At 52.9% G+C, this 57,671-nt stretch carries 56 protein-coding genes (2 of these 56 cut by a window edge); 18 read left to right on the forward strand and 38 right to left on the reverse strand.

From position 1 onward, the window contains the following. Nucleotides 1–646, reverse strand: the 5' portion of a protein-coding gene (gene ytfQ / locus OGY09_RS02175; RefSeq protein ID WP_008786033.1) for a galactofuranose ABC transporter substrate-binding protein YtfQ. Its footprint begins 311 nt before the window's first position; 646 of the gene's 957 nt are visible here — the first part of the coding sequence; its start codon is at nt 644–646; its stop codon lies beyond the left edge, outside the window. Between the two features lie 309 nt (nt 647–955). Here ytfQ and ppa point away from each other — a divergent pair, with 309 nt between their 5' ends. The 3 genes from ppa (at nt 956) to OGY09_RS02190 (ending at nt 4,847) form a co-directional block, all read left to right on the forward strand. Beyond that, nucleotides 956–1,483 carry an inorganic diphosphatase gene (ppa, locus tag OGY09_RS02180; protein ID WP_003025726.1) on the forward strand — a complete coding sequence of 176 codons (528 nt, stop codon included), beginning with the start codon at nt 956–958 and terminating at the stop codon, nt 1,481–1,483. Between the two features lie 199 nt (nt 1,484–1,682). Next, nucleotides 1,683–2,753 (forward strand): 7-bladed beta-propeller protein YncE, encoded by a 1,071-nt coding sequence (yncE, locus tag OGY09_RS02185; protein WP_032942184.1) that lies wholly within the window; start codon nt 1,683–1,685, stop codon nt 2,751–2,753. Nucleotides 2,754–2,837: 84 nt separating this feature from the next. Next, complete coding sequence (locus tag OGY09_RS02190; protein WP_020996258.1) at nt 2,838–4,847, forward strand: TonB-dependent receptor domain-containing protein; 2,010 nt, start codon at nt 2,838–2,840, stop codon at nt 4,845–4,847. 41 nt (nt 4,848–4,888) lie between these two features. Here the strand turns inward: OGY09_RS02190 and OGY09_RS02195 are convergent, their stop codons facing one another. The 3 genes from OGY09_RS02195 to tamA are packed head-to-tail and all read right to left on the reverse strand — an operon-like array spanning nt 4,889 to nt 10,742. Next, a complete protein-coding gene (locus tag OGY09_RS02195) occupies nt 4,889–5,233 on the reverse strand; it encodes a gamma-glutamylcyclotransferase family protein (protein ID WP_003025723.1) in 345 nt (114 codons plus the stop codon). A 2-nt stretch (nt 5,234–5,235) separates the two neighbouring features. Then, nucleotides 5,236–9,012, reverse strand: a complete 3,777-nt coding sequence (gene tamB, locus OGY09_RS02200) for an autotransporter assembly complex protein TamB (protein WP_032942183.1) — start codon at nt 9,010–9,012, stop codon at nt 5,236–5,238. Further along, on the reverse strand, nt 9,009–10,742 hold the full coding sequence (gene tamA / locus OGY09_RS02205) for an autotransporter assembly complex protein TamA (protein WP_003025718.1): 1,734 nt from the start codon (nt 10,740–10,742) through the stop codon (nt 9,009–9,011). Before tamA ends, tamB begins: the two co-directional genes overlap by 4 nt. A gap of 212 nt (nt 10,743–10,954) precedes the next feature. Between tamA and msrA the strand changes: the two genes are divergently transcribed. Then, nucleotides 10,955–11,593, forward strand: coding sequence for a peptide-methionine (S)-S-oxide reductase MsrA (gene msrA / locus OGY09_RS02210; RefSeq protein ID WP_032942182.1), 639 nt, complete (start codon nt 10,955–10,957; stop codon nt 11,591–11,593). A gap of 272 nt (nt 11,594–11,865) precedes the next feature. Then, nucleotides 11,866–13,206: a polyamine export protein PaeA gene (paeA, locus tag OGY09_RS02215; protein ID WP_003830418.1), complete on the forward strand. Its 1,341-nt coding sequence runs from the start codon at nt 11,866–11,868 to the stop codon at nt 13,204–13,206. Nucleotides 13,207–13,272: 66 nt separating this feature from the next. On the opposite strand, the gene OGY09_RS02220 is transcribed toward paeA, so the two are convergent. After that, the gene (locus OGY09_RS02220; RefSeq protein WP_003025710.1) at nt 13,273–13,479 is read right to left on the reverse strand and encodes a DUF1107 domain-containing protein; all 207 of its coding nucleotides are present in this window, start codon (nt 13,477–13,479) and stop codon (nt 13,273–13,275) included. A gap of 328 nt (nt 13,480–13,807) precedes the next feature. Between OGY09_RS02220 and OGY09_RS02225 the strand changes: the two genes are divergently transcribed. Continuing rightward, nucleotides 13,808–14,365 carry a YtfJ family protein gene (locus OGY09_RS02225; RefSeq protein ID WP_008786027.1) on the forward strand — a complete coding sequence of 186 codons (558 nt, stop codon included), beginning with the start codon at nt 13,808–13,810 and terminating at the stop codon, nt 14,363–14,365. Here the strand turns inward: OGY09_RS02225 and cysQ are convergent. After that, entirely contained in the window at nt 14,355–15,095 is a 741-nt protein-coding gene (gene cysQ / locus OGY09_RS02230) for a 3'(2'),5'-bisphosphate nucleotidase CysQ (protein WP_008786026.1), read from the reverse strand. The genes OGY09_RS02225 and cysQ overlap by 11 nt on opposite strands. A 188-nt stretch (nt 15,096–15,283) precedes the next feature. Here cysQ and cpdB point away from each other — a divergent pair, with 188 nt between their 5' ends. Continuing rightward, nucleotides 15,284–17,227 carry a 2',3'-cyclic-nucleotide 2'-phosphodiesterase gene (cpdB, locus tag OGY09_RS02235; protein ID WP_122973767.1) on the forward strand — a complete coding sequence of 648 codons (1,944 nt, stop codon included), beginning with the start codon at nt 15,284–15,286 and terminating at the stop codon, nt 17,225–17,227. Nucleotides 17,228–17,274: 47 nt separating this feature from the next. Here cpdB and OGY09_RS02240 read toward each other — a convergent pair whose 3' ends face one another. Continuing rightward, nucleotides 17,275–17,655 carry a winged helix-turn-helix transcriptional regulator gene (locus OGY09_RS02240; RefSeq protein ID WP_032934267.1) on the reverse strand — a complete coding sequence of 127 codons (381 nt, stop codon included), beginning with the start codon at nt 17,653–17,655 and terminating at the stop codon, nt 17,275–17,277. 90 nt (nt 17,656–17,745) lie between these two features. Here OGY09_RS02240 and OGY09_RS02245 point away from each other — a divergent pair, with 90 nt between their 5' ends. From OGY09_RS02245 to OGY09_RS02255, 3 genes are all read left to right on the forward strand, one after another. Further along, nucleotides 17,746–18,594 (forward strand): SDR family oxidoreductase, encoded by an 849-nt coding sequence (locus tag OGY09_RS02245; RefSeq protein ID WP_032942180.1) that lies wholly within the window; start codon nt 17,746–17,748, stop codon nt 18,592–18,594. 81 nt (nt 18,595–18,675) lie between these two features. Beyond that, nucleotides 18,676–19,500, forward strand: a complete 825-nt coding sequence (locus OGY09_RS02250) for an AraC family transcriptional regulator (RefSeq protein WP_032944272.1) — start codon at nt 18,676–18,678, stop codon at nt 19,498–19,500. A gap of 76 nt (nt 19,501–19,576) precedes the next feature. Beyond that, nucleotides 19,577–20,542 carry a DMT family transporter gene (locus OGY09_RS02255; RefSeq protein ID WP_020996260.1) on the forward strand — a complete coding sequence of 322 codons (966 nt, stop codon included), beginning with the start codon at nt 19,577–19,579 and terminating at the stop codon, nt 20,540–20,542. 68 nt (nt 20,543–20,610) lie between these two features. Here the strand turns inward: OGY09_RS02255 and OGY09_RS02260 are convergent, their stop codons facing one another. Continuing rightward, nucleotides 20,611–22,182 carry a methyl-accepting chemotaxis protein gene (locus OGY09_RS02260; protein ID WP_032942179.1) on the reverse strand — a complete coding sequence of 524 codons (1,572 nt, stop codon included), beginning with the start codon at nt 22,180–22,182 and terminating at the stop codon, nt 20,611–20,613. Nucleotides 22,183–22,426: 244 nt separating this feature from the next. Between OGY09_RS02260 and ytfE the strand changes: the two genes are divergently transcribed. After that, a complete protein-coding gene (gene ytfE, locus OGY09_RS02265; RefSeq protein ID WP_003025690.1) occupies nt 22,427–23,089 on the forward strand; it encodes an iron-sulfur cluster repair protein YtfE in 663 nt (220 codons plus the stop codon). A 147-nt stretch (nt 23,090–23,236) separates the two neighbouring features. On the opposite strand, the gene cycA is transcribed toward ytfE, so the two are convergent. Both cycA and bamJ read right to left on the reverse strand, forming a co-directional pair. Next, the gene (cycA, locus tag OGY09_RS02270; RefSeq protein WP_008786019.1) at nt 23,237–24,646 is read right to left on the reverse strand and encodes a D-serine/D-alanine/glycine transporter; all 1,410 of its coding nucleotides are present in this window, start codon (nt 24,644–24,646) and stop codon (nt 23,237–23,239) included. A gap of 308 nt (nt 24,647–24,954) precedes the next feature. Further along, nucleotides 24,955–25,575: a BamJ family beta-barrel-assembly machinery protein gene (gene bamJ / locus OGY09_RS02275; RefSeq protein ID WP_032934269.1), complete on the reverse strand. Its 621-nt coding sequence runs from the start codon at nt 25,573–25,575 to the stop codon at nt 24,955–24,957. Between the two features lie 219 nt (nt 25,576–25,794). Here bamJ and OGY09_RS02280 point away from each other — a divergent pair, with 219 nt between their 5' ends. After that, nucleotides 25,795–26,445, forward strand: a complete 651-nt coding sequence (locus OGY09_RS02280; protein WP_032942177.1) for a LysM-like peptidoglycan-binding domain-containing protein — start codon at nt 25,795–25,797, stop codon at nt 26,443–26,445. A gap of 64 nt (nt 26,446–26,509) precedes the next feature. Here the strand turns inward: OGY09_RS02280 and OGY09_RS02285 are convergent, their stop codons facing one another. From OGY09_RS02285 to OGY09_RS02315, 6 genes are all read right to left on the reverse strand, one after another. Next, nucleotides 26,510–27,433, reverse strand: a complete 924-nt coding sequence (locus OGY09_RS02285; RefSeq protein ID WP_032942176.1) for a DMT family transporter — start codon at nt 27,431–27,433, stop codon at nt 26,510–26,512. Nucleotides 27,434–27,575: 142 nt separating this feature from the next. Beyond that, nucleotides 27,576–28,025 carry a 50S ribosomal protein L9 gene (rplI, locus tag OGY09_RS02290; RefSeq protein ID WP_003025676.1) on the reverse strand — a complete coding sequence of 150 codons (450 nt, stop codon included), beginning with the start codon at nt 28,023–28,025 and terminating at the stop codon, nt 27,576–27,578. Nucleotides 28,026–28,066: 41 nt separating this feature from the next. Then, nucleotides 28,067–28,294: a 30S ribosomal protein S18 gene (gene rpsR, locus OGY09_RS02295; protein ID WP_000135199.1), complete on the reverse strand. Its 228-nt coding sequence runs from the start codon at nt 28,292–28,294 to the stop codon at nt 28,067–28,069. A 4-nt stretch (nt 28,295–28,298) separates the two neighbouring features. Then, complete coding sequence (gene priB / locus OGY09_RS02300; RefSeq protein WP_003025674.1) at nt 28,299–28,613, reverse strand: primosomal replication protein N; 315 nt, start codon at nt 28,611–28,613, stop codon at nt 28,299–28,301. A 6-nt stretch (nt 28,614–28,619) separates the two neighbouring features. Next, a complete protein-coding gene (gene rpsF / locus OGY09_RS02305) occupies nt 28,620–29,015 on the reverse strand; it encodes a 30S ribosomal protein S6 (RefSeq protein WP_003025672.1) in 396 nt (131 codons plus the stop codon). A 158-nt stretch (nt 29,016–29,173) separates the two neighbouring features. Next, nucleotides 29,174–29,938 (reverse strand): TSUP family transporter, encoded by a 765-nt coding sequence (locus OGY09_RS02315; protein ID WP_003830447.1) that lies wholly within the window; start codon nt 29,936–29,938, stop codon nt 29,174–29,176. 299 nt (nt 29,939–30,237) lie between these two features. Here OGY09_RS02315 and yjfY point away from each other — a divergent pair, with 299 nt between their 5' ends. Next, nucleotides 30,238–30,513 carry a DUF1471 family protein YjfY gene (gene yjfY, locus OGY09_RS02320; protein WP_003025668.1) on the forward strand — a complete coding sequence of 92 codons (276 nt, stop codon included), beginning with the start codon at nt 30,238–30,240 and terminating at the stop codon, nt 30,511–30,513. A 131-nt stretch (nt 30,514–30,644) separates the two neighbouring features. Here yjfY and OGY09_RS02325 read toward each other — a convergent pair whose 3' ends face one another. Genes OGY09_RS02325 through ulaA form a run of 6 tightly spaced genes read right to left on the reverse strand, consistent with a single transcriptional unit; the run spans nt 30,645 to nt 35,054 of the window. Further along, nucleotides 30,645–31,331: an L-ribulose-5-phosphate 4-epimerase gene (locus OGY09_RS02325; protein ID WP_032942175.1), complete on the reverse strand. Its 687-nt coding sequence runs from the start codon at nt 31,329–31,331 to the stop codon at nt 30,645–30,647. After that, nucleotides 31,331–32,185, reverse strand: coding sequence for an L-ribulose-5-phosphate 3-epimerase (locus OGY09_RS02330; protein ID WP_032942174.1), 855 nt, complete (start codon nt 32,183–32,185; stop codon nt 31,331–31,333). The genes OGY09_RS02325 and OGY09_RS02330 overlap by 1 nt, the downstream gene beginning before the upstream one ends. Before the next feature lie 9 nt (nt 32,186–32,194). Further along, complete coding sequence (gene ulaD / locus OGY09_RS02335) at nt 32,195–32,845, reverse strand: 3-keto-L-gulonate-6-phosphate decarboxylase UlaD (protein ID WP_003025660.1); 651 nt, start codon at nt 32,843–32,845, stop codon at nt 32,195–32,197. Between the two features lie 12 nt (nt 32,846–32,857). Further along, a complete protein-coding gene (ulaC, locus tag OGY09_RS02340; RefSeq protein WP_006686330.1) occupies nt 32,858–33,325 on the reverse strand; it encodes a PTS ascorbate transporter subunit IIA in 468 nt (155 codons plus the stop codon). A gap of 10 nt (nt 33,326–33,335) precedes the next feature. Further along, a complete protein-coding gene (ulaB, locus tag OGY09_RS02345; RefSeq protein ID WP_001577590.1) occupies nt 33,336–33,641 on the reverse strand; it encodes a PTS ascorbate transporter subunit IIB in 306 nt (101 codons plus the stop codon). A 15-nt stretch (nt 33,642–33,656) separates the two neighbouring features. Next, nucleotides 33,657–35,054 carry a PTS ascorbate transporter subunit IIC gene (gene ulaA / locus OGY09_RS02350; protein ID WP_032942173.1) on the reverse strand — a complete coding sequence of 466 codons (1,398 nt, stop codon included), beginning with the start codon at nt 35,052–35,054 and terminating at the stop codon, nt 33,657–33,659. Nucleotides 35,055–35,421: 367 nt separating this feature from the next. Between ulaA and ulaG the strand changes: the two genes are divergently transcribed. Together ulaG and ulaR are read left to right on the forward strand one after the other, a co-directional pair. Further along, nucleotides 35,422–36,486, forward strand: coding sequence for an L-ascorbate 6-phosphate lactonase (gene ulaG, locus OGY09_RS02355; protein ID WP_032942172.1), 1,065 nt, complete (start codon nt 35,422–35,424; stop codon nt 36,484–36,486). A 106-nt stretch (nt 36,487–36,592) separates the two neighbouring features. After that, nucleotides 36,593–37,348 (forward strand): HTH-type transcriptional regulator UlaR, encoded by a 756-nt coding sequence (gene ulaR / locus OGY09_RS02360; RefSeq protein ID WP_003025646.1) that lies wholly within the window; start codon nt 36,593–36,595, stop codon nt 37,346–37,348. Here the strand turns inward: ulaR and yjfP are convergent. Continuing rightward, nucleotides 37,345–38,094: an esterase gene (gene yjfP, locus OGY09_RS02365; RefSeq protein ID WP_032942171.1), complete on the reverse strand. Its 750-nt coding sequence runs from the start codon at nt 38,092–38,094 to the stop codon at nt 37,345–37,347. The two genes, ulaR and yjfP, sit on opposite strands and share 4 nt — an antisense overlap. A gap of 181 nt (nt 38,095–38,275) precedes the next feature. On the opposite strand from yjfP, the gene bsmA reads away from it, so the two are divergent. Both bsmA and yjfN read left to right on the forward strand, forming a co-directional pair. After that, a complete protein-coding gene (gene bsmA, locus OGY09_RS02370) occupies nt 38,276–38,605 on the forward strand; it encodes a biofilm peroxide resistance protein BsmA (RefSeq protein ID WP_008786010.1) in 330 nt (109 codons plus the stop codon). 147 nt (nt 38,606–38,752) lie between these two features. After that, on the forward strand, nt 38,753–39,028 hold the full coding sequence (gene yjfN / locus OGY09_RS02375) for a DUF1471 family protease activator YjfN (protein ID WP_020996263.1): 276 nt from the start codon (nt 38,753–38,755) through the stop codon (nt 39,026–39,028). Between the two features lie 86 nt (nt 39,029–39,114). On the opposite strand, the gene OGY09_RS02380 is transcribed toward yjfN, so the two are convergent. The 15 genes from OGY09_RS02380 to nnr form a co-directional block, all read right to left on the reverse strand. Further along, nucleotides 39,115–40,737 (reverse strand): isovaleryl-CoA dehydrogenase, encoded by a 1,623-nt coding sequence (locus OGY09_RS02380; RefSeq protein ID WP_032942170.1) that lies wholly within the window; start codon nt 40,735–40,737, stop codon nt 39,115–39,117. Between the two features lie 120 nt (nt 40,738–40,857). Then, nucleotides 40,858–41,589: a 23S rRNA (guanosine(2251)-2'-O)-methyltransferase RlmB gene (gene rlmB / locus OGY09_RS02385; protein ID WP_003830482.1), complete on the reverse strand. Its 732-nt coding sequence runs from the start codon at nt 41,587–41,589 to the stop codon at nt 40,858–40,860. A 72-nt stretch (nt 41,590–41,661) separates the two neighbouring features. Further along, the gene (gene rnr, locus OGY09_RS02390; protein ID WP_008786007.1) at nt 41,662–44,124 is read right to left on the reverse strand and encodes a ribonuclease R; all 2,463 of its coding nucleotides are present in this window, start codon (nt 44,122–44,124) and stop codon (nt 41,662–41,664) included. Nucleotides 44,125–44,162: 38 nt separating this feature from the next. Continuing rightward, entirely contained in the window at nt 44,163–44,588 is a 426-nt protein-coding gene (nsrR, locus tag OGY09_RS02395) for a nitric oxide-sensing transcriptional repressor NsrR (protein ID WP_003830485.1), read from the reverse strand. Between the two features lie 216 nt (nt 44,589–44,804). Continuing rightward, on the reverse strand, nt 44,805–46,103 hold the full coding sequence (gene purA / locus OGY09_RS02400) for an adenylosuccinate synthase (protein ID WP_003025606.1): 1,299 nt from the start codon (nt 46,101–46,103) through the stop codon (nt 44,805–44,807). Nucleotides 46,104–46,205: 102 nt separating this feature from the next. Then, nucleotides 46,206–46,403, reverse strand: coding sequence for a DUF2065 domain-containing protein (locus tag OGY09_RS02405; protein WP_003025602.1), 198 nt, complete (start codon nt 46,401–46,403; stop codon nt 46,206–46,208). Nucleotides 46,404–46,485: 82 nt separating this feature from the next. Then, nucleotides 46,486–47,490: a protease modulator HflC gene (hflC, locus tag OGY09_RS02410; protein WP_003830491.1), complete on the reverse strand. Its 1,005-nt coding sequence runs from the start codon at nt 47,488–47,490 to the stop codon at nt 46,486–46,488. Between the two features lie 2 nt (nt 47,491–47,492). Further along, entirely contained in the window at nt 47,493–48,746 is a 1,254-nt protein-coding gene (hflK, locus tag OGY09_RS02415; RefSeq protein WP_008786005.1) for an FtsH protease activity modulator HflK, read from the reverse strand. Between the two features lie 189 nt (nt 48,747–48,935). Beyond that, entirely contained in the window at nt 48,936–50,216 is a 1,281-nt protein-coding gene (gene hflX / locus OGY09_RS02420; protein ID WP_003025589.1) for a ribosome rescue GTPase HflX, read from the reverse strand. Nucleotides 50,217–50,290: 74 nt separating this feature from the next. Continuing rightward, nucleotides 50,291–50,599 carry an RNA chaperone Hfq gene (hfq, locus tag OGY09_RS02425; protein ID WP_003025584.1) on the reverse strand — a complete coding sequence of 103 codons (309 nt, stop codon included), beginning with the start codon at nt 50,597–50,599 and terminating at the stop codon, nt 50,291–50,293. 84 nt (nt 50,600–50,683) lie between these two features. Next, nucleotides 50,684–51,634, reverse strand: coding sequence for a tRNA (adenosine(37)-N6)-dimethylallyltransferase MiaA (gene miaA, locus OGY09_RS02430; protein WP_003839486.1), 951 nt, complete (start codon nt 51,632–51,634; stop codon nt 50,684–50,686). Then, complete coding sequence (mutL, locus tag OGY09_RS02435; protein ID WP_032942168.1) at nt 51,627–53,501, reverse strand: DNA mismatch repair endonuclease MutL; 1,875 nt, start codon at nt 53,499–53,501, stop codon at nt 51,627–51,629. The genes miaA and mutL overlap by 8 nt, the downstream gene beginning before the upstream one ends. Nucleotides 53,502–53,510: 9 nt before the next feature. Further along, nucleotides 53,511–54,836 (reverse strand): N-acetylmuramoyl-L-alanine amidase AmiB, encoded by a 1,326-nt coding sequence (amiB, locus tag OGY09_RS02440; protein ID WP_032942167.1) that lies wholly within the window; start codon nt 54,834–54,836, stop codon nt 53,511–53,513. Between the two features lie 16 nt (nt 54,837–54,852). Further along, entirely contained in the window at nt 54,853–55,314 is a 462-nt protein-coding gene (gene tsaE / locus OGY09_RS02445) for a tRNA (adenosine(37)-N6)-threonylcarbamoyltransferase complex ATPase subunit type 1 TsaE (RefSeq protein WP_008786002.1), read from the reverse strand. Then, complete coding sequence (gene nnr / locus OGY09_RS02450) at nt 55,286–56,833, reverse strand: bifunctional ADP-dependent NAD(P)H-hydrate dehydratase/NAD(P)H-hydrate epimerase (RefSeq protein WP_032942166.1); 1,548 nt, start codon at nt 56,831–56,833, stop codon at nt 55,286–55,288. The genes tsaE and nnr overlap by 29 nt, the downstream gene beginning before the upstream one ends. Here nnr and queG point away from each other — a divergent pair. After that, on the forward strand, nt 56,832–57,671 hold the 5' portion of the coding sequence (gene queG / locus OGY09_RS02455; RefSeq protein ID WP_032942165.1) for a tRNA epoxyqueuosine(34) reductase QueG. Its footprint extends 300 nt past the window's final position; 840 of the gene's 1,140 nt are visible here — the first part of the coding sequence; it begins with the start codon at nt 56,832–56,834; its stop codon lies beyond the right edge, outside the window. The genes nnr and queG overlap by 2 nt on opposite strands.

Genomic DNA, 57,671 nt, shown 5'->3' on the forward strand with positions numbered 1-57,671 from the left:
CCATACAGATGTTCTTGCCGTTGTTTTCCGCTTTGATAAAGCTCTCCATCACTTCTTTCCCTTTACTGCGGGTGAAGTCACCGGACTGAGAGCGAATAATTTTGATGTTTGGCGCATTAGCGATAGCTTCAGCAAAGCCTTTCTTACGATCGATCGCCACGCTGGCCCCAACGGTCCCTTGCAGCTCAACGACGTTACACGGCTTGCCATCCACTTGTTTAATCAGCCAGTCGCCGATCAATTTACCTTCCAGCACGTTGTCGGCGGTGACGGTGGTCATATAGAGAGATTTGTCTTTTACATCGATGGAACGATCGAGCAAAAAGACCGGAATGTCGGCATCTTTAGCTTCTTTTAAAACCGGCTCCCAACCCGTTGCCACGACCGGCGCAATAAAGATGGCGTCGACGCCCTGCGCAACAAATGAGCGGACTGCTTTAATCTGGTTTTCCTGCTTTTGCTGGCCATCAGCGATTTTCAGCGTAATTCCCCGCTTTTCGGCCTCGCTTTTCGCGACGTTGGTTTCTGCGGCGCGCCAGCCGGATTCAGAGCCAACCTGCGAAAATCCTACGGTTAAAGGGGCTGCCATTGCCATAGACGACATGGCTGCCGAAACTGCTGTGACTAAAAGTAAGCGCTTCCACATAAGTGCGTCCTCGTAGGGTGATTATTGTTGGTTAATTAACCGTTGCGAAAAAACTATAGACAATTGAGCATGTAACGGATTGCGTTACATCACACTTCAAAAAAGTAAATAAAACGTTAATCACAACTTTGTAATCGCTTTCATCTCACTATGAAAAATGCGGCTGAAGATATGGATTTTTCTGTCATGAGAGAGAGGTAAAAAGAAGAAAATGCACGCAGAGAAAGCGAAAACAAGCGGAGACATTCCGCGCGAGTTGGCTATAATACCCGCCACTTGTTTGCCATAGCTTATTTAAAGGAAACAGACATGAGCTTACTCAACGTCCCTGCCGGTAAAGACCTGCCGGAAGATATCTACGTTGTTATCGAGATCCCTGCGAACGCAGATCCGATCAAATACGAAGTTGACAAAGAGAGCGGCGCCCTGTTCGTTGACCGCTTCATGTCCACCGCGATGTTCTATCCGTGCAACTACGGTTACATCAACCACACCCTGTCTCTGGATGGTGACCCGGTAGACGTTCTGGTCCCGACTCCGTACCCGCTGGAGCCAGGTTCAGTGATCCGCTGCCGTCCGGTTGGCGTACTGAAAATGACCGACGAATCCGGTGAAGATGCGAAACTGGTTGCGGTACCGCACACCAAGCTGAGCAAAGAATACGATCACATCAAAGATGTGACCGACCTGCCGGAACTGCTGAAAGCGCAGATCACCCACTTCTTCGAACACTACAAAGATCTCGAAGCGGGCAAATGGGTGAAAGTTGACGGTTGGGACAACGCTGAAGCTGCTAAAGCTGAAATCGTTGCTTCCTTCGAGCGCGCGAAGAAGTAAGTTCGCGTTAGCGTAAAGCCCTGAACGCCAGCCCCTGGTTAGTAAGGGTTTTTTAATTTCTACTTTCTTTTCCCCCTCCCCTTCGCTGTTTTCTTTTTGACCTACCAGATTGGGTAGTCACATTTCATTTATCTTAATTGCGAATGAGATTAGATCTCATTATCATTCTCAGCATGTAAATAAATGTGAATAAAAGTCAATGAACCTCCACAATGTGAAGTCCCTGAAACGCTATTCCTGCGTGGCTCTCGCCACAGCACTGTTATTTACCAGCCTGTCCAGCGTGGCGCAGACGCTACCTGAGCAAGATTTTCTGACCCGCGACGTTGGCAACGGCGTGTATGAACTGGCGGTTGATAGCCAGCAGAATGCGCTTTTTGCTGCCTCGTCGCCGTCGTTTGATAAAGATAAAACCAGCGGGCTTATCTATAAACTCGATCTGGAGAAACTCACCACGACTGAAGTTATCGAAACCAGCCGTCGTGCCTTTGCCACTGCCCTGGATGCAGAAAACCAGGTACTGTATGTCGGCAACACGCTGGAGGGTTCGGTCACGCTCATTGATACCCGCAGCGGTAAAGAGCTGGCGATACTGCAACTGAGCGAAGCCAAAAACCCGAAAGAAATTGTCCATACCCGCGAAATGGTGCTCGATAAACAGCATCACCGCCTGTACGTTTCCGGCGTGGCTGAAAAGGGTATTGTCTGGGTGGTGGATACGCAAAAGCGCGAGAAAATCGCCACCCTTGAAAACATGGGCCAGTATCCGACCGGCATGGCCGTAGATGCCAATAAGAACCGCCTGTATATCGTAAATGGCCGCAACGAACTTATTACGCTGGATACCACTAACCATCAAATTATTAACCGCTTTAGTATTGAGCCAGGCAAAAAACATTTTTTCCTGAATATTGCTTTGGATGCAAAAAATAATCGCGCATTCCTGACCGATCCTGATTTAGCGGATGTACTGGTTGTTGATATTAATACCGGTAAGGTTATTGCGCCCATTAAGGTTATCAACTCGCTGGCAGTGATATATAACGAAAAGCGCCAGGAAGTGTATATCACCCACCGTAATGCAAAGCGCATCAGCATTGTGGACAGCAAGACTTATCAGGTAAAACAAAGCATTGAAACCAATGCGTTACCTAACAGCCTGGCGCTCTCGTCTGATGCCAACACCCTGTATGTCAGCGTCAAACAGCCGGAAAAAACGGCAGGTGTGAAGCCCGACTATGTGCTGAAAATCGACCTCTCCAAATATTAATAATTAAAAACGCTTCTGACACCTTGCAGCTTTTCTGGGCTGCAAGGTGATGCTTTTATTTTTTACTTTTCAGGTGTCTATATTATGAAAACGCGTCAACTTATTACGCTGACAGGGATCGTTGCATTCTCAGGCGGTGTTATTTTCCCCACTCAGGCAGAAGAACTCACCGAAACCTCACGCAATAGCGAAGATGAAATGGTGATCACCGCATCCGGGTTCTCGCAGCAAAAGCGCGAAGCGCCGGCCACCATTTCCGTTATCGATCGTAAAACGCTGGATATTCAGCCGGACCGTAGCATTGGTGAAGCGATTAAAAACCTTCCTGGCGTCTCGGTCACCAACAGCAGCGGTATGAACGCTGGCAGCATTATGATTCGCGGCATGGACCCGTCCTATACCGCGTTTATGGTCAACAGCGTCAAACAAAATACCGGTGAATCTCGCCCTTACGGACATGACATCGGTACTGAAGCCAACTTCTTACCGCCGATGGAGGCCATTGAGCGTATCGAAGTTATCCGCGGGCCCATGTCCTCGCTGTACGGCTCAGATGCCATCGGCGGTGTGGTCAACGTGATTACCAAAAAACCGTATGGCGCAAAAGAGTGGACGACGGCAATTGCCGCCAATACCTGGCTTCAGGAACACCAGTATTTGGGTAATACCAGCCAGATGAATCTGTTTACCATGGGGCCGATTGTGCCCGATGTTCTCGGCCTTAGCGTAGCGGCCGACTGGCTCGACCGTCGCGATGACGATCGCAATAACTATTTCGGCAAACACAACCGTAAATCCGTTGATATGACGCTGGGCCTGGCCGCTAGCGAAAATAACCTGTTCGACCTCAATGTGGTCACCGGTGAGCAGGAGAAAAACCGTACCCAGAAGCGCGGCGCGCCGTGGTCATGGCTGTTCGATCGTAACGCCGCCACCCTAACGCATACCGGCTGGTATGCCGACGACACCATTGCAACGACCAACTACATAAACTATGAAAAAGGCCGTTCGAAGTACGTTTATGACGGCCAGTCGCCGCAGTATGTGCAGATGGAGAACTACGTCGCTAATTCGCAAACCACCTTCACGCTCGACAACCATAAACTGACCGTTGGGGCGAATTTCACCCGCGAAGAGCTGAATGACCGCTTTGATGTGGCCAACAAAACGCTGCCCGGATCTGAGCCAGTGACAAAAATCAGCCGTAACGGTTGGGCATTGTTTGCTGAAGACGGCTGGAGCATTGACGACTTCATCCTGACCACATCAGCGCGTATGGACCAGGATGATAACTTTGGCACACATATTACGCCGAAAATGTACGGTAACTGGGCCTTCAGCAATGACTGGGCGCTGAAGGGCGGCGTTTCCGCAGGTTATAAAAAACCTGAGCTGCGTGCGACATCCAGCGACTTTGTCACCCCATACGGCTCGACCGTACCTTATCCCTTCCTGACCGTCGGTAACGACGATCTGAAACCAGAACAAAGCGTTAACTCTGAGCTGGGCCTCTACTGGACGGGGAATGCGCTGTCACTGGATAGCACCGTCTTCTATACGCAGTTCAAAGACAAAATTGCTGAACAAACCATTTGCGAAACTACATCGACGAATCAGTGCTCCGTGAATGGCTACAAGGCGGACTCCGTCAGTAAATACTTCAACGTCAGCAAAGCGGACGTGTACGGCATAGAACTGAATGCCGACTGGCAGATTAGCGCCGATGTAAAAGCCAACGCTAACTACACCTGGAACCATAGCGAACAGAAAAGCGGCGTAAACAAAGGCTACGCGCTCAACGATTATCCGCGCCATATGGCGAACCTGTCGCTGAACTGGGCGGCAACGCAGAGTCTGGACGTATGGAGTACGGTGAATTACCGCAGCAGTAACCGCAACAGCGGCAATAACTATAAGTACGATGACTACACGATGGTCGACGTAGGCGTACGTTATAAGCTCAATAAGCACACGCAGCTGATGGCAGGGATCTACAACGTGCTGGATGAAGATCCGAAACTGACGACTGCATGGAATGAATCCGCGCAGGTGGAAGGACGCCGCTATAACCTCGGCGCGCGCGTGGAGTTTTAAGCCTTTAATAAACAACGCCACCCGAAGGTGGCGTGTTCATATCAGTACTGGTCTCTGTCTAACCAGTTACCGCTTTCAATCAGCGTTAAGCCATCAACCGGACGTTGGTACACGTACATCCATGCACTTCCGTACGGCGTTTGAATTAACTGGCGTGCGTATTCACCGCCACGGGTACGCAGAGCGTCAAGCTCTGCCAGCGTGGCGTTATCAATACGATAAACTTCCCCGTGTACTGTTCCATTTCCCGGAACCGCGCCTGGATAGTGGCCCAGGCTGTACAACTGGTAGTTATCGATACTGAAATTTCCCAGCAACAGGGCATTGGTCATCCAGTGGCTGTTGCCTTGTTTGGTTCGTAAACTGCCGTAGACAAATATTCGCATTGCTAAAACTCAAACTGATAGAGCAAATCAAGTGCCTGATCTACGCCAGACACTGCTTCCAGATATAGCTTAGGCATCAGACGATAACGTAGCGTGAGTGTCGCTAAGGAGTCAAATATACCCACACCATATTTCACCTGCAGACCTGGCAGTACGTATCCGCTGACAACCACCTGAGATGAGTCGCCCACCCCTTGCGTGTCCAGTGCCAGATTGCTTACGCCAAATGTCTCCCCGATTTTACCCACAACCTGACCACTTTGTGCAACCCCCAGACCAATAAGCATTGAAGTCATCGCTGCGCTATCGCTCTGTTCGCTATCCAGCCCTTGTCCACGTAGCAGGTAGGAAAGCGCCATTTGCTGCGACATTGCCGGGTCGGAGAAGATCTCCGCCTTCGGTTCATCGGCGGTACCGGTGACGCGAACGCCAGCGATCACGTCGTCTTCGGTGGCATCTGGGTTACGAATCGCTTCGATGTTGAGCAACGGCTGATCCGGCGGACCGGAGAACAACAGCTCGCCCTTACGCACAATCAGATCCTGACCATAGGCGTGGAAGCGACCGCTCGGAATATTAATTTGCCCGTTAAGCCCCAGACCTTGCTTATCCTGCACCACTTTCAGATCGCCCGTCAGACGCGCTTTCAGACCAAAGGCGTCAAGACGCACGTTGTTACCGACGTGGATATTCAGGTTGCTGTTGATCGGAATGCCGGCGGTCTGCGGTTTCTCGGGCTGCAGGTTGTTGTTAAGCATGACCATATCGCTGGAAACCCCAACCGCACTTTCCGGCAGGTCATGTACCACGATACGCGCCCACGGCACATCCACGTTACCATCGAGAGTAAACAGGCTCGGCGTGGCTTCAAAGACCACGTCAGGCGATACGTCGAGGCGGACCATCGGCGGTACGGTAATACGTACCCTGCTGCCTTTAGCCGCGACACGCGCCCGCCAGTTGTCTATCTGACTCCAGTCGGCATCGCCGCTCAGGTTAATTTCTCCCTGCTGCGTACGCACCACGCCCGCCAGCGTTGAGCGTGTTCCATTGAAGTTAACGGCTAACTGGCTTGGCTGCATGTCAAACGGCATGAAGTTACCGTCGATATCCAGACCACTCAGTTGCAGCTGTCCGAGCAACTGCGGGCTTTGCACATCGCCGCCCAGCCGCAGGTTGGCGTTGATCATCCCTGCCGCTTTTTCACCGCGCGAGAAGATGGGGTTCACCATCGCCAGATTGAAGTTGCGAATATTGACGTTACCGCCCAGATTACGACGCCCTTGCGGGTCCGTTACCTGCACCTGACCGTCAAACTGCCCGTTGTTGGTCAGACGAATCAGCCAGCCCAACTCGGCACGGTTGTTGTGCAGGTCGGCGGTCAGATTCAGCGTTTCAAACGCCACGGGGAGCGGGGCATCATTCACGCTTTGCGTGACCTTGACGTTACGTCCGCTCAGGGTGACCTGCCCCTGTGGCAGCCCCTCTTTGGTGGTGTCCCAGCTCACATCAGCTTTGCCAGTGAACACACCGCTGGCCTGGGTTGTCTCCGGCATAAACGGTTTTAGCATCGCCAGGTCGAAGCGGTTAAGATTCACCACCGCGCGACCTTCTGCACCGGCATCAATGGTTTGTGGTACGCACAGCTCCGCATTCGGGTTGTTCCAGCAGTGCGGTCCGATACTAATTTTCTGTTCCTGATTACGATAATCCAGCGCGATAGCCCGGTTGAGCGACCACGGACCGACCGGCGTCTGGAAGCGGGTATTGCTTAACTCCCCTTTCCAGCGCTGTTCTTTGCGATCAAAGCTCCCGGCAAGATCCAGTTGCCCTGAAACCGGCTCACCCTGAATGCGTAACTGCAGTTCATGCTGCTTTTCACTGCCTTTGGCGTTGAGCGTCACCAGACCAATATTCACGTCAGGTTGTACAATTCGCTCTACACGAACGTTGAGATTACCGGCGATTTGCTCGGCCGATTTCACATCGCCTTCGACGCGCACCTGAGCAACGGAAAGTTCCTGCCAGCGCAGACCACGGGCGGTAATATCCGCCAGCAGCTGCGGCGCTTCAACCGTACCGCGAACTTTTACCAGCCCTTTCGCCGTCCCGCCTAATCCCGGCAGCGCGTTATCCAGGCTTGGGGCATCAATCGTCGCGTCGAGGTTGAGGTCTTTAACCCCCAGTTCGCCTTTTACGTCCGCACTGTTGCGTCCCAGTTCCAGATGCAGGCCCGGAATCGTCCACTGCAGGTAGCTGTTCCCCTTCAGCGAACCGTTCACATTGACCTTGTTCTGCTTCACGTTGCCGGTCAGCTTCAGCTCCGGAACCTCCATCTGCCAGCTTCCGCCGTACAGACTGCCGCGCGTTTTCACCAGGCCATTCAGTTTTGACGGCCAGTCCGGGATCGCTTTCGCGGTATTGATACCATCCAGCGTTAGCTCCCCGCGCCAGCTGATCGCCTGCTGCCAGTCCACCAGCGCTTTCAGCTCGGTTTTCCCTTCCAGCGCCGCAACGCTGAGTTTGTCGAGATTAATCTGCTGCTCGTTGCCTTTGGCGTCCAGCGTGATAGTAGCCGGAGGAATATCCTGACCTTTCACGGCGGTACGCATCGACAGCGTATAGTCGGTCATCTTGCCGGTCAGTTTGAGCTTGATGTCATCGGCCTGGAACTGTTTCTCACCGGTAAACGGCCAGTAAACCTGCTTACTTACCACCTCAATGTTGAGCGGCAATCCGGCTTCTGCCAGGCGCATCTGTGCACGCAGGTCCATATCTACCGGACCAGACAGATTGACGCCGACTTCCAGCTGTTCGCGCAGCGCGCCGCCAACCTTCAGCTTCACCTTTTCGCCTTTTAATGGATCGACGTTCAGCGTGCTGTTGAGGGTAATATCCACCGGCCATGTGTTGGTGAGCTGCGCCGTACCGCTGGCTTTTACCGTTCCCTGATTCGAGTCGATATCCAGCGCGTCGAGCTTCATGTTGCCGTCAATGCTGCTCACTTTCAGCAGCATACTATGTACTGTTAAATCCGTATCCCCGGTCACGCGCAGCTGCTCGCCGCGAAACTCTTCAATATTGAGATTGAGCGGCAGATGGACATCTGTCATTTCCGGCAGTACCGGCTTTGAGAACAGATCTTTTAGCGTTTCACCGAGCGGCTTTTCATCCGGCTGCGGGTTTTGAATCTTCGGTTCGACAACCTCTTCCTGTGCCACTTCCGCCACTTTAGGCAGAGCAATCAGCAGCCCCTGTAATGACGTTGGCTTCAGCGTCAGCGTTTTTTCCTGCCAGTTCAGGCCGGAGGTAAAATCCAGCACTGAAACCGTGGTGTCATCGATTTTGATATTGATGTTGTTCAGCGCCACGCGCGAAAGCGTGATGGGGTAAGGCGTGGAAAGATTAAGCGGACCGCTCTCTTCTTCCTCAACCGGCGCGGATGGCGGCATCTTTTTGCTGTCGATCGCCACGTTGATGTTTTTCAGCGCCAGATCGTTGACGCACAGGCTGCTGTCCCACAGACAGTTAAGCCCCACGGCCAAATGCACTTCACCAGCATTCACCGCCACGCCAGGCTGGTCGTAGCGAATATTTTTCAGTGATAGATCCCGCCAGCCGCCGGTGACCTGACCAATTTCCAGACCTGGAACCCACCGATTAGCTGCTTTGAAGATCAGATGCAGGCCCGAGGTGGTACCGACGAGGAACGTCACCGTGCCTAACAACAGCAGGATAAAAACCAGCACGCCGAGGCTTATCTTCTTCCATAAACTCATAATTCAGGCCCCAGACCGATGTAAAACTGTAAACCATGTTCATCTTTGTCGCCGACCGGGACGGCAAAGTCGAGCTTGATAGGTCCAACCGGCGATTGCCAGCGTACGCCGACCCCGGCACCGGTTTTGAAATCGCTTCGGCGAATGTCGCTGACCGCTTCGCCGCTATCGACAAACATCGCTCCCCACCATTTACCGGTCACGTTGTACTGGTATTCCAGCGAGCCAGTTGCCAGCTTGGAGGCCCCTTTCAGCTTGCCGTCGCTGCCTTCCGGCGAAATAGATTTGTATTTGTAGCCGCGAATACTGCGATCGCCCCCGGCAAAGAAACGCAGGTCCGGCGGCACTTTGTCGAAGTCTCCGGTTTCAATCCAGCCGAGATTACCGCGCATCACAAAGCGATGCCTGTCGTACAGCGTGCGGATCCAGACGTTTTGCGCCTGGAAAACGGAGAAATCAACATCTGAACCCCAGGCCGTGTTCGAGTAATCAATAGAGTAGCGCTGGGAATCGCCCCAGACAGGCATCAGGCCGCCGCGTGAACGCGTCCGGCTGATCATCACGCCCGGATAGAGCAGCATAGTGGTGTTGGTGACATTACCCTGGGTAAAGTGGTCGAGGCTCCAGCGCAGGTTAATCGCGCGCTGCCAGCCGCTGGAGAGGTCCCAGTAACGGGAAACCGCAAGCGTTGTGGAATCCTGCTCGGTGTCGTTTAAATCGGTACGCTTAAAGCCGCCCTGTACCAGGTAATACTGCTCCAGCGGGTTCTTTAACAGCGGCATTTTATAGCTGAAATCAAGCACCTGCTCTGGCGCCGAGATACTGGCGCTGGTCGTCAGGCTGTGCCCGTAGGAGTTCATCCACGGCTTTTTCCACGAGGTCTTCACCCGTGGCCCGACGTCAGTTGAATAACCGACCCCGGTTTCGATGGTGTTTTCGGTTCGCGGTGAGACCACGCCTTTCAGGGGTAGCACCTTGGTTTTGCGGGCTTTATCAAACTCCGGTGCGACGACCACGGAATTAAACCATCCGGTCGCCGACAGACGACGGTTCAGTTCGCCCAGATCTTTCGACTCGTACTCTTCACCTTCTTTAAAGGGCACCAGATTTTGCAGATACTCATCGCGAATTTGCGAGCCTTCAAAGGTGACATGCCCAAAGCGATAGCGTTCGCCGCTGTTGTAATCGATATCCCAGAACGCCTGGCGCCGCTCAAGCGCTATCCCGAGCTGGCTTTTATTAAATTCACTATCGAAGTAGCCTTTGCGCAGCGCCACGCTGGTGAGTGACTTTTTGAAGTTGTCATAGTCCCCCTGATTCAGCACGGTACCGATTGCCGGGCGTGTTTTCAGCAGATCCAGATAATCTTTATCCGTACGCGCGCCACCGCGCAAAATCACCTCAGTGCCACCAATCAGCACCGGCTCGCCGGGGGTCACTTTGGCAATCAGCACCTGGCGGCCTTTTGCCGGCGGTGGACGCAGTTCAAAATCAATGGTCGGCTCAAAGTAGCCCAGCGCTTTTAGCCCTTCGCGGATGGCATCATCAACGCGCGCACGAAAGCGTCGGTCTGGAGTGACTTCATCACTTTGAATCGTGGACAGTTGCGCACGGACGTTTTTCTCCAGCGGTCCTGATAATCCTTCGACCTGTAAGCGAACATTCGCGGCGGCGGCGGAGCCACTTAAGCACAGTAATCCCACCCAACATAACTGACGGATATGTGGCACATTTTCTCCTGAATATCCTTTTTTCCCACCCCTGGAAAAAAATACTATGCCGTTCCTCGGCTTAACAAAAAATCAACAATAAGAGTTGAAAAACAGACGACAACCCAAATATTTCTTATGTTTAACTCTAGACGTATTCACGCCGTTTATTGTGGGCAAAGACGCGTCTCGTTACAACCTTAACCCAAATGACTGATTTCGGGAGAACGGCCATGAGTTTATTTGATAGAAAGCATCTTGTTACTCAAGCAGATGCGCTACCTGGACGCAACACCCCGATGCCAGTGGCAACGCTGCATGCGGTTAACCAACATTCGATGACCAACGTGCCCGACGGTATGGAGATAGCTTATTTCGCCATGGGATGCTTCTGGGGCGTTGAACGTTTATTCTGGTCATTACCCGGGGTATACAGCACGGCAGCCGGGTACACCGGCGGCTACACCCCAAACCCAACCTATCGTGAAGTGTGTTCTGGCGATACCGGGCATGCCGAAGCGGTACGCATCGTCTATGACCCGCATGTTATCAGCTACGAACAACTGCTGCAGGTGTTCTGGGAAAATCACGACCCGGCTCAAGGCATGCGTCAGGGGAACGACCAGGGCACGCAGTATCGCTCCGCCATTTACCCGTTAACGCCGGAACAAAGCGCCGCCGCACAGGCCAGCCTTGAGCGTTTTCAGGCAGCAATGACCGCCGCAGGCGACGAGCGCACCATTACCACGGAAATCACTACGGCAACCCCGTTCTATTATGCCGAGGACGATCACCAGCAGTATCTGCACAAAAATCCTTATGGATATTGTGGCATTGGTGGTATTGGTGTTTGCCTGCCGCCACAAGGATAATTTCCCCCTCTGGCGACTTTACAGTGCCTTACGCTATACTAGCTTCTGAATTTACCGGCTCACTTCCACGAGCCGGTTTTCAATGAATATTCCATTGGATTTATACTCTAAGGATTTCGAGTTGCAGGCAGGCGGCAAACTCGTGAATCCCCAGGAGCATAGAAAACTATGTGACTGTGGTGAATGAGTGCAGCTAACGCACCTACAGCTTGAAAGACGACGAGTATCAACTTCTCCCTTCCGAGGATCTGACCCGAACGGTCGGATAAGATATGTTAAACAGTATTTTAGTCATTCTCTGCCTGATCGCCGTGAGTGCGTTTTTCTCGATATCTGAGATCTCGCTTGCTGCATCACGCAAAATAAAACTTAAACTGCTTGCCGATGAAGGCAACGTAAACGCACAACGTGTTTTGAAGATGCAGGAAAACCCCGGCATGTTTTTTACCGTCGTGCAAATTGGCCTTAACGCGGTCGCCATTCTCGGCGGTATCGTCGGTGATGCAGCATTCTCCCCAGCGTTTTACAGCCTTTTCTCGAAGTACTTCACTCCAGAGCTGTCCGAACAGTTAAGCTTTATTCTGTCGTTCTCGCTGGTTACTGGCCTGTTCATCCTGTTCGCGGATTTAACCCCGAAACGCATCGGTATGATTGCGCCAGAAGCTGTGGCTTTGCGTATCATCAACCCGATGCGCTTCTGCCTGCTGGTCTTCCGCCCGCTGGTGTGGTTCTTTAACGGTCTGGCAAACAACATTTTCCGTCTGTTTAAGATCCCAATGGTGCGTAAAGACGACATCACCTCGGACGACATTTACGCCGTGGTCGAAGCGGGTGCGCTGGCGGGTGTTCTGCGCAAGCAGGAGCATGAGCTGATTGAAAATGTGTTCGAACTGGAATCCCGTACCGTCCCGTCTTCAATGACCTCGCGCGAGAATATTATCTGGTTCGATCTCCATGAAGATGAGCAAAGCCTGAAGAACAAGGTGGCGGAACATCCGCACTCCAAATTCCTGGTGTGTAACGAAGATATCGACCACATCATTGGTTATGTTGATTCAAAGGATCTCCTCAACCGCGTACTGGCAAACCAAAGCATGGCGCTGAACAGCGGCGTACAGATCCGCAATACGCTGATCGTCCCGGACACGCTGACGCTCTCTGAAGCGCTGGAAAGCTTCAAAACCGCAGGCGAAGACTTTGCCGTCATCATGAACGAGTACGCGCTGGTGGTGGGGATTATCACCCTCAACGACGTTATGACGACGCTGATGGGCGATCTGGTAGGTCAGGGTCTGGAAGAGCAGATTGTGGCACGTGATGAAAACTCATGGTTAGTCGACGGCGGTACGCCGATTGATGACGTGATGCGCGTGCTGGATATCGACGAGTTCCCGCAGTCCGGCAACTATGAAACCATCGGCGGCTTTATGATGTTCATGCTGCGTAAAATCCCGAAACGCACCGACTCGGTGAAGTATTCAGGTTACAAATTTGAAGTGGTGGATATCGATAACTACAAGATCGATCAGCTGCTGGTGACGCGTCTGGACAGTAAACCTACCGTTCTGGTACCAAAACTGCCAGATGCAAAAGAAGAGGCAAAGGCGTCTTAACGCCTTATAGAAACATCAACGGCTCCCATCAGGAGCCGTTTTTTTAACTACTGCATAGCACTTTGATCAAGCCATCTCAGTTTGCAGACGCAAGACCTGACGGTTAACTTCGGACATCACGGAAAAATGCAGTTTGTCCTTCACTTTTGGGATAAGAATCTTACCCTTATCAAATTCAAAAGCGCCTACATCCTTGATATATAACCGTCCACGAAACAGGATCTTCACGTACTTCGCCACCTGCAGCGGGTTGTATCGTTGGAAAATTTTCATTGTTGTCTCCTGCTGAGCATTACGCCTTTGCGGTACCACAATCGGTCCGACAATCCTCAGGCGCAAATTTTAATGCCCTATGACTATAGACTATCTCGTTGATGTTTCCAGCGTGTATAAGTTTATTTACCTTCAAGTTACAATTATTCAGAATTATCTTTTCAACGCTTCGCTGTCTTCAGTATAAGCCTTCATTTTTCGCAGGATTTGTGCGCCCGTCCGCAAACTGGCATCGCGCTTGCGGGAAAAAGCATCATTCGCACATATGATTAAATTCCAGACCCAAGTGGTCGGATCACCTGCAAAATAAAAGAAAGAAGGAAAACCTATGACCTTACGAAATCTGCTGGCGCTGTCGTGCCTGCTACTGCCGATGATTGCCTCCGCACATAAGTTTGAGACTGACCAGCGCGTACCGCCGGTGGGGATCGCCGATCGCGGCGAACTGATTCTCGATAACGATAAGTTTAGCTACAAAAGCTGGAATAGCGCGCAGTTGCCAGGCAAAGTGCGAATTGTGCAACACATTGCCGGACGCACCTCCGCCAAAGAGAAAAATGCGACGCTGATCGAGGCAATCAAAGCCGCCAACCTGCCGCACGACAAATACCAGACCACCACTATCGTCAACACGGATGACGCCATTCCCGGCTCCGGTATGTTTGTGCGCAGCAGTCTGGAGAGCAATAAGAAGCTCTACCCGTGGTCGCAATTCATTGTCGACAGCAATGGCATTGCGCGTAAAGCCTGGCAACTGGATGAAGAGAGCTCCGCTATCGTCGTACTCGACAAGGACGGACGCGTGCAGTGGGCAAAAGATGGCGCATTAACACAGGAAGAGGTGCAGCAGGTAATTGCCCTGCTGCACAAATTACTCAGTAAATAGAGACGCGGAAGCCGGGGTTGAGGAACGATTCACGTGGGGTGTAATCCAGAGGTTTCCCCTGCCAGTCGTGAACGTGCGCTCCGGCTGCGGCGGCAACGGCATGGCCAGCGGCGGTGTCCCACACGTTGGTTGGCCCAAAACGCGGATACAGCTGTGCGTGCCCTTCCGCCACCAGGCAGAACTTCAGCGATGAGCCAATCGACGTGGTCTGGTGCTCGCCCAACTGTTGCAGATATTCTTTTAACTCATTGTCGGCATGCGAGCGGCTAATGACCACCAGCGGCGGACGCGCGTCACGAACCTGAATTTGTTTGCGTACGCCGCACTCTTCTTTCCACGCTTTACCTTCTGCTGCGCTGTACATCACTTTCATTACCGGCGCGTAAACCACGCCCAGAACCGGCTTTCCTTTCTCGATCAGCGCAATATTGACGGTAAATTCACCGTTACGCTTAATGAACTCTTTGGTCCCGTCCAGCGGGTCCACCAGCCAGTAGCGCTGCCAATGCTGGCGAACATCCCAGCCAGGAGGCGCCTCTTCAGACAGAACCGGAATATCCGGCGTCAGCGCCAGTAATCCTTCGAGGATCACCGTATGTGCGGCGATATCTGCCGCCGTGACCGGAGAATCATCCTGCTTGCTGGTAATCTCCATCGGTTTGATTCCATCGTAGACCTGCATAATGGCATCGCCCGCGTTCCGTGCAAGCTGGCATACATGTTCTAGCATTCTCCACCTCGTTTCTGTCAGTGGTGTTAACTCGTTGTTTTACTTATACCCGATCGTCAGGGGATCCGCCAACTGTGATAGCGTCTGCGGTTTTAAACGCTATATTCATGTCATGATTCACAGTTCTGTAAGCAAGAAGATTTATATACATTTTCTTTTGTGGCTTAGATCTTAAAAGGATGCCCCTGATGATTAAGTTTAGTGCAACGCTTCTGGCAACGCTGATTGCAGCCAGCGTCAATGCCGCGACCGTCGATCTGCGTATAATGGAAACCACTGATTTGCATAGCAATATGATGGATTTCGATTATTACAAAGATACACCGACTGAAAAATTCGGTCTGGTACGTACGGCAAGTTTGATCAACGCTGCGCGTGGTGAAGTCAAAAACAGCGTGCTGGTTGATAATGGCGATCTGATTCAGGGTAGCCCGCTCGGGGATTACATGGCGGCCAAGGGGCTGAAAGCGGGCGAAACTCACCCGGTATATAAGGCGCTGAATACCCTGGATTACGCGGTGGGTAACCTCGGCAACCATGAATTCAACTACGGTCTGGAGTATCTGCACAACGCGCTAGCCGGAGCGAAGTTCCCTTACGTTAACGCCAATATCATCGACGTGAAGACCAAAAAGCCGCTGTTTACGCCTTACTTGATCAAAGACACTGAAGTGGTCGACAAGGAAGGGAACAAGCAGACGCTGAAGATTGGCTATATCGGCTTTGTGCCACCGCAGATTATGACCTGGGATAAAGCCAACCTCAGCGGCAAAGTCACGGTGAACGACATTACGGAAACTGCACGCAAATACGTTCCGGAAATGAGAGAAAAAGGCGCCGATGTCGTGGTGGTGGTTGCTCACTCCGGCCTTTCTGCCGACCCATATCAAACGATGGCGGAAAACTCCGTTTATTACCTCAGCGAAGTACCGGGCGTGGATGCCATTATGTTTGGTCACGCTCACGCCGTCTTCCCGGGTAAAGACTTTGCCAATATTAAAGGCGCAGATATCACAAAAGGTACGCTGAATGGGGTTCCTGCTGTGATGCCGGGTATGTGGGGCGATCACCTGGGCGTGGTGGATTTAGTGCTGAATAACGACAGCGGTAAATGGCAGGTCACTCAGGCGAAAGCCGAGGCGCGCCCGATCTATGACGCCGCAGCCAAAAAATCACTGGCAGCAGAAGACAAAAAAATCGTTGAGATCCTGAAAGCCGATCACGACGCCACGCGTGAGTTTGTCAGTAAACCGATCGGTAAATCCGCCGACAACATGTACAGCTATCTGGCGCTGGTACAGGATGACCCGACCGTACAGGTGGTGAACAACGCGCAGAAAGCCTATGTGGAACACTTTATTCAGGGCGATCCGGATCTGGCAAAACTGCCGGTACTTTCCGCCGCCGCGCCGTTTAAGGTCGGTGGACGCAAGAACGATCCGGCAAGCTTCGTAGAAGTCGAAAAAGGCCAGTTAACCTTCCGTAACGCCGCTGATTTGTATCTCTATCCCAACACTCTGGTGGTGGTGAAAGCCAGCGGTAAAGAGGTGAAAGAGTGGCTGGAATGTTCCGCCGGGCAGTTCAATCAGATTGATATCCACAGCAGCAAACCACAGTCGTTGATTAACTGGGATGGCTTCCGTACCTATAATTTCGACGTGATTGACGGCGTGAATTATCAGATTGATGTTTCACAACCTGCTCGCTACGACGGTGAATGTCAGACCATTAACCCGAAAGCGGAACGTATTAAAAATCTGACCTTTAACGGCAAACCAATCGATCCGAATGCCACCTTCCTCGTCGCGACCAACAACTACCGCGCCTACGGCGGTAAGTTTGCCGGAACCGGCGACAGCCACATCGCGTTTGCTTCTCCGGATGAAAACCGCTCGGTGCTGGCCGCATGGATTGGTGCTGAGACGAAGCGTGGCGGTGAAATTCACCCGGCGGCAGATAACAACTGGCGTCTGGCGCCAATTCATAGCGACACACCACTGGATATTCGCTTTGAAACATCACCGTCTGATAAAGCCGCGGCATTTATTAAAGAGAAAGGCCAGTATCCGCTGAAGAAAGTCGCGACCGATGACATCGGTTTCGCTATTTATCAGCTGGATTTAAGTAAGTAATTTTCGTACCGGATGCGGCGCAATAGCGTCTTATCCGGCCTACAAAACTACGCAGCCCGTTCGTCCCGCTGCGCTAAAACCTGCGGCAAATTCAGTTCTATCCAGTCCGCCAGCGCGGCGACTTTATCGCTCACCTGCTCACCCAACGGCGTCAGGCTATACTCCACGTGCGGCGGCACCACCGGATACGACACCCGATTGATAAACCCGTCATGCTCTAACGCTTGCAGGGATTGCGCCAGCATCTTTTCACTGACCCCGCCCATCTTACGGCGCAAATCACTGAAACGGTGCGTACCGTCGCGCAGCGCCACCAGAATCAACACGCCCCAGCGGCTGGTGACGTGTTTTAACACCTCACGGGAGGGACACTGTTCGGCAAACAAGTTGCCATCGCGTAACTGCTGAGAGAGCGTCGAAGCTGTCATTTTCATACTAACCTTTTTGTGCGTACTTACTAAAAGTAAGTTTAGGTGTTAGCGTGATTAAACACAAGACCAATACCAAGGAGTCACCCCATGATCGCAATTACCGGCGCCACCGGCCAACTGGGCCAACACGTTATTGAATCTCTGCTGAAAACCGTTCCTGCCAGCCAGATTGTGGCAATTGTGCGTAATCCCGCTAAAGCGACGGCGCTTAGCCAGCAGGGCATTACCGTTCGTCAGGCGGATTACAGCGATGAAGCCGCCTTTACAACTGCCTTACAGGGTATCGACAAGCTACTGCTGATCTCCTCCAGCGAAGTGGGACAACGTGCCCCGCAGCATCGTAACGTGATTAACGCAGCGAAAGCCGCGCACGTGAAATTCATCGCCTACACCAGCCTGCTGCACGCCGACACCTCCCCGCTGGGGCTGGCTGATGAGCATGTGGCAACCGAGAAGATGCTGGCTGAATCCGGTATCGCCTACGCGCTGCTGCGTAACGGCTGGTACACCGAAAACTATCTCGCCAGCGCACCGGCTGCACTGGAACACGGCGTGTTTATCGGGGCTGCAGGTGAAGGCAAAATTGCCTCAGCGACCCGCGCCGACTATGCCGCTGCCGCCGCGCGCGTCATCAGTGAAGACGGTCACGCCGGTAAAACTTATGAACTGGCGGGCGACGCAGGCTGGACCCTGAGCCAATTGGCTGCCGAGCTGGCAAAACAGAGTGGTAAAAAAGTGGAGTATCAGAACCTGAGCGAAGCAGATTTTGCCGCCGCGCTAAAAGGTGTAGGCCTGCCTGCCGGGCTGGCGGACATGCTGGCTGACTCAGACACTGGCGCCTCCAAAGGTGGTCTGTTCGACGACAGCCATACGCTGAGCAAACTGATTGGTCGCCCGACAACCTCGTTGGCTGACAGCGTCAAAGGCATCGTGTAAGTGTTAAAAATTAGTTAATTGTGGTGGCATCCCCGCGCATCCTCTCTGATAATGACAGGATGATGCGTGGGGAGAGAAAACGTGCAAGGTGTACCTGAGCAGTTTATTGATGAGAAAGACAGCGCCCGCTTTCGCCATCTGGCGCAGGTGCCGGGCGTTGAGCTGTATCATGCACACATCTCGCGTTACGCTTTCGAGCCGCACACCCATGAAGCGTTTGGCATTGGCGCGATAGAAGCCGGAGCCGAACGTTTTCGTTATCGCGGCACGCAGTATGTTGCCCCCGCCCATTCCGTCGTCACCATGAATCCCGATGAGCTGCATACCGGCGAAGCCGAAACCGCCGACGGCTGGCGCTATCGGATGATTTACCTTGAACCCGACCTTCTGGAAGAGGTCACCGGGATCCGCCACTGGTGGTTTCATGACGTAACGCGTCACGATCCGCTGCGCTCGCGCCAGATCTGCTCGCTGATCCACGGCCTGTGGAACACGGAGGATCCGCTGGCGCAAAAAGGACTCCTACTCGATCTGATCGACACGTTCCAGCCGCTGGCCCGCCATGCGCCGGTATTGCCGGAGGGGGCGCATCGCTTTGAACGGGTACGCGAGTATCTGCATGATAATTATATGCATCCGGTCACGCTCGACGAGCTGGCGCGGGTTGCATCGCTGAGTCCCTGGCATTTTCAGCGCCAGTTTAAGTCTCATTTCCACGTCACGCCGCACCAGATGCTGATGGCGATCCGGCTGTGGCGAGCCAAAGGTTTTCTCACTTACGGTATGCCCGCCGCAGAGGTCGCCGCCGCAACCGGCCTCACCGACCAGTCGCATCTCACCCGCGCGTTTACCCATCGCTACGGCATTACGCCGGTACGTTATCAGAAACAAGTCGTCCGGCGTTGATCAGCAATCTCATACAATACGGCAGCATTTTTCCTGCCTACACTCGACTTATTGTTAAACGATGTGGATGTCCAAAATGATTAGCGGTGTGTTGTATGCCCTGTTGGCCGGGCTGATGTGGGGATTAATTTTTGTTGGACCGCTGATCGTACCGGAATACCCGGCGGTATTGCAGTCGATGGGGCGTTATCTGGCGCTGGGGCTGATCGCATTGCCGATTGCCTGGCTGGGACGTGCGCGCCTGCGTCAACTCGTGCGGAAAGACTGGGTAACTGCGCTGACGCTAACAATGATGGGGAATCTGATTTATTACGTTTGCCTGGCAAGCGCCATCCAGCGCACCGGCGCACCGGTCTCCACGATGATTATTGGTACATTGCCGGTGGTGATCCCGGTCTTCGCTAACCTACTCTACAGCCAGCGTGACGGCAAATTATCATGGTGGCGTCTGTCGCCTGCGCTGGTATTGATTGGTATAGGACTGCTGTGCGTGAATATCTCGGAGCTGAATCAGGGGTTACCAGACTTTAGTGGCTGGCGTTATGGTTCCGGCATCGCGCTGGCGCTTGTCTCGGTGGTGTGTTGGGCATGGTATGCGCTGCGTAATGCCCGCTGGCTGCGCGAGAATCCGGATAAGCACCCGATGATGTGGGCGACGGCCCAGGCTCTGGTAACGTTGCCCGTTTCTCTGCTCGGTTACATTGCCGCCTGCCTGTGGCTGAACGGGCAAACGCCGGACTTCGCTCTGCCCTTCGGTCCGCGTCCGGGCGTGTTTATCGGTCTGATGATAGCCATTGCGGTATTGTGTTCGTGGGTTGGCGCACTGTGCTGGAACGTCGCCAGCCAAAAATTACCGACGGTGATCCTCGGCCCGCTGATTGTCTTCGAAACGCTGGCCGGTTTGTTGTACACCTTTATTCTGCGTCAGGAATTTCCACCTCTGCTGACGGTTAGCGGTATTGCGCTGCTGATGGTTGGGGTGGTGATAGCAGTCAGAGCCAAGCCGCAGAAACCGAGCATCGTGGTGGTTTCACAATCATAATGTGCCGGATGGCACTGCTTATCCGGCCTACAAGGACTGTACGATCTCATGTAGGCCGGATAAGGCGTTTACGCCGCCATCCGGCGCGACACCTTAAACACCGCTACCGTCTGGTTCAACCGCGCGGCCTGCTCTTCAAGCGCAGCAGCGGCGGAAGCGGATTCTTCTACCAGCGAGGCGTTTTGCTGCGTGACGCGATCCATTTCGGCAACCGCCTGGCCTACCTGATCGATACCCCGACTTTGTTCATCAGAAGCTGAGGCAATCTCCCCCATGATGTCGGTCACGCGGGTCACAGCGCTAACTATTTCCGCCATCGTTTCGCCCGCTTCATGCACCAGCGCCGTACCGGCATTGACCCGATTCCCTGAGTCATCTATCAGCGCTTTGATCTCCTTCGCCGCCTGAGCGCTACGCTGCGCCAGCGTCCGAACCTCGCCTGCGACCACGGCAAATCCGCGCCCCTGCTCGCCCGCACGCGCCGCTTCCACCGCCGCGTTTAGCGCAAGGATATTGGTCTGGAAGGCAATACCGTCGATAACATTGGTAATTTGCGCGATTTTGCTGGAACTGGTGGCGATTTCATCCATCGTACGCACCACACCATCAACCACGGTTCCGCCTTTTTGCGCCGTCTGTGAAGCATTTTTTGCCAGACTGGTCGCCTGACGCGCGTTATCTGCGTTCTGTCTCACGGTTGCGGTAAGTTGTTCCATGCTGGCTGCGGTCTCTTCCAGAGAGGCGGCCTGCTGCTCGGTACGTGAAGAGAGATCGTTACTGCCTGCGGCGATTTCACCCGCACCGGTATAGATGGTATCGGCCCCGTCACGCACCACGCTGACCGTATTCGCCAGCGCCTGCTGCATGTCACGGACGTTACTTGCCAGCAGCGCCATTTCATTGCTGCCATCGGCGCTGATGGGGTGCGTCAGGTCACCGGCGGCAATGTAGCGAATATGTCCCATCACCTCGTGGAGCGGCTTGAGCAGCACTCGCTGCATCGCCAGCCAACTGGCGATAATCACGGTGACGACAATCAGCATCACCGCGGACAGCAGCCAGATTATCTTCTGGTAATCACTCTCATTGTCCTGCACTCCGGCAGCGGCCAGCGCCGTTTGCGCGCTACGCCATTCCCGATAAACGTCCTGCATGGCCGTTTGCTTTTGCTCGGCATTCTGCTTGAACATCTCTTCCAGCTTTCCTTCAGCCAGCAGCGCGTTCATTTTTGCCAGCGTCGCAGAATAGATGCCGTACTGCTCCTCCAGTCGATCGGCCAGATGCTCATCCAGCCCCGGCGTTTCCGGCAGAGCGTAGTATTTATCGTAATGCTCTTTCGATTCGGCCAACAGGCGATTTGCCGTGTTCACCAGTTCCTTCAATTGACCGCCGTTAATCTCGCTGGCCATCGTTCCCTGTAAACGCAGCATGCCCCGGTTGAGCGTGACGCGAGCCTGGTTCAGGCTAATCCACGCATCGGTAAACTCGGCCACGTTCTGGCTGGAAAGTTGAGATACGTTAAAGTTTTGCTTATCGTTATTGAGCGCGCCAATAAAGACGCCCGCGGAGATGAGCTGCATTGCGCCCAGCGCGAGTAACACGGTGATAAGTAAGGTTATCACTTTGATTCGTTTGAACATCTGTAGCCTTTTATTATGCAGGTATTGTCTGAGGTCTAACTATCGGCAGCGGCGTGCGCTTATTTAATCCTGTCGTGCGGCTTTTTTCGCCGTACTTCTCCTTTCCAATAAGATTCAGCATCTTAACGAGATAAGAAATTTTCGTGACGCCCATCACAAAACACCCCACCCCGAAAGGGTTATATCCTTCGCCATAAGTTGCATTTAAAATACATCTTATATTATTGAGAATGAGGTAACAGCAATGTCTTATCGCGATCAACCTTTAGGTGAACTGGCGCTCTCTATTCCTCGCGCTTCGGCCCTGTTTCGTAAATACGATATGGATTACTGCTGCGGCGGTAAGCAAACGCTGGCACGCGCTGCCGCGCGTAAAGAGCTGGATTTAGACGTTATTGAGGCGCAGCTCGCGCAGCTGGCTGAACAGCCGCTGGAGAAAGACTGGCGTACCGTGGCTCTGGCTGAAATCATCGACCATATCATCGTGCGTTATCACGACAGACACCGCGAACAGCTGCCGGAGCTGATCCTGCAGGCCACTAAAGTTGAACGCGTTCACGCAGACAAACCGAACGTACCGCGCGGTCTGGCGAAAAACCTGACCATGCTGCATGAAGAGCTGTCCAGCCACATGATGAAAGAAGAACAGATCCTGTTCCCGATGATCAAACAGGGCATGGGTAGCCAGGCGATGGGGCCAATCAGCGTGATGGAAAGCGAACATGACGATGCGGGTGAACTGGTGGAAGTGATCAAACACATCACCCATAACGTAACGCCGCCACCAGAGGCCTGCACTACCTGGAAAGCCATGTATAACGGCATTAACGAGATGATCGACGACCTGATGGAACACATCAGCCTGGAAAACAATGTGTTGTTCCCGCGTGCCCTCGCAGGTGAATAAAAAAGCCCGGTGGCGCTAGCGCTTACCGGGCCTACAACGACCTCGAACGTAGGCCTGATAAGGCGAAGCCGCATCAAGCAATCCCGCCAGCATAGTGCCGGATGCGGCGTAAACGCCTTATCCGGCCCACATCTCACGTCTTAGCGATTAACGCACGCCTGCCATACGTTTCTTACCGATAAACAACCAGCCCAGACCCAGCGCGATGAACCACAGCGGCGTGACGATCAGCGCCTGACGGGTATCATCTTCCAGCGTCAGCAGTACCAGTACGAAGACGAAAAACGCCATACATACCCAGCACATCAGCTTGCCTAACGGCATCTTGTAGATTGATTTTTCATGCAGGTGAGGACGCTGCTTGCGGTACACCAGGTACGAGCAAAGAATGATGGTCCAGACGAACATGAACAGAATCGCCGATACGGTGGTGATCATGGTGAAGGCGCCAATCACGCTCGGGTTCACGTACAGCATCACCACGCCGCCCAGCAGACAGATACAGGAGAAGGTTAAACCCTTCGCCGGAACTGCGCGTTTAGACAGCTTGGCAAACGCTTTAGGCGCAACGCCTTCCTGCGCCAGACCGAACAGCATACGGCTGGTAGAGAACACGCCGCTGTTTGCAGAAGAGGCAGCTGAAGTCAGCACCACAAAGTTGATCAGGCTCGCCGCAGCAGGCAGACCAACCAACACAAACAGTTCAACGAATGGGCTCTTGGTTGGCACTACCGAGCTCCACGGCGTAACGGACATAATCACGATCAGCGCGAACACGTAGAACATGATGATACGGATTGGAATCGAGTTAATGGCGCGCGGCAGAGATTTCTCCGGATCCTTGGTTTCTGCTGCGGTCGTACCCACCAGCTCAATACCCACAAATGCGAACACCGCTATCTGGAAGCCGGCAAAGAAGCCGCTCAGACCTTTCGGGAACCAGCCACCGTCATTCCACAAGTGCGTGAACGATGCCTGAACGCCGGTTGGCGACTGGAAGTGCGTCAGCACCATCACCAGACCGACGACAATCAGGCCGATGATGGCAACGATTTTGATCATCGCAAACCAGAACTCCATCTCACCGAACATTTTTACGGTGGCGAGGTTGAGGCTCAGCAGCAGCACAATCACCGCCAGCGAGGCGACCCAGTCTGACAGTTCGGGGAACCAGAATTGCGCATACGCGGTAATCGCGACCACGTCTGCCATCCCGGTAACAACCCAGCAGAACCAGTAGGTCCAGCCGGTAAAATACCCAGCCCATGGCCCGAGCAGGTCAGAGGCAAAATCACTAAACGATTTGTACTCCAGATTCGAGAGCAGCAATTCACCCATTGCACGCATCACGAAAAACAGCATAAAACCGATGATCATATACACAAAAATGATCGACGGTCCGGCGAGACTGATGGTTTTACCGGAGCCCATAAACAGGCCAGTACCGATAGCGCCACCAATAGCAATAAGTTGAATATGACGGTTTGTGAGATTGCGCCGTAGCGACTGTTCAGACGACGCCTCTTCAGCGGTGTCGACTTTTACCTGATCTACCATGTTTTTTCTTCCTGTACCTGTCTGTGTTGTTCAGGCTCTACGGCCTTTAGTGTGTCTATGATACGACGATCCTGTTATCAGGACTCATCGATATTAGGTAAGAATTGGCGGGATGAATACTAAGATTTAGATATAATGTTAATTTAATGTTTAAAGTGAGTGTCATATCACTCTGATAGCGCGAATCAGCTCACAAAAATACACGCTGACGGGGCATTTGCAAGATAAAATATCGACAACGACGTAACTATAGCTTTTCACGCTATTTTTTTGCTCCCCCCGGCCTCGGGGGGAACAGAAGTCACTGCTTACAGGATCTCAAGCAGCTCAACTTCGAACACCAGCGTGCTGAACGGAGGAATGGACGCGCCAGCGCCACGCTCGCCGTAAGCCAGTTCCTGAGGAATAGTCAGTTCCCATTTGGAACCTACCGGCATCAGGGTCAGCGCTTCAATCCAGCCTGGGATTACGCCGTTAACCGGGAATTCAGCCGGTTCGCCACGTGCGACAGAGCTGTCAAACACGGTACCGTCGATCAGCTTACCGGTGTAGTGCACGCGAACGCGGTCAGTACGTGCCGGAATAGCACCTTCACCCTGGGTCAGAACACGGAACTGCAAACCAGATTCAGTGCTGTTCACACCGTCTTTCTCACGGTTTTCTTCCAGATATTTGACGCCATCAGCCGCCATAGCCTGGAAACGCTCGCGACGAACCGCATCAGCACGTTCGTGGATTTCACGCAGTGCGCGATGCACAACATCAACCGGCACTGCCGGGTGCTTACCTTCCAGCGCGTCAGCGATACCCGCTACCAGCGCTTCAGGCAACAGTCCTTCCAGTCCGGATTCGCTCAGCTGTTGTCCTACCTGCAAACCAATGCCGTAGCTTGCTTGCGCTTCGATAGTGTCAAAAGTCGGGTTAGCCATCATATTTCCTTTCATCGGATGTAAAGTAGCGGGCAGCATATCAGCCATGCCGCATCCGGTAAAACTTTGTCTCGGGAACAGATGACAAATCGCGAGGAAACATAAACAATAGGAATATCCCGCGTTGATATCACGAAAGCGGGTAATATGACGAACATCATAGCGTTAGCCATCTATACTCTATGATCGAGGAACGAGACGCGGAGCAGGAGGAAAGCCATGCCCGGGCGCTTTGAATTAAAACCAACCCTGGCGAAAATCTGGCATGCACCGGACAATTTTCGCATTATGGACCCGCTACCGCCTATGCACCGCCGCGGCATTATTATTGCTGCTATTGTGTTGGTGATAGGTTTCCTGCTCCCTTCCAGTGACACCAGCGATACCCCTGTGGTGACGCGTACTGCCCAGCTGGATTTACAGTCACAGTCGCAGCCACCGACCGAGGCTCAGCTACAGGCACAGCTTGTCCCGCCGCAAAATGATCCCGGCCAGGTCGCTCCGGTTGCGCCAGAGCCAATCCAGGAAGGCGAACCTGATGCGCAGCCTCAGGTCCAGCAATCTCAGCCTCAGACACAACCTTTCCAACAGGATAGCGGAATTGACCAGCAGTGGCGCTCCTACCGCGTAGACTCAGGTAAAACGCTGGCGCAGGTATTCCGTGACCATAACCTCCCGCCAACCGATGTGTATGCGATGGCACAGGTTGAAGGCGCCGGAAAACCACTGAGCAATCTGAAAGACGGTCAGATGATACAGATCAGGCAGAATGCCAATGGCGTGGTGACGGGATTAACCATTGATACCGGGAATGGTCAGCAGGTACTGTTTACCCGCCAGCCTAACGGCAGTTTTATCCGCGCCCGTTAAGCGCTGTGACCCCGCGATTGTAAGCCTGATAAGCGATAGCGCCATCAGGCATCAAGGTGAAACGTCAGCGTTTCACCTTGTTCACCCACCAGATCCCCGAACACACCAGCACCAGCGCTACCGCATATTTCCATTCGAGAATGTTTTCACCGAGGAATATTGCCGACAGCACTGCACCCGAAACCGGGATCAGGAAGTTAAACGGCGCAATCATCCCCACGCGATTATGCTTGAGCAGAATACTCCACAAGGCGAAAGCGACCGAAGAGAGTAACGTCAGGTAGCCGAGAATCGCCACCGAAGACGCACCGTGTACGGTTAGCGTGCCGCCAAAAGCGTAGCCGCCGATAACCAACGCCAGGCCGCCACCGCCCAACTGGTACCCTGTCATTACCGTCGGGTCCACCGTCTGAGAAATACGTTTTCCATATAGCGTGGCAGCAGAGAGAATAAAGGCTGCCATCACTACTGAACCGTCGCCTAACAGGCTGAAGCTAAAATCCATTCCACTGCTAAAGTTCACCACCATTACACCGGTAAAGCCCAGAATACAGCCCAGCGCTTTGTTGTAGCTCAGTTTGTCGTTATGGTAGATAAAATGGGCCAGCAGCACGCTGAAGAAGGTCCCGGTCGCATTCATGATGGACCCTTTCACTCCCGTCGTGAACGCCAGGCCAATGTAGAAGAAGATGTATTGTAGCGAGGTTTGCGTCAGCCCCAACAGCGTGAGTTGACCGTACTGACGCGGGCTTAACCGGCCAATCGGTTTACGCTGCACTACCGCCAGCAGTAGCAGCAATAATCCCGCAAACAAAAAGCGATATCCGGCAAAGACAATCTTTGAGGGAATGTCATCCGTGGCAATCTGGAAGATCTCATATCCGCTTTTAATCGCCGGATAGGCGCTCCCCCACAGCAGGCAGCAGAACGCCGCGCTCAGGTAGACAACATTTTTACGCGCAAACAGAGGTTGGTGCGTTGGTTCCATTCCATCACCACTTTGAAATAATGTTTTATTTTTGTGATTATCCCGAAAAGGATAAAGAATAGCCAGAGAGAAAAGCGGGGGAACAGAAAAGCAAAACGCCGGCACAGGGCCGGCGCTTTTACGCGGTCATCAGAATAAAAACTTATTCTGCAACTACGTTTACAGTCAGCTTAGCAAACACTTCGCTGTGAACCTGGAAGCTCACTTCGTGCTCGCCAGTGGTACGCAGAACGCCGTTCGGCAGACGAACTTCGCTCTTAGCTACTTCAACGCCAGCTGCAGTTACAGCGTCAGCGATGTCGCGAGTACCGATGGAACCGAACAGTTTACCTTCGTCGCCAGCTTTAGACGCGATGGTTACGGTTTCCAGTGCGTTGATTTTCTCAGCACGAGCTTCAGCAGCGGACAGAACATCAGCCAGTTTAGCTTCCAGCTCAGCGCGACGCGCTTCGAAAAATTCAACGTTTTTCTTGGTAGCAGGAACAGCTTTACCCTGTGGTACCAGGAAGTTACGAGCATAGCCCGCTTTAACGTTAACCTGATCACCCAGGCTACCCAGGTTTGCTACTTTATCAAGCAGAATAACTTGCATTACCTTATCCTCTCAAAGTCGTATTAATGGACCGTGACCGATTACTGATGACGATCAGTGTACGGCAGCAGGGACAGGTAGCGAGCGCGTTTGATAGCGCGAGCCAGCTGACGCTGGTATTTTGCACGGGTACCGGTGATACGGCTTGGGACAATCTTACCGCTTTCGGTGATGTAGTTTTTCAGCGTAGCGATATCTTTATAGTCGATCTCTTGAACGCCTTCCGCGGTGAAACGGCAGAACTTGCGACGACGGAAATAACGTGCCATATGGCTAGTCTCCAGAATCTATCAATTCAATCTGCTCGGCATGCAGAACCATTTTGCTCAGGCCGTTCTTTGCCTTGTGGCAAGAGATGAACCCCTGAACGGTCACTGCGCTACCGACCGTTATACTGTGAGTAATGGCCTGGTTTTCGTGTCCGCTAATAATAACGGGCATTTGGCACCACGCCTGCCGGTGAAATCCGGCTTCCTCCTGCACAGAACGATGCTCAAGCACGAACTGGCAATGAGGAATTCCTGATGGACTGACCTTTCGAAGGGGGGCCCTGCACACAGTGCCGGACAACGCCAGACGGTTGGTCATCAGAAATTACTCTTCAGAATCCCCAGCTTCAGCATCATCTGCGGTTTCGTTAGCGAAATCATCGCGACGTTCACGACGCTCGTCTTTCGCTTTAACCATCGGAGATGCTTCGGTAACAGCGTGTTTAGTACGCATAACCATGCTGCGGATAACGGCATCGTTGAAGCGGAAGGTAGTTTCCAGCTCATCGATCACTTCCTGCGGCGCTTCAACGTTCATCAGAACGTAGTGAGCTTTGTGCAGTTTGTTGATCGGGTAAGCCAGCTGACGGCGGCCCCAGTCTTCCAGACGGTGGATCGTGCCTTCTGCACCAGTGATGGCAGCAGTGTAGCGTTCGATCATACCCGGAACCTGTTCGCTCTGGTCAGGATGGACCATAAAAACGATTTCGTAATGACGCATCGAATTGCTCCTTACGGATTATTCAGCCTCCTGTCTGGGTCAGCCGAGGCCCATGGAGGCAAGGAACGTGTTAAAGGTCGGCTGAAAAATGACGCGTCATAATACTGGGGTCAGCAGGTAAACTCAAGGTGCTTGTACGATTATTTATCATGTCGCCATTAATACATATCCAGCAGCATTTTGATGCTGATACAAATGGAGACAATCACAATCATGGGTCGGATGACTTTCTTACCGCGCGTCAGTACGACTGTCGCACCAAGACGTGCGCCAAGGGATTGCCCTGCAAACATCACCAAACCCAGCGACCAGATCATTTTACCGCCGAAAATGAAGAACAAAATCGAGGCGATGTTCGACGCCAGGTTAATAAAATTCGAGTGGATTTGCGCTTTATCAATACTGTATCCCCACAGCAGAATATAGCTGAGGGTATAAAAGGAACCTGCCCCAGCACCGAGAAAGCCATCATAAAAACCAATACATCCCCCACCGATCAACGAGAAGAGAAACAGGGATACCTGCTGCTTTCTTTTCGGTTCGCTAAGGTTTGGCGCAAAAATAAAGTAAATGGCGACTGCGATAATCAGGATTGGGAGCAGTTTCTTCAGCAGTTCCGGTTCAATGAACTGGATAAGCGTCGTTCCCAGCGCAGAACCGATAAAGGCAGATAAAAACACATACTTGTGCTCCTGCACGTTGATATGTCCTCGGCGTAAAAAGTAAATTCCGGAGGTCAGCGAGCTACCCAGAGCCTGAATTTTATTGGTTGCCAGCGCATTAGCCGGGGGTAAACCAGAAATTAAGAGTGCGCCAATAGAGAGAAATCCACCACCACCCGACACCACGTTAATAAAGCCAGCCACCAGCGCGACCATAAACATAACCACGAAATAGCTGAAATCCATGAATGAAGTATCCATAAGTTTTTGCCTTATTATCATAAAGTTATATTAATTATCCGGCTCACTATAAACGGCGTACTCACCCGATTAAATTGACTATTTAGTAAGAGCTTATGCGCGAAAGGCAGGTATTTTTTCACCGCAGCGGTATACACCAGCAGACTGTTAATTAAAGAAAAGATGGCTATGCGGTAATTTTTTGAACAACTGCATCAGAAATGGTCGCTATCGACTGCGCTGGTAGCGGTTAAAATTACATCAGAAGTTAATCACTCACAGGAGAGAGGCAACCAGAGACCGCAGTCGAGGAGGTACATATGCGAGCCCGTGTTTTGACCCTTCTGGCTGTGCTTTTGCTCAGTGCAAATGCAACGGCAGCCATCAAAATTGATAACCATCAGGCCAGGAACATGGATGATGTGCAGAGCTTAGGCGTCATTTACATAAATCATAACTTCGCCACTGAAAGTGAAGCCACTCAGGCCCTGAATGAAGAGACCGATGCGCAAGGCGCAACCTACTACCACGTGATCCTCACCAGGGAACCCGGTAGTAACGGAAATATGCACGCCAGTGCAGATATTTATCGTTAACACCAGAAATAACCAACGAGAACATTGCCACAGTTTGACTTGCCCCCTTCACTGGGGGCTTTTTTTGCAAAACAATCCCGAAGCCAGACCGATCTCATCCCCATGAAGAGTTGGCTCCGGAACGTTTATTCCTACTTCTGCCCGTAATAGGCATTTGGGCCGTGCTTACGCATGAAGTGCTTATTCATCAGATAACTGTCGATAGCGCTGAGCGCCGGATTAATGCCACGCGCAATCCATGCCATTTTTGCCACCTCTTCCATCACCACCGCGTTATGTACCGCGTCATGAGCGTCTTTGCCCCAGGCAAACGGGCCATGTTGGTACACCACTACGCCTGGCGTATGCAAAGGTTCCACCTCCCCCAGCGTTTCAACAATCACCCTGCCGGTATTCAGCTCATACTCATCCTGAACTTCCGCTTCAGTTAACGCCCGGGTGCAGGGGATATCGCCAAAGAAGTAGTCCGCATGCGTCGTGCCTAGCGCGGGTATTGCCAGACCTGCCTGCGCCCATGCCGTCGCGTGGGTTGAGTGGGTATGCACCACGCCGCCAAGAGAGGAATAGCGGCGATACAGCGCCAGATGGGTGGCGGTATCGGAAGAAGGACGATAGCGTCCTTCCACCACGTTGCCGTGCAGATCCACAACTACCATGTCGTCCACTGTCATTGTCTGGTAGTCGACGCCGCTGGGCTTAATCACCACCAGCCCGCGTTCGCGGTCGATGGCGCTGACATTACCCCAGGTAAACGTCACCAGCCCGTAGCGCGGCAGATCCATATTGGCCTCAAAAACCTGCTGTTTGAGTTTTTGCATTACACCGCCTCCACCAGACCGGCGCTGGCCATACGCGCTTTCACCCAGTCGCGCGCCTTCGCCACTTCACGAGCCGGATCGTCCGACGTTTCACTCCACATCTCAATCAAGTATGGCCCGCAATACCCACTCTGTTTGAGCGTCGCAAAACAACGTTCGAAATCGACAACCCCTTCACCAAACGGCACATTTTTGAATACGCCGGGTTTGGTATCCTTCACGTGTACGGCAACGATATGGCCCATTCCCGCCTGCAGCTCCATCTGCACATCGTTGTCCCACGCCGACAAATTGCCGATATCGGGATACAGCTGGAACCACGGATTTTTGAGATAGTGGGCGTATCCCAGCGCCTTACTGATCGAATTCATCAGTGGATAATCCATGATTTCCATCGCCAGCGTCACCTGTGCACGGCTCGCCATCTCTACGCTTTCTTTCAGCCCATCGCGAAACCGACGACGCGTTTCGTTATTGGCCTGCTGGTAATAAACGTCGTAACCCGCCAGTTGAATAACGCGAATACCGATATCCTGCGCAAACTGAATGGCTTTACGCATGATCTCCAGCCCCTGTTCGCGTACCGCATCATCTTCACTGCCCAGCGGGAAACGTCGATGAGCGCTCAGGCACATGGACGGCACCCGTATCCCTGTCTCGGCGATAGCGGCCACCAGCGCCAGTCGCTGCTCGCGGTTCCAGTCAAGACGCGCCAGGCGAGCGTCGGTTTCATCAACCGACATTTCGACAAAGTCAAAGCCCAGTTCCTTCGCCAGCTGCAAGCGCTCCAGCCAGCACTCCCCGCCGGGGAGTGCCTTTTCATAAATACCGAGCGGGACCTGTTTCGACAACATAGTCGCTCCTTATCCCCACAGCTGGGCGATAGAACGTTTGAACTGACGGGCCGCTTCCACCGGAGAGGCGGCATCGCGAATGCTGCGACCAGCAATAAATACGTGAATCGGAATTCCCTGGAACAGCGGCAGATCTTCCAACGCCAGACCGCCGGTGACGGTGACTTTAAAGCCCATCTCGGACAGGCGTTTGATCGCGCTGATATCCGCCTCTCCCCACGCCACACCTGCTGCCTGCGCATCACGGCTGCGGTGATACACAACTTGCCCAATGCCCGCGTCACGCCACTCTTGCGCCTGCTCCCAGGTCCAGTAACCCGTCAGTTCAATCTGTACATCACCGTTAAATTCTTTCGCCACCTCCAGTGCCCCCTTGGTGGTGTTGATATCCGCACAGCAGATGACGGTGACCCAGTCAGCGTTGGCTTCGAAACACATGCGGGAGAGGATTTTTCCCGCATCGGCAATTTTGGCGTCCGCCAGCACAATTTTATGCGGGTAAAGCGCCTTTAGATCGCGAACGGCGCGCACGCCCTCTGCCACGCAAAGAATAGTGCCCACCTCAATGATATCGACCTCTTCGGCAATCAGACGCGTCGTTTCATACGCGGAAGACATTGATTGGTTATCCAGCGCAACCTGCAACATAGGTAATGACATTTTGGTATCCTTTTAAACAGCCGCCGCAGTGGCGTTATCAATTAAATCCAACACTTCCTGCGCGGTGCGGCAGGCGCGTAAACGGTCAAAATTGGCTTCGTCATCAAAGAGATTCACGATCTGCATGATGCCCACTTCCTGATGCGTGTTGGCGTCAACTGCCGCCATCGTTATCAGAATATCGACCGGGTCGTTATCTTCGTGGTTAAACACCAGCGGCGTTTTCAGCGTCACCAGCGCAAAACCGGTTTTCTTAACCCCTTCCTCCGGACGGCCGTGCGGCATTGCCAGGCCTGGCGCAATCACAAAGTACGGGCCAAACTGCTCAACGCCATCAAGGATGGCCTGGTAGTAGCGTGGTTCAACCACATCGGCCTTAACCAACAGATCCACACCAAGCTTTACCGCTTCCTGCCAGGTACTGGCCTCGGCTTGCAAAAGGATGGAATTATTGTCTGCCAGCGAGTCACGTAATTTCATATGCCGCCCCTTACTTCACGTCCTGCGGGAAATGCGCTTTGATCACTTCCAGCAGTTTTGGCCCAAAATCGGCAGGCGACAGCATGTTGCGTACGCCAACAACATATTTATTGCCAGTTACGGTAATTTCACCGGCAATATGGGTAGAGGCGATGATGATATCCGCGCCGTTCAGTTCACTTTTGTACTCACCCACTGCGCAGCTGTTCACCGTATGGTCAATATTTGACTGGGTTAAAAACTGGTCCACTTTCATTTTCATGATCATGGAACTGCCCTGCCCATTGCCACACACAGCCAGAATACGTACGGTCATAATCGGAACTCCTTATTAAGCAGAGTGTTCTGCCAGTTGTTTTTCTGCGTCTTCCTCAGCGCGCAACGTGCGTCCTGCGAAAAACATATAAGCCAGTGCAATCAGAATAATGACGGCCATAAACACGATGCCGATGGAGGCAAAGCCTTGCATCATCGGCGGTGCCAGAATTGACCAGTCCGCCATGCCCATCCAGGCGCTCATACCGGTGAGTTTCACCGCCCAAACGCAGCCGAAGATTTCGATCATCCCCATCACCAGGCAAATCTTGAGCGCCGCGCGCCAGCCGCCAAAGTGGTTAGCAAATACGCCGATAGTGGCGTTCGAGAAGAACATCGGGATAAAGCCTGGGATAATCAGGATGGAAGAGCCGCAGGCAACCAGAATACCTACTGCAATCAGTTGGCCGATGGTGCCCCACATAAAGCCCCAGACCACCGCGTTGGGGGCAAAGCTGTAAATCGCTGCGCAGTCGATAGCCAACACCGCGCCGGGGATCAGACGTTGAGAGATACCGTTGAACGCTTCTGAAAGTTCAGCAACGAACATACGTACGCCCTGGGTGATGATGAAGATAGCGACAGCAAACGAAAAACCGGTTTGCAGGATATAGACCGTCCAGTGGGTTTTACCCGCCATCGCCTGAACCACATCTATGCCGAAAGAAAGCAGGATCGCCCCGAAAAAGATGGTCATCACAATCGCGGTGGAAACGATGTTGTCATGGAAGATATTCAGCCAGCCTGGCAGCTTGAGATCTTCTACGCTCTCCTCTTTCTTACCCAGATACGGCGCGACTTTGTAAGCAATCCATGAGGCGAACTGCTGCTGGTGACCGATGGAAAAACCGCAGCCGTCGGTCACTTCCTGCGTCGGTTTGTACATCATATTGGAGGTAATCCCCCAGTAGAGCGACACCAGCACCGCGGTACAGATGATGGTGGTCCACATCGGGTAACCAAAGATGTAGAAAGAGACAGCAATCAGCCCCGCCTGCTGGAACATGATGTGCCCAGTCAGCATGATGGTTCGAATACCGGTAATACGCCGTAGCAGTACGTAACAAATGTTCAGCGCCAGCGCTAACAGTACGGCGTACCCTACCCAACTGTAGGCCTCACCCATTCGTTCGATGGTTGCCATCATGGAGGCATAGGTATCGGAGATCGCGCCATTGATACCGTAAACCTCAGACATCTTCGCCACCACCGGTTTAAACGTGCTGGTCAGAATGCCCGACCCTGCCTGCAATAACATAAAACCGATAATCGTTTTGATCGTGCCTTTGATAATGACGCTGACACTTTTACGCAACAGGATATAGCCGAGGCAGGTCACAATACCCAACAGCAACGGTGCATTGGTCATAACCTGATTAAAAAAGACGGTAAAGATGTTGTAGAGGATCTCCATAACGATCTCCAGTAGACGAAGTTGCTGAACATTCATTACAGATGCCCAGGATGTTGTGCCCTCACTCTAATTTTCAAAAGTAATCACAACAAGATTGAATTTGATTAAATGTGATGAAGTACGCAAATAATTCTCTTACTTGCAGAGTGGATTTACTTCAAATTCATACACGTCAAAATAAATTCATTTAAAACAATAAAATACAAAAATACATTTCATATAAACCATCTTGTCACGTTGTAATTTTTTCACATTTTCCCATTCAACACCAAAAATCAGCGCATTGCCTTCTTGAGAAAATGATGTCAGTATCAATCAAAACAAATCATCATTTGATTAAACTTGAACAAACATGAAGGTAATTGCGATGAGTAAAGTAAAAAGCATCACGCGTGAATCATGGATTCTGAGCACATTCCCGGAGTGGGGAAGCTGGCTCAATGAAGAGATCGAGCAGGAACAGGTCGCACCTGGCACTTTCGCTATGTGGTGGCTTGGCTGTACCGGAATTTGGCTAAAGTCTGAAGGCGGAACTAACGTCTGCGTCGATTTCTGGTGCGGTACGGGTAAACAGAGTCACGGTAACCCGCTGATGAAAACCGGTCACCAGATGCAACGCATGGCGGGCGTGAAGAAGCTGCAGCCAAACCTGCGCACCACGCCGTTTGTTCTTGATCCGTTTGCCATTCGTCAGATCGATGCGGTGCTGGCCACGCACGATCATAACGATCACATCGACGTAAATGTTGCAGCAGCCGTCATGCAGAACTGTGCCGACGACGTGCCGTTTATTGGACCGCAGACTTGTGTGGATCTGTGGATCGGTTGGGGTGTACCAAAAGAGCGCTGCATCGTGATAAAACCTGGCGATGTGGTGAAAGTGAAAGATATTGAAATTCATGCGCTTGATGCGTTTGATCGTACGGCATTGATCACGCTTCCTGCCGATCAAAAAGCGGCAGGCGTGCTGCCGGATGGTATGGATGCCCGCGCCGTAAACTATCTGTTCAAAACGCCGGGCGGTACGCTTTATCACAGCGGTGATTCACACTACTCCAACTACTATGCAAAGCATGGCAATGAGCACCAAATCGACGTCGCGCTCGGATCCTACGGCGAGAACCCACGGGGAATTACGGACAAAATGACCAGTTCCGACATGCTGCGTATGGCGGAGGCCCTGAATACAAAAGTGGTGATCCCTTTCCATCACGATATCTGGTCAAACTTCCAGGCCGATCCTCAGGAGATCCGCGTACTATGGGAGATGAAAAAGGATCGGCTGAAGTATGGCTTTAAGCCTTTTATCTGGCAGGTGGGTGGCAAGTTCACCTGGCCGCTGGACAAAGATAACTTTGAATATCACTATCCGCGCGGCTTTGACGACTGCTTCACGATTGAACCGGATTTACCGTTTAAATCGTTCTTGTGATCCACACAAAATGCCGGGCCATCCCGGCATTTTTTCCCATTTACTTTAGTATTTCCAGGCTATTTCAAATATCATCTTTTCAAATCAATTTGTATCGGAATAGCTCATGACTGAAGCACAAAGACATCAAATATTGCTGGATATGCTGGCGCAGTTGGGCTTTGTTACCGTTGAGAACGTGATTGAGCGTCTGGGGATTTCACCCGCCACAGCACGCCGGGATATCAACAAACTCGATGAAAGCGGCAAACTCAAGAAAGTCCGCAATGGCGCAGAAGCTATTACCCAGCAGCGACCGCGCTGGACGCCAATGAATCTGCACCAGGCACAGAACCACGATGAAAAAGTTCGCATTGCCAAGGCGGCATCCCAGCTTGTGAATGCGGGTGAAAGCGTGGTGATCAACTGCGGATCGACAGCCTTTCTGCTGGGTCGCGAAATGTGCGGCAAGCCGGTGCAGATCATCACTAATTATCTGCCGCTGGCGAACTATCTGATCGACCAGGAGCATGACAGCGTGATCATCATGGGAGGGCAATATAACAAAAGCCAATCCATCACGCTTAGCCCGCAAGGCAGTGAAAATAGCCTGTATGCTGGGCACTGGATGTTCACCAGTGGCAAAGGGTTGACCGCGGACGGACTGTATAAAACCGATATGCTGACCGCGATGGCCGAGCAGAAGATGCTTAACGTGGTGGGCAAACTGGTGGTACTGGTCGATAGCAGTAAAGTCGGTGAACGTGCGGGAATGCTGTTCAGTCGCGCCGACCAAATCGACATGCTGATTACTGGCAAAAATGCAAACCCTGAGATTCTGCAACAGCTTGAAGCCCAGGGCGTGAGCATTATGCGCGTTTAAAGGTGCTGGCGGAAAAACGTCACTGTTGCGGCCAACGCTTCTGGCGTGATGCGATGTCGTACGCCCGCTTCCCACAGGCAGGTCAGATTGTTGTCCAAACCTGCCTGAATCAGCGCTTGCTGTAAGCGGAAGGTTTCAACAGCGGGTACAACATCATCATCCTGTCCATGCCACAGCAGCAACGGCCTGTCAGCGAGGCGTGGTAACTGATGCGTAACATCCCATTCGGCAAGCGGGGCGATAACGGCATCAAATTCCGCCTGCTGCTCTGGGGTCTGAACCAGTAAAGGGGGAAAAAGCGTCTGCGCAAGCCGGGTAAAATAGCCTGAACCCATCAGGCTGGCTACACATTTAACCTCAGGATGGCGCGCCATTATGCCCAATGCTGTCATTCCCCCCATCGACGCCCCACCGACGGCAAGCCGCTCATCTGAAAGCCAATTTTCCGCCACCAGCGCCGCACGTAACGTCGTAAACTCCTGCATATTTTGCTGCAAAATATGCCAGAAGCGGTGCATTCGCACCTTGGCATCGCTTTTGAAGCGAGCGCCATGGTCGGGCGCATCTGGCATGACGACGCGGAAACCGGCCTGAGCCAGAGCAACGGCAAAATAGCTGTAAACCAGGCTTGAAGAGGTAAACCCGTGATAGAAGATAATACAAGGGAGTGAACATTCGCGTTTGCCAGCCGGAACGGCGTGCAGGACAGGGATACCCACCAACTGTCGTGTTTCAATTTCGATCATTTGTCGCCTCTTTCTTTCTGGTATGCCATGCAGCAATACTTAACGCAAGCGAATGTGTTCGGCAATGATTCATAATGTTGAGAACTGGGTTACGCTTTCGCAACATTTTCATTCGAAAATCGCGTGAGAGATAACAATTCGGGAACATTCCCCTAAAGGGAAATTAATAAGGCACTACACTATGGCTATCAGGAAACGAGATAGAGTTATGCGTCGGTTTGCCTCTGTGTTGTTGGTTATGTTTTTAAGCGCCTGTAGCGTGCTACAGGGAACGCCGCAACCCGCACCGCCCGTTGCCGACCACCCGCAGGAGATCCGCCGTGACCAGAGTAATGGGTTACAGCGATTAGGGACGGTTAGCGCACTGGTAAGAGGCTCTCCGGATGATGCGCTGGCAGAGATCCGTGCCAAAGCCGCCGCGGCTAAAGCTGATTACTACGTGGTTTTATTAGTGGATGAAACTATCGTGACAGGCCAATGGTATTCACAGGCTATTTTGTATCGTAAATAACATTGGGTTGAAATTTAGTCAGCTTTACATTGCTTTGCGCCCCTATGCGTTTACCTGTGCACAATAAACCAACAGCAGGAAGCTTGAGGTTTATTATCGCGATGGAATGCCCTGCCGTGTGTAGGGGTACGAATAATGGAGCTGACGATGAAACAATCACTTGCCTTATCCTCACTGCTGCTTTCTGCCGGACTGGTAGGTACTACGGCACAGTCTGCCGAATTCGCCAGTGCTGACTGTGTTACTGGCCTGAACGAAATTGGCCAGATATCTGTCAGTAACATTGCAGGAAATCCGCAGGATGTAGAACGTATAGTCGCGTTAAAAGCGGATGAACAAGGTGCCTCATGGTATCGGATCATTCAAATGTACGAAGATCAGCAGCCCGACAACTGGCGCGTACAGGCCATACTCTATGCTTAACACATTGCCGGATGGCGTAAACTTATCTGACCTACAGTGAACTGTAGACATGATAAGACGCGAAAGCGTCGCCATCAGGCATATTATTACCGTAATCCCCCCGTTGCCCGCAGAAGCAAATCGTTCAGCACCTGCTCAGACAATCGTAGTCCCCCCCGCGTATCAAGCATCATTTGGCACCAGGCCTGCGCCACTGGCGGAGAAGAATAACGCAACATCTGCGCCCCGCAACCGAGCAGGAAAAGCTGCTGTGTAATCTCCCTTCCCATCTCCTCGCTGGGTTTACGTAAACGCTGCTGGAGCTGACGTACCATTCGATCGTAATGTCGATCTTGCCCTTTGACTTCCGCAAAGGCTTCACTGAGCATCTCGTATATGCCGGGTTGTTTGGTCAGTACCCGCAACACATCAAGGCACATAATGTTGCCAGAGCCTTCCCAGATACTGTTTACCGGCATTTCACGATACAAACGCGGCAGCTCGCTCTCCTCGCAATAGCCAATCCCACCCAGCACTTCCATCGCCTCTGCCACAAATGGCATACCGCTTTTGCAAACGGAGAATTTCGCCGCTGGTGTGAACAATCTGGCCCACAGCGCTTCTTTAGCATCAGCACGGCGGTCCCAGGCCCGCGCCAGTCGAAACAGTAACGCCGTTTGACCTTCCAGTTGGAGCGCCATCCGACCTAACACTTGACGCATCATCGGCTGTTCAATCAATGACTTGCCAAAGACCTGCCGCTGGTGCGCATGGTAAATCGCGACGGAAAAAGCACGCCGCATCATACCGTGACTACCGAGCGCACAGTCAAAACGCGTCATCCCCCCCATTTTCAGGATATGACGTATACCTTCCCCTTCGTCACCCAATAGCCAGCCAATCGCATCGTGGAATTCAACCTCGCAGCTGGCGTTGGAGCGGTTGCCTAACTTATCTTTCAATCTCTCAAGACGGATAGCATTACGCTGCCCGTCAGGTAAAAATCGCGGCACAAAAAAGCAGGATAATCCTCCCTTAGCCTGGGCCAGCACTAAATGGGCATCGCTTTGCGGCACGGAGAAAAACCACTTATGTCCCACCAGCCGATACGAGCCGTCAGCAAGACGTTCTGCCTGTGTAGTATTGCTCAGCACATCTGAACCACCCTGCTTCTCGGTCATGCCCATGCCGATAAGCAGTCCACGCTTTTGCCCACCGGGCAGTAAATGCGAGTCATAACGGTCGCTTAGCAGCGGCGTAAGCCAGTCGTGAAAGGGGGCGGGTAACATTTGAAGTAACAGCGGCGTGGCGGCAAAAGTCATGGTCACCGGACACAACGTGCCAGCTTCAACCTGCGCATGCAGCATGAAACGGGCCGCCCGGGCAACAAATGTTCCCTGCCTCGCATCTTCTTCCCAGGCCAGATTATGTACGCGGTTGGCGCACAACCCCTGCATCAGTAAATGCCAGGCAGGATGAAAACGCACATCATCCAGCCGCTGCCCCTGCGGGTCGTAGCGCAACAGTTCAGGCGGGAATGCATTGGCCAGACGGCCCAGTTCGAGCGACTCGGCAGTCCCTAGCTGCTGACCAATACTGGCGAGAAGATCGCTGTCCCAGCCAGCGCTTTCGCGGATAACCGCTTCGCACAGCGCGCCATCGGACAAATATAAGTTACTGTTATTGAGCGGTACAGGTTGGTTAAAAACGGTATGCGTTTGCCAGTGCATTGTGTCTCCCTCCTTCAATGGCCGTCGCTTTAAGTATGGTCAGCCAGACAAGAGAGTGCCTGGGATTCAGGTCACAAAAAAGCCATCCCGAGGGATGGCTTAAGAGACATAGAGAATGAATTAGCCGCGCTGGCGGACGGCTTCAAACAGGCAGATGCCCGTCGCAACTGAAACGTTCAATGACGAAACGCTCCCTGCCATCGGGATGCTGATCAGTTCGTCACAGTGTTCGCGGGTCAGACGGCGCATACCTTCACCCTCTGCGCCCATCACCAGCGCCAGACGACCGGTCATTTTGCTCTGATAGAGAGTATGGTCGGCTTCACCTGCGGTTCCGACGATCCAGATATTCTCTTCCTGCAGCATACGCATGGTGCGCGCCAGGTTGGTCACGCGGATCAGCGGTACGCTTTCTGCCGCACCACAGGCCACTTTTTTCGCCGTCGCATTCAACTGTGCGGAACGATCCTTCGGTACGATTACAGCATGTACGCCAGCAGCATCAGCGCTACGCAGGCATGCACCCAGGTTATGCGGATCGGTGACGCCATCGAGAATCAAAAAGAACGGCTGATCGAGCGTAGCAATCAGATCCGGCAGATCGTTTTCCTGATACTGACGGCCCGGCTTCACGCGAGCAATAATCCCCTGATGTACCGCACCCTCGCTTTTCTCATCCAGAAACTGACGGTTAGCCAGTTGAATGACAACACCCTGTGCTTCCAGTGCGTGGATCAGCGGCAGCAGGCGTTTATCTTCACGACCTTTGAGAATAAAGACGTCCTGGAAGCGCTCAGGCGCACGTTCCAGCAGGGCCTGCACCGCATGGATGCCGTAAATCATTTCACTCATGAATGTACTCGTTAATAGTTTATGCGTAACGCCGGGCAACGCAAAGGTTGCCCGACTTACAGTCTATGGCTGTTATTGTGCGACTTTCTTTTTCGCCGCACGTTTAGCTTTAGTGGCGGCAGCAATTTTAAGCGTTTTTGCCGAGGGCTTTTTCGCTTTTTTATCGCCTTTCTTCTCAGCCGCATTCTTATCCGCCTGAGGTTTGGCTCTGCCTTTCTTCTCGCCGCGGAAAGCGCTGTCCGGCTCGAAATTCACCTTTTTGCCCATCTGACGACGTTTACCGGTATTTTTACCCGCATCGCCTTTTTTGGCTTTTTCGCGCGCGGTTTTACCTTCATTACGCGGCGCACGTTCGCTGGAGATCAAGCTGAAGTCGATCTTACGCTCGTCCATGTTGACTGCTTCCACGCGAACTTCCACGCGATCGCCCAGGCGATACATCTGGCCGCTGGATTCCCCCGTCAGGCGCTGCCCAACCTGGTCGAAACGATAGTAGTCGTTATCCAGAGAGGAGACATGCACCAGACCGTCGATAAACAGTTCATCAAGACGGACAAAGAAACCAAATCCGGTCACGCTGGCAATCACGCCTTTGAAGACATTACCCACCTGGTCCAGCATGAAGTCGCACTTCAGCCAGTCAGAGACATCGCGCGTGGCTTCATCAGCACGGCGCTCGGCCATCGAACAGTGCTGACCCAGTTGCAGCATCTCTTCCATCGAATAATGGTAGCCACCGGTTTCCGTGGTGTTGCCCTTATGGCCCTGCTCCTGCGCCAGCAGATACTTAATCGCCCGGTGCAAGGAGAGATCCGGGTAACGACGGATCGGTGAAGTAAAGTGTGCATAAGATTGCAGCGCCAGGCCAAAGTGACCACGGTTTTCCGGATCATAAATCGCCTGCTTCATCGAACGCAGCAGCATGGTTTGCAGCATTTCTGCGTCAGGACGGTCAGCAATCGACTCCAGCAGTTCAGCGTAATCACGCGGCTCAGGTTTGTTGCCACCAGGCAGCTCCAGCCCCAGCTCTGACAGGACGGAACGGAACGAGTTAATCGCTTCGGTCGTCGGCTTATCGTGAATACGGAACAGCGCTGGCTCTTTGGCTTTCTCAACGAATCGTGCCGCGGAGATGTTCGCCATGATCATGCACTCTTCAATCAGCTTGTGCGCGTCGTTACGCTGCGTCTGCTCGATACGCTCAATACGGCGTTCAGCATTGAAGATAAACTTCGCCTCTTCACTTTCAAACGAGATACCGCCACGCTCTTCACGGGCCTTATCCAGCACTTTGTAGAGGTTATGCAGCTCTTCAATGTGTTTAACCAGCGGTGCGTACTGCTCACGCAGCTCCTGGTCGCCTTGCAGCATATGCCAGACCTTGGTGTAGGTCAGACGTGCGTGGGAACTCATGACCGCTTCGTAGAATTTAAAGCCGGTTAAACGGCCTTTCGACGAAATGGTCATTTCACAGACCATACACAACCTGTCCACCTGCGGGTTGAGTGAACACAATCCGTTGGACAGCACTTCCGGCAGCATCGGAACAACCTGCGACGGGAAGTAAACGGATGTGCCACGGCTACGCGCTTCCTGGTCCAGCGGAGTCGGCGGGCGAACGTAATAGCTTACGTCAGCAATCGCCACCCATAAACGCCAACCACCGCCGCGTTTCTTCTCGCAATAAACCGCATCGTCGAAGTCGCGCGCATCTTCGCCATCGATAGTCACCAGCGGCAGGGAGCGCAGATCGACACGTCCTACTTTCGCCTCTTCCGGCACTTCTTCTTTCAGCCCGGCGACCTGTTTCTCAACCGCCTGCGGCCAGATATATGGGATTTCATGAGTACGCAGGGCCATATCAACGGCCATGCTGGTTCCCATGTTGTCACCCAGCACTTCAACAATTTTACCCACCGCTTTAGTGCGGCGAGTTGGACGCTGGGTCAGTTCAACGACAACCACAAAGCCCATACGAGCGCCCATTACCTCTTCCGGCGGGATCAGAATATCGAAGCTCAGGCGGCTGTCGTCTGGGACGACAAATCCAACACCAGCGTCGGTGAAGTAGCGGCCGACAATCTGGCTGGTTTTCGGCACCAGTACGCGCACAATACGCGCTTCGCGGCGACCTTTACGGTCCGCGCCCAACGGCTGCGCCAGCACCTGATCGCCATGAATGCAGGTTTTCATTTGCTCGCTGGACAGATACAGGTCATCTTTGCGGCCTTCAACGCGCAGAAAGCCGTAGCCATCACGGTGGCCAATAACGGTACCTTTCAGCAGGTCGAGACGCTCCGGCAGCGCATAGCATTGACGACGGGTGAAGACCAGTTGTCCGTCACGCTCCATCGCGCGCAGGCGACGACGCAGCGCTTCTTGCTGCTCTTCACCTTCAATATTGAGTTCAGCGGCCAGCTCATCGCGGTTGGCCGGCTTTTCACGTTTAGTTAAATGTTCGAGGATAAATTCCCGGCTCGGGATAGGATTCGCGTATTTTTCTGCTTCGCGTTCCTGGAAAGGATCTTGTGACATGTCGGTTCCTCCGTCATCATCGCTGCTGGCGGGAGTCGTTACTCCACCAGCAATAATTTATAAAGCGGTTGATTCTTTTCAACCAAATCAGCAAGTGTGTAGTTGTCCAGTTCCGTGAGAAAACTTTGCACTGCTTTAGAAAGCGCCTGTTTGAGTCGACAGGCCGGGGTAATATGGCAAAACTCGCTGCTACAGTTGACCAACGATAAGGGTTCCAGCTCGCGAACCACATCACCAATACCAATATCCTTAGCGGGTTTACCCAGGCGGATACCGCCATTTTTTCCTCGAATAGCAGTAACAAAGCCCGCCCGGCTAAGTTGATTGATTATTTTGACCATATGATTACGGGACACGCCGTAGACTTCTGTCACCTCAGAAATACTGGTCATACGTCCTTCGGGAAGTGACGCCATGTAGATTAGCGCACGTAATCCGTAATCGGTGAAACTTGTTAACTGCACATCAACCTCAGGAAAAGGGATAAAACGGATATACCTGGTAGTATTAATTACATTGATGATAAACCAGCCACCAGCCAGGTCGCTAATTTATTTCAGTTCGGGAAGGAAAAAAGCGAGGAACTTACGTGATTTTAAGCCGGATTCTGATGCAAAGCACCTTATCCGGCATAAATTAGTGCAAGCGCAGCGCCGTTTGACGCTACGCTATAACCAGAATTATGCGTCGAACGGGTCGCGCAGGATCATGGTTTCAGTACGGTCTGGGCCAGTTGAGATAATATCAATCGGCACACCGGTCAGTTCTTCAATACGCTTGATGTAGTTCAGCGCTGCCTGCGGCAGACCGCTACGTTCCTTCACGCCGAAGGTGGATTCAGACCAACCCGGCATGGTTTCGTAAATCGGCTCGATACCTTTCCAGTCGTCAGCTGCCAGCGGAGTAGTCGTTACTTCGCGGCCGTCCGGCATACGGTAAGCAACACAGATTTTCACCTCTTTCAAACCGTCCAGTACGTCCAGTTTGGTCAGGCAGAAGCCAGACAGGGAGTTAATCTGTACTGCACGGCGTACAGCAACGGAATCCAGCCAACCGGTACGACGACGACGACCGGTGGTCGCGCCATACTCGTTACCTTGTTTGCACAGGAACTCGCCAACGTCATCAAACAGCTCAGTCGGGAACGGACCCGCACCTACACGAGTAGAGTAAGCTTTGATGATACCCAGAACGTAGTCCACATAACGTGGGCCCAGGCCGGAGCCGGTTGCCACGCCACCTGCGGTGGTGTTGGAGGACGTTACGTACGGATAGGTACCGTGGTCGATATCCAGCAGCGTACCCTGCGCACCTTCAAACATGACGAAATCGCCACGCTTACGCGCCTGGTCCAGCAGATCGGAAACATCAACAACCATTGAGGTCAGGATGTCGGCGATAGCCATCACATCATCCAGCACTTTCTGGTAGTCAACTGCTTCAACTTTATAGAAATTCACCAGCTGGAAGTTGTGATATTCCATCACTTCTTTCAGTTTTTCAGCGAAAGTTGCTTTATCAAACAGATCGCCAACACGCAGACCGCGACGAGCTACTTTGTCTTCATAAGCCGGACCGATACCACGACCGGTAGTACCGATCGCTTTCTCGCCACGCGCTTTCTCACGAGCGTTATCCAACGCAACGTGATAATCAAGGATCAGCGGACAAGCTTCAGACAGCAGCAGGCGCTCGCGAACCGGGATACCACGATCTTCCAGTCCTTTCATTTCTTTCATCAGCGCGGACGGAGACAGAACAACACCGTTACCGATGATGCTGATTACGTTTTCGCGAAGAATGCCTGATGGAATAAGATGGAGGACGGTTTTTTCACCGTTGATTACGAGAGTATGGCCTGCGTTGTGACCACCCTGGTAGCGCACAACATATTTAGCCCGTTCAGTCAGAAGATCGACGATCTTCCCTTTACCTTCGTCACCCCATTGGGTGCCCAGTACGACGACGTTGTTACCCATTTTTCAAAATCACCGTTTGCTTAAAAATGGATTCTACCACCGCTTTTTCAGATATACAGCACTTTTTGCATGCGAAAATCCGCAAATTAGTCTACTTATTGTTCAGCCAATCGTTTTCCTCAACATGTAGTAGACCACAACGCCCGCAACCACAAGACCTCCACCAAAACGACGCAAAATATTTTCGGGAAGTTGCGCCATTGCAGAGATCATTTTCTTCCATGCGCTGGGATAAAGCATCGGACCCAGCCCTTCCAGCACCAAAACCAGCGCGAGCGCCAGCAAAATTGTTGAATTCATCCATCGCCCTTATATAAAAAGAAAACCACCGCATCCCTGGAGATGCCGGTGGTTTTGCTGCTTTAAAACCGCTGGAACGCGATTAGCGTGTCGCGGTATTTGGTGTCTTCATGTAGCGGAAGAAATCGCTGTCCGGGCTCATGACCATTACGTCCTGATTCCCTTCAAAGCTCTTCTCGTAAGCACGCAGGCTACGGATGAAGGCGTAGAAGTCCGGATCCTGACTGAACGCATCGGCAAACAGCTTAGCGGCTTCTGCATCACCTTCACCGCGCATAATACGGCCCTGACGCTCAGATTCTGCCAGCGTTTTAGTGACTTCATAGTCAGCCGTTGCACGCAGTTTTTCCGCCTCTTCCTGGCCTTGTGAACGATGGCGACGCGCTACCGCTTCACGCTCAGCGCGCATACGGTTGTAGATAGCCTCGGACACTTCAGCAGGCAGGTTGATTTGCTTAATACGCACGTCAACTACTTCGATGCCCAATGCTGCCATACTGTTCGGGTTGATGACCGGTACTTTACCGTTCGTTTCAGCCTGAACACGTTCAGCCGCTTCGGCAATCGCGCTATCTGCTGCCGGAGTCGCCACTTCATCTTCCGTGCCAGCAGAACCGGAGTTCAGCGCGTCACGAACTTCCAGGGTCAGACGACCGCGGGAATCGGTAACGATGTCCTTCACGTCCAGACGACCAATTTCAGAACGCAGACGGTCAGAGAACTTACGTTTCAGCAGGACTTCCGCCTGAGAAACATCGCCACCGCCCGTTGCCAGGTAGTAACGGCTAAAGTCACTGATGCGCCACTTGATGTAGGAGTCAACGATCAGGTCTTTCTTCTCTTTGGTAACAAAGCGATCGGCCTGGTTGTCCATGGTCTGAATACGCGCATCCAGCATCTTCACAGATTCAATAAACGGAATCTTGAAGTGCAGGCCTGGTGCAACGACCAGCGGCTTGTTTTCATCGTCACGCAGAACTTTACCAAAGCGCAGAGTAATACCGCGCTCGCCTTCTTTGACCACAAAGACAGACATGAACAGAACTACCAGAACGATGATGATAATCGCAATAACTGACTTACGCATCGTTATTCCCCCTGACGCTGGTAGTCGTTACGCTGCGCATTCGCGCGGCGTTGGTCCATAATATCGCCCTGACTGGTGGACGATGTGTTGCTTGCTCCAGTGCTGGAAGTCGTTGCTGGCGGCAGACGCAGCAGGTTTGAACTGCTGTCAGTCTTTGCTGCTGGTGCACTACCACCTTTCAGCATTTGATCCAGCGGCAGAACCATCAAATTGCTGCCTTTATCGTTAACCAGGACTTTGCGGGTATTGCTCAGCACTTTTTCCATGGTTTCGATATACAGACGCTCGCGGGTAATTTGCGGTGCGGCTTTATATTCCGGCAGAATTTTTGCGAAGCGAGCCACTTCACCCTGTGCTTCCAGGATTGTCTGAGTCTTATACGCACGCGCTTCTTCCAGAATACGCTGCGCCTGGCCGTTTGCACGCGGCTGAACTTCGTTGGTGTACGCTTCCGCTTCACGGATGTACTGCTGTTCGTTTTCACGTGCTGCGATAGCATCGTCAAACGCGGCTTTTACTTCTTCCGGCGGACGTGCAGCCTGGAAGTTGACGTCCAGCAGAGTGATACCCATGTTGTACGGACGGATCGTTTCTTCCAGTTCGCGTTGGGTATCGCTACGAATAACGGTACGACCTTCGGTCAAGATACGGTCCATGGTGTATTTACCGATAACCCCACGCAGGGCACTGTCGGTAGCCTGACGCAGACTGTCATCCGCGCTGGTTACGCTAAACAGGTAACGCTGCGGATCGGTCACGCGGTACTGTACGTTCATTTCGACGCGCACGACGTTTTCGTCAGAGGTCAGCATGACGCCGGATGCGGCAAGTTCACGCACGGCTTCAACGTTGACCGGTGTCACTTCGTCGACAAAGGTCGGTTTCCAGTTCAGACCCGGTTCAACCAAATGGCTGAATTTACCGAAGCGTGTCACCACGCCGCGTTCCGCTTCTTTAATGGTATAGAAACCGCTGGCCGCCCAGATAATGACGATAGCGGCCGCTGCGATAGTAAAGACTCGACCGCCCAGTTGCGGACGCGGGCCTTGCGATGAACTACCGCCGCCAGAGCCAGTACCTTTACCGCCACCCAGACCACCGAGCTTTTTACTCAGTTTGCGGAAGATATCGTCCAGATCGGGAGGTCCCTGCTCGCGACCACCTTTGTTTCCATTTCCCTCAGGGTTGCCGCCAGGTTTGCTGCTTCCCCAGGGGTCGCGGTCTTGTCCGTTATTACCGGGCTGATTCCACGCCATTTTTGTGCTCCATATTTGTTATGCGATGCTATACCTGCGTCTTTTGCGCTGCCGTTGCGTTGGCTGCGTCCCTCAACGCCAGTCACATAGTTGACTATGCTCCTGGAGATTTCAGGACTTGCCGCCTTCCTGCCGCACAAAATCCACAAGGTATAGAGGCGAAAAAATCTTCAGGCCATATCCGTCAGATCAGACAACATAGTCTTCCAGTGCCGGTTCTTGTTTACAGAGGCGACGCCAGTCTACGATCGGCATACGAACCTGCAGACCTACGCTGCCGTCCTCCTCCATCCACTCTTTTTCTATTGCCTGAAGTTGATAAAACCGGCTTCTCAAACGCCCTTCCTGCGGCGGCAAACGCAACGTATGCTGCGCCACCTCACCGGAAAGTCGCTCAGTCAAAGCCTGAAAAAGTTGTGGTATACCAATCCCCGTTTGCGCTGATACCCAAACGCGAATGGGTTTATTCTCTTCATCTCTGTCGATACGCGGCTCAAAGTCATCCAACATATCGATTTTATTCATCACCAGCAGGGTCGGGATCTCATGCGCATCGATCTCTTCGAGCACCGTGTCGACGGCCTCAATGTTTTCCTGCACACGAAAATCTGCTGCATCAATAACGTGCAGCAACAATGTCGCCTGACGTGTTTCCTGCAAGGTGGCCTTAAACGCCGCCACCAGGTCGTGCGGCAAATGACGGATAAACCCAACGGTATCCGCCAGCACGGTCTCACCCACGTCCGCCACGTCTATTCTGCGTAGCGTCGGGTCCAGGGTCGCAAACAGCTGATCCGCTGCGTAGACCCGGGCTTCGGTGATCTGGTTGAACAGGGTGGATTTTCCGGCGTTGGTATATCCCACCAGTGATACGGTTGGGACATCCGCTTTCTTGCGCGACTGTCGCCCCTGCTCACGTTGCTTTTCAACTTTTTCCAGGCGCGACTGTATCTGCAAAATGCGATTACGCAGCAAACGACGGTCGGTTTCGAGCTGGGTTTCACCCGGACCGCGCAAACCAATCCCGCCCTTTTGCCGTTCAAGGTGAGTCCAGCCACGGACCAGACGCGTAGCCATATGGCGCAACTGCGCCAGCTCAACCTGCAACTTACCCTCATGGGTTCGCGCACGCTGGGCAAAAATATCTAAAATGAGACCAGTCCTGTCGATAACAAGACACTGGCACAACTGTTCCAGGTTACGTTCCTGGGCAGGGCTTAGAGCATGATCAAAAATCACCACCGCAGCGCCAGTCGCTTTTACGGCTTCGGCAATTTCGATTGCCTTACCTTCACCAACAAAATACTTCGGGTGCGGTGCTTTACGGCTCCCGGTAATCACCTGCATTGCTTCGACACCGGCGGAAGAAACCAGAGATTCAAACTCCTGGAGGTCTTCCATATCTTTGTCTTGCGAAAAATAGATGTGTACCAGTACCGCCTGCTCACCGGCATCATAACGGTCAAACAAGCGTCAACCCCTTAATATAAATCAACGGGGAACACAGGATCGCTGGCTCCCCGTATGTAAAACAGCTAATAACCTTATTCGGTTTCTTCGCTGTCCTGTTGCGCAGATGAACCTTGCGCGTTGCTACCGTGATGGTAGTTGCTGCCTGTGCCGCCGGTGGCATTATTGCTGTGATGAGAAACCGGACGAGACGGGACAACAGTAGAAATCGCGTGCTTATAAACCATCTGGCTGACCGTGTTTTTCAACAGGATCACGAACTGATCAAAAGACTCGATTTGACCTTGCAGCTTAATACCATTCACCAAATAAATAGAAACTGGAACACGTTCCCGACGCAGTGCGTTCAGGAACGGATCTTGTAAAGATTGCCCCTTAGCCATTCTCTCTTTTCCTTATATGCTTATTTGTACTTTGAACCTTTCGATTCTGAAAAATTGCGCACGATACGTTTCAATTGTACACATTCAGTTCGCGATAGCACCAACAACCTGTAATACTTCGTTTCGCGCCTGGTCAGGCTTTTCACTGTCAAGCCAGTGCACCCCTTCCCAACCACGCAACCAGGTTACCTGTCGCTTCGCCAACTGCCTCGTGGCGCAAACACCTCTATAAACCATTTCATCGTATGAAATTTCACCTTCAATGTATGACCACATCTGGCGATACCCTACACAACGAATGGAAGGCAAATCCGTATGCAAATCTCCACGGGCAAAAAGCGCCCGGACTTCTGCTTCAAAACCTGAAGCTAACATCTGATGAAAACGCTGCTCAATTCGCTGATGGAGCAGTTCACGGCTCGCCGGGGCGATTGCAAACTGATGCACCTGATACGGCAAAGCATCTCCTGACGTTTGCGTCAGCTCCGTTAAAGTTTTACCCGAAATGAAAAAAACTTCCAGTGCCCGGGAAAGTCTTTGCGGATCATTTGGATGAATACGCGCTGCTGCCACGGGATCGATATCCTGAAGCTGTCGGTGTAACGCGTCCCAACCCTGCTCTGCCGCCTGCTGCTCAATTCTGGCCCTGACTTCCGGGTCCGCCGACGGTAACGGCGACAGTCCTTCAAGCAAAGCTTTGAAATATAACATTGTGCCGCCCACCAGCAACGGGATACGGCCCGCGGCGGTGATGTCGGCCATCTCGGCTAACGCATCGCGACGAAAATCCGCAGCGGAGTACGCCTGCGATGGATCGCGGATATCCAGCAATCGGTGCGGTGCGGCCTGTAATTCATCTGCATCAGGCTTGGCTGTACCGATATCCATCCCCTTGTAAATAAGGGCGGAATCAACGCTTATCAACTCTATGGGCAAAACTTTACGCAATTCAATTGCTAATGCCGTTTTACCGGAGGCCGTTGGCCCCATCAAAAAAATCGCCTTTGGCAGGCTCGCCTTACGGGTATCACTCATGTTTCAGGGCATTCATTACCGAATGTAAATCAACAGGTTGTAACAGACCACCCGGCGGTGCCTTCACGAGTTGTGGGCAGAGCCGCTCAACATCCGCTAATAGCGTAATCGCCTGTGCCATGCTCCACTGTGGATGCTCGCTCATCAGGTTACGTGCGATCCACTGTGCAATATTGCCCGGCTCGAATACGGATTGCTGCGCCAGGTAGCCTATCAGTTCAGGAATCAAGATTTGTAAATTTTGTTGGCGTAAGGGTAAAGGCACCGCCCGGATGGTCACATGCTGCGCATCCAGCTGAAATTCAATGCCCAACTCAGCCAGTTGGCTCTGTCCTTTTTGCAGTGCCGCTTTTTCATCAGCGGTCACTTTTAGACGTAAAGGGATCAGTAACGGTTGAGCACAAACCGCTCCCTGACCCGGCGTTAACTGCGCCTGACGCAACCAACGCTCAGCCACCGGTAATGCCAACAACCGAATATGGCCATCGCACTCGAGTAACGCGCAGTCTGCACCAACTATCGTTAGCACCCGGCCAAAGCCCTGACTGCTGCCAGTCAGAGGCGTCGATGGCGTTTCAGAGACCGGCGTTTTACGCGTTGGAGCCGGCGTCTGCATCAGTTGCTGATAAATTTCGCCCTGCTGCTTTTGGTATCCGGGTTGAGCATGAGGCCAACTGACTCCCGCCTGACGGCCACCGCCACCACTATTGCCACTTCCAGTGCCAGCGGATGCTGAGTACCGCGGTGTCGCATGTTCACGCGCGGGAGCCGGCTCGGCAAAATGGTTGCGTCCAGCAGCAACGCGGTTTTCCGGGATGTGCCTTGGAGCGGGTTCGTCGTCATCAGCCAACGGCAGCGGCGTTTCAAGCTGCTGTTGCAGGACGCTCAACACGCCCTGGTAAATAAAATCGTGCACCAGGCGGGATTGATGGAAACGGACCTCATGTTTAGCAGGGTGTACGTTGACATCCACTTGATGCGGATCGATTTCCAGATACAACACAAAAGCGGGCTGTTGATCGGCTCCCAGCTTATCTTCACAGGCCTGGCGGATAGCATGGTTGATCAGCCGGTCTCGCATCATCCGACCATTCACGTAGCAGTACTGGATTTCTGCCAGTGCTGCCGTTGTGTGGTTAGGATCGGCCACCCAGCCGCGCAATGTTAAATCACCATGCTGCCATTCGATCGCCAGCGCATGTTCCAGAAACGGCGTGCCGCAAATCGCACCCAGTCGGCGCTCTTTCTGCCCATCCGCGGCCACTGCCCGGTACTGTCGCACCACTTTGCCGTTGTGCGACAAATTTATCGTCACATCAAAACGCGCCAGCGCAATGCGGCGAATAATCTCGTCGATATGATTAAATTCGGTTTTCTCGGTGCGCATAAATTTGCGCCGCGCCGGGGTGTTGTAGAACAGATCCAGCACCTCCAGCGTGGTTCCCACCGGATGCGCAGCGGGTTTAACTGTGACATCCATGTCACGCCCTTCGGCATACGCCTGCCAGGCTTCGGGTTGTTCTTGCGTACGCGATGTAAGGGTTAAGCGAGACACGGAGCTGATACTGGCCAGCGCTTCGCCGCGAAATCCGAGGCTCACGATGGCTTCAAGATCGTCAAGCGAGGCTATTTTACTGGTGGCATGACGCGCCAACGCCAACGCCAGCTCGTCTTTTTTAATCCCGCAGCCGTTGTCACGAATACGGATAAGCTTCGCTCCGCCGCGTTCAATATCGATATCAATGCGCGTCGCACCGGCATCGATGCTGTTTTCCACCAGCTCTTTCACCACTGACGCAGGCCGTTCTACCACCTCGCCTGCGGCAATCTGGTTCGCCAGCTGTGGCGGTAGAACCTGAATCGGCATGGCTAATCCTTAATTTGTTAACGTGTTACCCGGCGATATGGCGCTGGCGGTTTGCGCCGGTGCGCCCTGCGGCCCGGTTTGCATCGGGTGCGCCTGGAAATAGTTACGCAATCCTTTGTAAATCGCCTCAGCCAGTTGCTGCTGGTAATCATCGCTCGCCAACAGACGTTCTTCGCTGTTGTTACTGATAAAGCCGGTTTCAACCAGCACTGACGGGATATCAGGCGAACGCAGTACGCCAAGACTGGCGTGTTCTGGACGACGCTTATGCATCGAACCAATACGTTCTAACTGGCCGATCATGCTGGTCGCCACATCATACCCGACGCGCTGCGAATGACCGAACTGCAGATCCAGTACGGCCTGGCTGAGGTAAGGATCGGACTGGCTGTTTGCCAGCACATCGCCCGCGCCGCCCAACAGCTCCGATTGCTTCTCGTGCTGTTCCAGCCAGCCGGCCATCTCACTGTTCGCCCGACGGTTTGACAGCACCCAAACGGAAGCACCTGTGGCATCACGATTTGGCGCGGCATCCGCGTGAATAGAAACCAGGAAATTGGCGTTTTGTTTACGCGCGACGTCTGAACGCCCCATCACCGAGATAAAGTAATCACCATCACGGGTGAGTACACCTTTAAACATCGGGTCATCATTGAGCAAACTGCGCAGCTTGCGCGCCACGGCAATCGTGACGTTTTTCTCACGCGTGCCGCCAGGACCAATAGCGCCAGGATCCTGTCCACCGTGTCCGGCATCAATGGCAATCACCACCTTATCGCCGTTGCTGGTGCTGGCGCGCGCCGCAGGGCGCGTGGAGGTATTGCTGTTAGTCACAGCCGTAGTGCGATCGTTTTCTGCTTTAAACGGATTGCGCGCTGGCTCGACAGGACGTGGGGCAACAATCGGCGCTTCAACACGCTTTGCAACCACGGGAGGTGGAGGCGGCGGCGCATCAGCGTTGATGGTAAACACGACGGTATAATTGCCGCCGTTCTGGCGTTTTACTGCTTCGGCTTTACCGTTCTCGGTTAAATCCACCACCAGGCGCAGAGATTGCGCATCTTTTGGCGTGCCGGAACGGATAGATTTCACCAGATTATTGCCGCTAAACAGCAGCGGTAACCCCTGAATCACACCGGTTTGTTTGATATCCAGCGCGACGGTTCGTTTCCCGTCCTGCGAAACGGCATATTCAGGATCGCCAATAAAGCTCAGCGTAATCCGCGCCTGTTGATCGCCATTGGACACCTGAAGATCGGAGAGGCTGGCGGCCCCTGCCTGCGCGCACAGCAGGACCAGGGTTGCCATCAGCCAGTTTCTGATGCGATAAATCATCCCGCCACCCTTAAGGTTAATCGGCTAAACGCGCCAGCAATAAATCACCTGATGAGGAGACTGCGCTTACACGCGCCTCTCGACCTTGCGCCTGGTATTCAATGTGTATTTCGACGTCCGGGTCTGGCAGTACACCTTTACCTTGTTGCGGCCATTCCACCAGGCAGATGGCATCATTGGCAAAATAATCGCGGATCCCCATAAATTCCAGCTCCTCTGGGTCCGCAAGTCGGTATAAATCGAAGTGATATACCATCAAGTTATCGAGTGAATAGGGTTCAACCAGCGTGTAGGTGGGGCTTTTTACATTACCTTTATGACCTAACGCCTGCAGAAATCCCCGGCTGAAGGTGGTTTTACCCGCCCCCAGGTCGCCGTACAAATATATAACCGTCGCGCCGTCACAGGCTTTGGCTACCCGCAGTCCCAGGTCTAAAGTCGCCTGCTCATCAGGTAGTGGAATTACTCGATTCATCATGATAAACGTCAATCACATCAGGGTTAACAATACGCTGTAGCGTGGTAAAGAGATCCGTCGCCAGCATGCCACGCGTACCAAAACGCGCCGCCAGCACATCCGCCGCTGCTCCGTGCGCAACACATCCCGCACATGCTGCATCATACGGGGTAAGCTTCTGTCCGAGCAATGCGCCAATAATACCGGAAAGCACATCCCCCATTCCGCCGCTGGCCATCCCGGCATTGCCGGTATCAATAATACCCAACTCCGCCCGTTCAGCAGCAACAACCGTACCCGCGCCTTTCAGCACCACCACGCCTCCGTACCGTTTTACCAGACGTTGTGCACAAAGTAAGCGATCGTCTTCAATTTCTGCAATGGAACAACCCAGCAGTCGCGCGGCTTCACCTGGATGCGGCGTGATCACGCGATTGTGACGTTTATCGGGGTTGATTGCCAGCAGGTTCAGCGCATCCGCATCCCAGAGCATCGGTTTGCGAAAATTCTCCACTTTTTGCAGCGCTTTTTTGCCCCACTCCTGCTGACCAAGCCCGGGGCCTATCACCACTACATCCGCCCACGCCAGGCTCTCTTCCAGCGTCTGTGGTGTCAGCGCATCGACCATCAGTTCCGGTCTGGCTGTCAAAATAGGCGCAATGTTTTCACTGCGCGTCAGCACTTTGACCAGCCCGGCACCTGCTCGCAGCGCGGCTTCCCCGGCCATGCGTATTGCGCCTGCCGTACCGTGGTCACCGCCGATAATCACCAGCCGCCCGTGGGAGCCTTTGTGCGAGGTAGGTCGACGCGGCGTTAGCCAGTGCGCAAGCTGTTGAGCATCAAAACGTTGTATTGGCGCATTCTGTCCCGCCAGCCAGTCGTCCAGCCCAAGTGCGTTAACATGCAGACGCCCGGTGACATCGCGCGCTTTACCGGTGAGCAGGCCCGGCTTGAGTGCAATAAAGGTAATGGTATGCGCTGCGTTGATGACCGCGCCCGGCGTCGCTCCCGTCTGCGCCAGCAGGCCGGAGGGAATGTCTATCGCCACGGTGGGGGCTGGGTGAGAATTGGCACGTTCAATCAATACCGAGAGAGACTCACGCGGCGCATGTTTTAAGCCAGTGCCTGACAGCGCATCAATAATGACGTCCACGTTATTTGGCCAATTGATATCCGCCGCGTGAATGACACCACCAGCGTTAAGCCAGGCATCACGCGCCTGCTGCGCCTCCTCGGGGAGCGGTTTGTCACTTTCCTGCGCCAGCAACGTAACTTCAAGACCCAGCGCTTTGGCAAGTCTTGCCACTACGTAACCATCGCCGCCGTTGTTGCCATGACCACATAGCACCAGCCAGTGCCGGGCGTTCGGATAAGCCTCACGAGTGACCTGAAACGCCGCCTCTCCCGCCCGTTGCATCAGTTCGTAAAGCGTCAGCCCTGAACTGTCTGCCGCCTCTCGCTCCATCCGCCTGATGTCATCGGCGTGCCAGATGGAGTGTGGTATACTTGCGGGGTTTTTCTTCATTGTATGGTCCGTCATGTCAGAGCCCCTCGATCTCAATCAGTTAGCGCAAAATATTAAGCAGTGGGGGCTGGAGCTTGGCTTTCAGCAGGTCGGTATTGCCGATACCGACCTCAGCGAAGCGGAACCCAAACTGCAGGCCTGGCTGGATAAACAATACCACGGCGAGATGGACTGGATGGCCCGTCACGGCATGATGCGCGCCCGACCTCACGAATTATTGCCCGGTACGCTACGTGTCATCAGCGTACGTATGAACTATCTTCCAGCCAATGCGGCCTTTGCCAGCACATTGAAGAATCCTTCTCTGGGTTACGTCAGCCGTTACGCGCTGGGGCGCGACTATCATAAGCTGCTACGTAACCGCTTAAAAAAGCTGGGAGAGATGATTCAACAGCACTGCGTTTCGCTGAATTTTAGACCTTTTGTCGATTCTGCGCCCATTCTTGAGCGTCCGTTAGCGGAAAAAGCCGGGCTTGGCTGGACAGGTAAGCACTCACTTATCCTCAATCGTGAAGCTGGATCATTTTTCTTCCTCGGGGAATTACTGATCGATTTACCCTTGCCGATCGACCAACCAGTAGAAGAAGGATGCGGGAAATGCGTCGCCTGCATGACCATCTGTCCCACCGGGGCCATTGTTGAACCCTATACGGTGGATGCGCGCCGCTGTATCTCTTATCTCACTATCGAACTGGAAGGCGCGATCCCGGAAGAATTTCGTCCATTGTTGGGGAATCGAATTTATGGCTGCGATGATTGCCAGCTTATTTGCCCGTGGAACCGCTATTCACAGTTGACGGCAGAGGATGACTTCAACCCGCGCAAGCAGCTTCATGCTCCGGAGTTAATAGAG

Origin of the sequence: Citrobacter sp. Cpo071 (assembly GCF_030332765.1) — a bacterium.
Classification (GTDB): Bacteria; Pseudomonadota; Gammaproteobacteria; order Enterobacterales; family Enterobacteriaceae; genus Citrobacter; species Citrobacter portucalensis.

Coding starts and splice junctions, on each gene's coding strand:
- ppa (WP_003025726.1), top strand. CDS start 956: ATGAGCTTACTCAACGTCCCTGCCGGTAAAGACCTGCCGGAAGATATC.
- yncE (WP_032942184.1), top strand. CDS start 1,683: ATGAACCTCCACAATGTGAAGTCCCTGAAACGCTATTCCTGCGTGGCT.
- OGY09_RS02190 (WP_020996258.1), top strand. CDS start 2,838: ATGAAAACGCGTCAACTTATTACGCTGACAGGGATCGTTGCATTCTCA.
- OGY09_RS02195 (WP_003025723.1), bottom strand. CDS start 5,233: ATGCGAATATTTGTCTACGGCAGTTTACGAACCAAACAAGGCAACAGC.
- tamB (WP_032942183.1), bottom strand. CDS start 9,012: ATGAGTTTATGGAAGAAGATAAGCCTCGGCGTGCTGGTTTTTATCCTG.
- msrA (WP_032942182.1), top strand. CDS start 10,955: ATGAGTTTATTTGATAGAAAGCATCTTGTTACTCAAGCAGATGCGCTA.
- paeA (WP_003830418.1), top strand. CDS start 11,866: ATGTTAAACAGTATTTTAGTCATTCTCTGCCTGATCGCCGTGAGTGCG.
- OGY09_RS02220 (WP_003025710.1), bottom strand. CDS start 13,479: ATGAAAATTTTCCAACGATACAACCCGCTGCAGGTGGCGAAGTACGTG.
- OGY09_RS02225 (WP_008786027.1), top strand. CDS start 13,808: ATGACCTTACGAAATCTGCTGGCGCTGTCGTGCCTGCTACTGCCGATG.
- cysQ (WP_008786026.1), bottom strand. CDS start 15,095: ATGCTAGAACATGTATGCCAGCTTGCACGGAACGCGGGCGATGCCATT.
- cpdB (WP_122973767.1), top strand. CDS start 15,284: ATGATTAAGTTTAGTGCAACGCTTCTGGCAACGCTGATTGCAGCCAGC.
- OGY09_RS02240 (WP_032934267.1), bottom strand. CDS start 17,655: ATGACAGCTTCGACGCTCTCTCAGCAGTTACGCGATGGCAACTTGTTT.
- OGY09_RS02245 (WP_032942180.1), top strand. CDS start 17,746: ATGATCGCAATTACCGGCGCCACCGGCCAACTGGGCCAACACGTTATT.
- OGY09_RS02255 (WP_020996260.1), top strand. CDS start 19,577: ATGATTAGCGGTGTGTTGTATGCCCTGTTGGCCGGGCTGATGTGGGGA.
- OGY09_RS02260 (WP_032942179.1), bottom strand. CDS start 22,182: ATGTTCAAACGAATCAAAGTGATAACCTTACTTATCACCGTGTTACTC.
- ytfE (WP_003025690.1), top strand. CDS start 22,427: ATGTCTTATCGCGATCAACCTTTAGGTGAACTGGCGCTCTCTATTCCT.
- cycA (WP_008786019.1), bottom strand. CDS start 24,646: ATGGTAGATCAGGTAAAAGTCGACACCGCTGAAGAGGCGTCGTCTGAA.
- bamJ (WP_032934269.1), bottom strand. CDS start 25,575: ATGGCTAACCCGACTTTTGACACTATCGAAGCGCAAGCAAGCTACGGC.
- OGY09_RS02280 (WP_032942177.1), top strand. CDS start 25,795: ATGCCCGGGCGCTTTGAATTAAAACCAACCCTGGCGAAAATCTGGCAT.
- OGY09_RS02285 (WP_032942176.1), bottom strand. CDS start 27,433: ATGGAACCAACGCACCAACCTCTGTTTGCGCGTAAAAATGTTGTCTAC.
- rplI (WP_003025676.1), bottom strand. CDS start 28,025: ATGCAAGTTATTCTGCTTGATAAAGTAGCAAACCTGGGTAGCCTGGGT.
- rpsR (WP_000135199.1), bottom strand. CDS start 28,294: ATGGCACGTTATTTCCGTCGTCGCAAGTTCTGCCGTTTCACCGCGGAA.
- priB (WP_003025674.1), bottom strand. CDS start 28,613: ATGACCAACCGTCTGGCGTTGTCCGGCACTGTGTGCAGGGCCCCCCTT.
- rpsF (WP_003025672.1), bottom strand. CDS start 29,015: ATGCGTCATTACGAAATCGTTTTTATGGTCCATCCTGACCAGAGCGAA.
- OGY09_RS02315 (WP_003830447.1), bottom strand. CDS start 29,938: ATGGATACTTCATTCATGGATTTCAGCTATTTCGTGGTTATGTTTATG.
- yjfY (WP_003025668.1), top strand. CDS start 30,238: ATGCGAGCCCGTGTTTTGACCCTTCTGGCTGTGCTTTTGCTCAGTGCA.
- OGY09_RS02325 (WP_032942175.1), bottom strand. CDS start 31,331: ATGCAAAAACTCAAACAGCAGGTTTTTGAGGCCAATATGGATCTGCCG.
- OGY09_RS02330 (WP_032942174.1), bottom strand. CDS start 32,185: ATGTTGTCGAAACAGGTCCCGCTCGGTATTTATGAAAAGGCACTCCCC.
- ulaD (WP_003025660.1), bottom strand. CDS start 32,845: ATGTCATTACCTATGTTGCAGGTTGCGCTGGATAACCAATCAATGTCT.
- ulaC (WP_006686330.1), bottom strand. CDS start 33,325: ATGAAATTACGTGACTCGCTGGCAGACAATAATTCCATCCTTTTGCAA.
- ulaB (WP_001577590.1), bottom strand. CDS start 33,641: ATGACCGTACGTATTCTGGCTGTGTGTGGCAATGGGCAGGGCAGTTCC.
- ulaA (WP_032942173.1), bottom strand. CDS start 35,054: ATGGAGATCCTCTACAACATCTTTACCGTCTTTTTTAATCAGGTTATG.
- ulaG (WP_032942172.1), top strand. CDS start 35,422: ATGAGTAAAGTAAAAAGCATCACGCGTGAATCATGGATTCTGAGCACA.
- ulaR (WP_003025646.1), top strand. CDS start 36,593: ATGACTGAAGCACAAAGACATCAAATATTGCTGGATATGCTGGCGCAG.
- yjfP (WP_032942171.1), bottom strand. CDS start 38,094: ATGATCGAAATTGAAACACGACAGTTGGTGGGTATCCCTGTCCTGCAC.
- bsmA (WP_008786010.1), top strand. CDS start 38,276: ATGGCTATCAGGAAACGAGATAGAGTTATGCGTCGGTTTGCCTCTGTG.
- yjfN (WP_020996263.1), top strand. CDS start 38,753: ATGAAACAATCACTTGCCTTATCCTCACTGCTGCTTTCTGCCGGACTG.
- OGY09_RS02380 (WP_032942170.1), bottom strand. CDS start 40,737: ATGCACTGGCAAACGCATACCGTTTTTAACCAACCTGTACCGCTCAAT.
- rlmB (WP_003830482.1), bottom strand. CDS start 41,589: ATGAGTGAAATGATTTACGGCATCCATGCGGTGCAGGCCCTGCTGGAA.
- rnr (WP_008786007.1), bottom strand. CDS start 44,124: ATGTCACAAGATCCTTTCCAGGAACGCGAAGCAGAAAAATACGCGAAT.
- purA (WP_003025606.1), bottom strand. CDS start 46,103: ATGGGTAACAACGTCGTCGTACTGGGCACCCAATGGGGTGACGAAGGT.
- OGY09_RS02405 (WP_003025602.1), bottom strand. CDS start 46,403: ATGAATTCAACAATTTTGCTGGCGCTCGCGCTGGTTTTGGTGCTGGAA.
- hflC (WP_003830491.1), bottom strand. CDS start 47,490: ATGCGTAAGTCAGTTATTGCGATTATCATCATCGTTCTGGTAGTTCTG.
- hflK (WP_008786005.1), bottom strand. CDS start 48,746: ATGGCGTGGAATCAGCCCGGTAATAACGGACAAGACCGCGACCCCTGG.
- hfq (WP_003025584.1), bottom strand. CDS start 50,599: ATGGCTAAGGGGCAATCTTTACAAGATCCGTTCCTGAACGCACTGCGT.
- miaA (WP_003839486.1), bottom strand. CDS start 51,634: ATGAGTGATACCCGTAAGGCGAGCCTGCCAAAGGCGATTTTTTTGATG.
- mutL (WP_032942168.1), bottom strand. CDS start 53,501: ATGCCGATTCAGGTTCTACCGCCACAGCTGGCGAACCAGATTGCCGCA.
- amiB (WP_032942167.1), bottom strand. CDS start 54,836: ATGATTTATCGCATCAGAAACTGGCTGATGGCAACCCTGGTCCTGCTG.
- tsaE (WP_008786002.1), bottom strand. CDS start 55,314: ATGATGAATCGAGTAATTCCACTACCTGATGAGCAGGCGACTTTAGAC.
- nnr (WP_032942166.1), bottom strand. CDS start 56,833: ATGACGGACCATACAATGAAGAAAAACCCCGCAAGTATACCACACTCC.